The 57,671-nt window shown below is 66.0% G+C and carries 45 protein-coding genes and 3 tRNA genes (2 of these 48 only partly in view); 20 read left to right on the forward strand and 28 right to left on the reverse strand.

The window, feature by feature from the left end; genetic code table 11:
• Window positions 1-2,456 carry the 5' portion of an NAD-glutamate dehydrogenase gene (locus tag M9978_RS08905; protein WP_254292672.1) on the reverse strand. 2,161 nt of this gene lie to the left of the window's left edge, so the window shows 2,456 of its 4,617 coding nt (coding positions 1-2,456); the start codon lies at window positions 2,454-2,456; its stop codon lies off the left edge, out of view.
• Window positions 2,457-2,567: 111 nt separating this feature from the next.
• Window positions 2,568-3,857: a PAS domain-containing protein gene (locus M9978_RS08910; RefSeq protein WP_254292673.1), complete on the reverse strand. Its 1,290-nt coding sequence runs from the start codon at window positions 3,855-3,857 to the stop codon at window positions 2,568-2,570.
• A gap of 179 nt (window positions 3,858-4,036) precedes the next feature.
• Here M9978_RS08910 and M9978_RS08915 point away from each other — a divergent pair.
• Both M9978_RS08915 and M9978_RS08920 read left to right on the forward strand, forming a co-directional pair.
• Window positions 4,037-4,112 (forward strand) — tRNA-Thr (locus M9978_RS08915).
• Window positions 4,113-4,303: 191 nt separating this feature from the next.
• Window positions 4,304-4,389: transfer RNA gene (locus tag M9978_RS08920), tRNA-Leu, on the forward strand.
• Between the two features lie 295 nt (window positions 4,390-4,684).
• On the opposite strand, the gene M9978_RS08925 is transcribed toward M9978_RS08920, so the two are convergent.
• The 4 genes from M9978_RS08925 to M9978_RS23520 form a co-directional block, all read right to left on the reverse strand.
• Complete coding sequence (locus M9978_RS08925; RefSeq protein WP_254292674.1) at window positions 4,685-8,017, reverse strand: TonB-dependent receptor; 3,333 nt, start codon at window positions 8,015-8,017, stop codon at window positions 4,685-4,687.
• 102 nt (window positions 8,018-8,119) lie between these two features.
• Entirely contained in the window at window positions 8,120-9,190 is a 1,071-nt protein-coding gene (locus tag M9978_RS08930; protein ID WP_367305061.1) for a FecR family protein, read from the reverse strand.
• Window positions 9,139-9,711 (reverse strand): RNA polymerase sigma factor, encoded by a 573-nt coding sequence (locus tag M9978_RS08935; RefSeq protein WP_254292676.1) that lies wholly within the window; start codon window positions 9,709-9,711, stop codon window positions 9,139-9,141. Before M9978_RS08935 ends, M9978_RS08930 begins: the two co-directional genes overlap by 52 nt.
• Window positions 9,712-9,796: 85 nt before the next feature.
• The gene (locus tag M9978_RS23520) at window positions 9,797-10,036 is read right to left on the reverse strand and encodes an alkaline phosphatase PhoX (protein WP_436977176.1); all 240 of its coding nucleotides are present in this window, start codon (window positions 10,034-10,036) and stop codon (window positions 9,797-9,799) included.
• Between the two features lie 116 nt (window positions 10,037-10,152).
• Between M9978_RS23520 and M9978_RS08945 the strand changes: the two genes are divergently transcribed.
• A tRNA-Leu gene (locus M9978_RS08945) sits at window positions 10,153-10,239 on the forward strand.
• 244 nt (window positions 10,240-10,483) lie between these two features.
• Here M9978_RS08945 and M9978_RS08950 read toward each other — a convergent pair.
• The 8 genes from M9978_RS08950 to M9978_RS08985 all read right to left on the reverse strand — a co-directional run bounded on the left by M9978_RS08950 (window position 10,484) and on the right by M9978_RS08985 (window position 24,504).
• The gene (locus M9978_RS08950; RefSeq protein ID WP_254292677.1) at window positions 10,484-12,145 is read right to left on the reverse strand and encodes a M28 family peptidase; all 1,662 of its coding nucleotides are present in this window, start codon (window positions 12,143-12,145) and stop codon (window positions 10,484-10,486) included.
• Between the two features lie 10 nt (window positions 12,146-12,155).
• Window positions 12,156-14,243 (reverse strand): M13 family metallopeptidase, encoded by a 2,088-nt coding sequence (locus M9978_RS08955; RefSeq protein ID WP_436977177.1) that lies wholly within the window; start codon window positions 14,241-14,243, stop codon window positions 12,156-12,158.
• 129 nt (window positions 14,244-14,372) lie between these two features.
• A complete protein-coding gene (locus M9978_RS08960; protein WP_254292679.1) occupies window positions 14,373-16,190 on the reverse strand; it encodes a DUF885 domain-containing protein in 1,818 nt (605 codons plus the stop codon).
• 52 nt (window positions 16,191-16,242) lie between these two features.
• Complete coding sequence (locus tag M9978_RS08965; protein WP_254292680.1) at window positions 16,243-18,534, reverse strand: penicillin acylase family protein; 2,292 nt, start codon at window positions 18,532-18,534, stop codon at window positions 16,243-16,245.
• A gap of 17 nt (window positions 18,535-18,551) precedes the next feature.
• Window positions 18,552-19,001, reverse strand: coding sequence for a GlcG/HbpS family heme-binding protein (locus M9978_RS08970; protein ID WP_254292681.1), 450 nt, complete (start codon window positions 18,999-19,001; stop codon window positions 18,552-18,554).
• An 8-nt stretch (window positions 19,002-19,009) separates the two neighbouring features.
• Window positions 19,010-21,070 carry a PQQ-dependent dehydrogenase, methanol/ethanol family gene (locus tag M9978_RS08975; protein WP_254292682.1) on the reverse strand — a complete coding sequence of 687 codons (2,061 nt, stop codon included), beginning with the start codon at window positions 21,068-21,070 and terminating at the stop codon, window positions 19,010-19,012.
• Between the two features lie 108 nt (window positions 21,071-21,178).
• Complete coding sequence (locus tag M9978_RS08980; protein ID WP_254292683.1) at window positions 21,179-23,482, reverse strand: TonB-dependent receptor; 2,304 nt, start codon at window positions 23,480-23,482, stop codon at window positions 21,179-21,181.
• A gap of 128 nt (window positions 23,483-23,610) precedes the next feature.
• Window positions 23,611-24,504, reverse strand: coding sequence for a LysR substrate-binding domain-containing protein (locus M9978_RS08985; RefSeq protein ID WP_254292684.1), 894 nt, complete (start codon window positions 24,502-24,504; stop codon window positions 23,611-23,613).
• Window positions 24,505-24,619: 115 nt separating this feature from the next.
• Between M9978_RS08985 and pip the strand changes: the two genes are divergently transcribed.
• Window positions 24,620-25,576, forward strand: a complete 957-nt coding sequence (pip, locus tag M9978_RS08990) for a prolyl aminopeptidase (RefSeq protein ID WP_254292685.1) — start codon at window positions 24,620-24,622, stop codon at window positions 25,574-25,576.
• A 31-nt stretch (window positions 25,577-25,607) separates the two neighbouring features.
• Here pip and glyA read toward each other — a convergent pair whose 3' ends face one another.
• The 6 genes from glyA to M9978_RS09020 all read right to left on the reverse strand — a co-directional run bounded on the left by glyA (window position 25,608) and on the right by M9978_RS09020 (window position 31,427).
• Window positions 25,608-26,927, reverse strand: coding sequence for a serine hydroxymethyltransferase (glyA, locus tag M9978_RS08995; protein WP_254292686.1), 1,320 nt, complete (start codon window positions 26,925-26,927; stop codon window positions 25,608-25,610).
• Window positions 26,928-26,975: 48 nt separating this feature from the next.
• Window positions 26,976-27,761 carry a phytanoyl-CoA dioxygenase family protein gene (locus M9978_RS09000; protein ID WP_254292687.1) on the reverse strand — a complete coding sequence of 262 codons (786 nt, stop codon included), beginning with the start codon at window positions 27,759-27,761 and terminating at the stop codon, window positions 26,976-26,978.
• Window positions 27,762-28,021: 260 nt separating this feature from the next.
• Entirely contained in the window at window positions 28,022-28,342 is a 321-nt protein-coding gene (locus M9978_RS09005; protein WP_254292688.1) for a 2Fe-2S iron-sulfur cluster-binding protein, read from the reverse strand.
• Between the two features lie 46 nt (window positions 28,343-28,388).
• Window positions 28,389-29,156 carry an enoyl-CoA hydratase-related protein gene (locus tag M9978_RS09010; RefSeq protein WP_254292689.1) on the reverse strand — a complete coding sequence of 256 codons (768 nt, stop codon included), beginning with the start codon at window positions 29,154-29,156 and terminating at the stop codon, window positions 28,389-28,391.
• A gap of 23 nt (window positions 29,157-29,179) precedes the next feature.
• Window positions 29,180-29,974, reverse strand: a complete 795-nt coding sequence (locus M9978_RS09015; RefSeq protein WP_254292690.1) for an SDR family NAD(P)-dependent oxidoreductase — start codon at window positions 29,972-29,974, stop codon at window positions 29,180-29,182.
• A gap of 22 nt (window positions 29,975-29,996) precedes the next feature.
• Window positions 29,997-31,427, reverse strand: coding sequence for an aldehyde dehydrogenase family protein (locus M9978_RS09020; RefSeq protein WP_254292691.1), 1,431 nt, complete (start codon window positions 31,425-31,427; stop codon window positions 29,997-29,999).
• A gap of 247 nt (window positions 31,428-31,674) precedes the next feature.
• Here M9978_RS09020 and M9978_RS09025 point away from each other — a divergent pair, with 247 nt between their 5' ends.
• Window positions 31,675-32,955, forward strand: a complete 1,281-nt coding sequence (locus tag M9978_RS09025) for a cytochrome P450 (protein ID WP_254292692.1) — start codon at window positions 31,675-31,677, stop codon at window positions 32,953-32,955.
• An 86-nt stretch (window positions 32,956-33,041) separates the two neighbouring features.
• Here M9978_RS09025 and M9978_RS09030 read toward each other — a convergent pair whose 3' ends face one another.
• Genes M9978_RS09030 through M9978_RS09050 form a run of 4 tightly spaced genes read right to left on the reverse strand, consistent with a single transcriptional unit; the run spans window position 33,042 to window position 36,761 of the window.
• Window positions 33,042-34,046, reverse strand: a complete 1,005-nt coding sequence (locus M9978_RS09030) for an FAD-binding oxidoreductase (RefSeq protein ID WP_367305063.1) — start codon at window positions 34,044-34,046, stop codon at window positions 33,042-33,044.
• The gene (locus tag M9978_RS09040) at window positions 34,043-35,038 is read right to left on the reverse strand and encodes a PdxA family dehydrogenase (RefSeq protein ID WP_254292693.1); all 996 of its coding nucleotides are present in this window, start codon (window positions 35,036-35,038) and stop codon (window positions 34,043-34,045) included. Before M9978_RS09040 ends, M9978_RS09030 begins: the two co-directional genes overlap by 4 nt.
• Window positions 35,035-35,508, reverse strand: coding sequence for an aromatic-ring-hydroxylating dioxygenase subunit beta (locus M9978_RS09045; protein ID WP_254292752.1), 474 nt, complete (start codon window positions 35,506-35,508; stop codon window positions 35,035-35,037). Before M9978_RS09045 ends, M9978_RS09040 begins: the two co-directional genes overlap by 4 nt.
• Window positions 35,509-35,513: 5 nt before the next feature.
• Complete coding sequence (locus M9978_RS09050; RefSeq protein WP_254292694.1) at window positions 35,514-36,761, reverse strand: aromatic ring-hydroxylating dioxygenase subunit alpha; 1,248 nt, start codon at window positions 36,759-36,761, stop codon at window positions 35,514-35,516.
• Window positions 36,762-37,140: 379 nt separating this feature from the next.
• Here M9978_RS09050 and M9978_RS23300 point away from each other — a divergent pair, with 379 nt between their 5' ends.
• Genes M9978_RS23300 through M9978_RS09075 form a run of 5 tightly spaced genes read left to right on the forward strand, consistent with a single transcriptional unit; the run spans window position 37,141 to window position 41,719 of the window.
• Window positions 37,141-38,325: a cytochrome P450 gene (locus M9978_RS23300; protein WP_254292695.1), complete on the forward strand. Its 1,185-nt coding sequence runs from the start codon at window positions 37,141-37,143 to the stop codon at window positions 38,323-38,325.
• Window positions 38,326-38,327: 2 nt separating this feature from the next.
• Entirely contained in the window at window positions 38,328-38,645 is a 318-nt protein-coding gene (locus M9978_RS09060; RefSeq protein ID WP_254292696.1) for a 2Fe-2S iron-sulfur cluster-binding protein, read from the forward strand.
• A gap of 31 nt (window positions 38,646-38,676) precedes the next feature.
• Window positions 38,677-39,432, forward strand: a complete 756-nt coding sequence (locus M9978_RS09065; protein WP_254292697.1) for an SDR family NAD(P)-dependent oxidoreductase — start codon at window positions 38,677-38,679, stop codon at window positions 39,430-39,432.
• Window positions 39,429-40,877 carry an NAD-dependent succinate-semialdehyde dehydrogenase gene (locus M9978_RS09070; protein ID WP_254292698.1) on the forward strand — a complete coding sequence of 483 codons (1,449 nt, stop codon included), beginning with the start codon at window positions 39,429-39,431 and terminating at the stop codon, window positions 40,875-40,877. The genes M9978_RS09065 and M9978_RS09070 overlap by 4 nt, the downstream gene beginning before the upstream one ends.
• Before the next feature lie 35 nt (window positions 40,878-40,912).
• Window positions 40,913-41,719 (forward strand): alpha/beta fold hydrolase, encoded by an 807-nt coding sequence (locus tag M9978_RS09075; RefSeq protein ID WP_254292699.1) that lies wholly within the window; start codon window positions 40,913-40,915, stop codon window positions 41,717-41,719.
• Here the strand turns inward: M9978_RS09075 and M9978_RS09080 are convergent.
• Window positions 41,716-42,885 (reverse strand): MFS transporter, encoded by a 1,170-nt coding sequence (locus tag M9978_RS09080; protein ID WP_254292700.1) that lies wholly within the window; start codon window positions 42,883-42,885, stop codon window positions 41,716-41,718. The genes M9978_RS09075 and M9978_RS09080 overlap by 4 nt on opposite strands.
• Window positions 42,875-44,107, reverse strand: a complete 1,233-nt coding sequence (locus tag M9978_RS09085; protein WP_254292701.1) for an acyl-CoA dehydrogenase family protein — start codon at window positions 44,105-44,107, stop codon at window positions 42,875-42,877. Before M9978_RS09085 ends, M9978_RS09080 begins: the two co-directional genes overlap by 11 nt.
• Window positions 44,108-44,262: 155 nt before the next feature.
• Here M9978_RS09085 and M9978_RS09090 point away from each other — a divergent pair, with 155 nt between their 5' ends.
• From M9978_RS09090 to M9978_RS09100, 3 genes are all read left to right on the forward strand, one after another.
• Window positions 44,263-45,759, forward strand: a complete 1,497-nt coding sequence (locus tag M9978_RS09090; protein ID WP_254292702.1) for an aldehyde dehydrogenase family protein — start codon at window positions 44,263-44,265, stop codon at window positions 45,757-45,759.
• A 114-nt stretch (window positions 45,760-45,873) separates the two neighbouring features.
• Window positions 45,874-47,160: a serine hydrolase domain-containing protein gene (locus M9978_RS09095; RefSeq protein WP_254292703.1), complete on the forward strand. Its 1,287-nt coding sequence runs from the start codon at window positions 45,874-45,876 to the stop codon at window positions 47,158-47,160.
• 26 nt (window positions 47,161-47,186) lie between these two features.
• Entirely contained in the window at window positions 47,187-47,579 is a 393-nt protein-coding gene (locus M9978_RS09100) for a nuclear transport factor 2 family protein (protein ID WP_254292704.1), read from the forward strand.
• Window positions 47,580-47,595: 16 nt separating this feature from the next.
• Here the strand turns inward: M9978_RS09100 and M9978_RS09105 are convergent, their stop codons facing one another.
• Window positions 47,596-48,936 (reverse strand): MFS transporter, encoded by a 1,341-nt coding sequence (locus M9978_RS09105; RefSeq protein WP_254292705.1) that lies wholly within the window; start codon window positions 48,934-48,936, stop codon window positions 47,596-47,598.
• A gap of 164 nt (window positions 48,937-49,100) precedes the next feature.
• Window positions 49,101-50,027, reverse strand: coding sequence for a LysR family transcriptional regulator (locus M9978_RS09110; protein ID WP_254292706.1), 927 nt, complete (start codon window positions 50,025-50,027; stop codon window positions 49,101-49,103).
• 132 nt (window positions 50,028-50,159) lie between these two features.
• Here M9978_RS09110 and M9978_RS09115 point away from each other — a divergent pair, with 132 nt between their 5' ends.
• The 7 genes from M9978_RS09115 to M9978_RS09145 form a co-directional block, all read left to right on the forward strand.
• A complete protein-coding gene (locus tag M9978_RS09115) occupies window positions 50,160-52,463 on the forward strand; it encodes a TonB-dependent receptor (RefSeq protein ID WP_254292707.1) in 2,304 nt (767 codons plus the stop codon).
• A gap of 74 nt (window positions 52,464-52,537) precedes the next feature.
• The gene (locus M9978_RS09120; RefSeq protein WP_254292753.1) at window positions 52,538-54,148 is read left to right on the forward strand and encodes a flavin-containing monooxygenase; all 1,611 of its coding nucleotides are present in this window, start codon (window positions 52,538-52,540) and stop codon (window positions 54,146-54,148) included.
• Between the two features lie 108 nt (window positions 54,149-54,256).
• The gene (locus M9978_RS09125) at window positions 54,257-55,249 is read left to right on the forward strand and encodes an alpha/beta hydrolase fold domain-containing protein (RefSeq protein WP_254292708.1); all 993 of its coding nucleotides are present in this window, start codon (window positions 54,257-54,259) and stop codon (window positions 55,247-55,249) included.
• Between the two features lie 98 nt (window positions 55,250-55,347).
• Complete coding sequence (locus M9978_RS09130; protein WP_254292709.1) at window positions 55,348-56,487, forward strand: muconate/chloromuconate family cycloisomerase; 1,140 nt, start codon at window positions 55,348-55,350, stop codon at window positions 56,485-56,487.
• Between the two features lie 12 nt (window positions 56,488-56,499).
• The gene (locus tag M9978_RS09135; RefSeq protein WP_254292710.1) at window positions 56,500-56,820 is read left to right on the forward strand and encodes a YciI family protein; all 321 of its coding nucleotides are present in this window, start codon (window positions 56,500-56,502) and stop codon (window positions 56,818-56,820) included.
• On the forward strand, window positions 56,817-57,527 hold the full coding sequence (locus M9978_RS09140; RefSeq protein WP_254292711.1) for a CoA transferase subunit A: 711 nt from the start codon (window positions 56,817-56,819) through the stop codon (window positions 57,525-57,527). The genes M9978_RS09135 and M9978_RS09140 overlap by 4 nt, the downstream gene beginning before the upstream one ends.
• On the forward strand, window positions 57,527-57,671 hold the 5' portion of the coding sequence (locus tag M9978_RS09145) for a 3-oxoacid CoA-transferase subunit B (protein WP_254292712.1). The gene runs 512 nt beyond the window's last position; only the first 145 of its 657 coding nucleotides appear in the window; the start codon lies at window positions 57,527-57,529; its stop codon lies beyond the right edge, outside the window. Before M9978_RS09140 ends, M9978_RS09145 begins: the two co-directional genes overlap by 1 nt.

Raw genomic sequence — 57,671 nt, forward strand, 5'->3', positions numbered from 1 at the left:
ACCGACAGCAATGAGCGGATGAAGACGCGGTAGCTTTCCTTGCCCTCCTCGAACCATGCGTCGCGGTCGAGCGCGGGGCTGGGCAGGTTCTTGGGATAGAAGCCACCCTTCGCGCCGGTCGGCACGATGACGGCGTTCTTGACGCGCTGCGCCTTCATCAGGCCGAGGATCTCGGTGCGGAAGTCGTCGCGGCGGTCGGACCAGCGCAGCCCGCCGCGCGCGACCGGACCGGCGCGCAGGTGGATGCCTTCGACGCGCGGGCTGTACACCCAGATTTCGCGCCAGGGCAGCGGGGCGGGGAGGCCGGGCACCTTCGCGCTGTCGAGCTTGAACGCCAGCGCCTCGGCCGCGGCGGGGGCGAAGGCGTTGGTGCGCAGCGTCGCGCGGATCACCCCGGCAATGGCGCGCAGGATGCGGTCGTCGTCGAGCCCGCTGACCGCGTCGAGTCCGGCGGCGATGGCGGTGTCGGCGGCCTTGACCGCGTCCTCGCTGGCCTTGGTCCGCGCCGGATCGTGCGCGGCGGCGAAGCGCTCGACCAAAGCGGTGGCGACCGCGGGCGCGCGGCGCAGCGCCTCGACCACGGTGACGAGGCCATAGGGCAGTCCGGCCTGGCGCAGATAGCGGAACCAGGCGCGCAGCAGGACCACGGACGCGGGGGCGAGCCCCGCCTCGACGATCAGCCGGTTGAACGCGTCATTTTCGGCGCGGCCTTCCAGCACCGCGGCGATGGCGTCCTCGACGATGGCGACTTCGCCCTTGAGCCCACCGCCATTGGCCAGCGTCACTTCGAAATCGTGCAGATACGCCCCCGGATCGCCGGGGAGCGCGGTCGGCACTTCCTCGATCACACGGAATCCGAAATTCTCGAACACCGGCACCGCGTCGGACAGCGGCAGCGGTCCGCCGAGGCGATAGAGCTTGATGCGCAGCTTGCCCGCCTGCTCGAAGATGCGCACCGATCGCGCGCCGGCATCGGACAATCCGGCAATGCGCACGATGTCGCGCGCGGCTTCCTCGGCCGGGCTCGAATTGCGGTAGCCGAACGGGAAGGCGCCGGCATAGCGCAGCGCTAGCCGGGTGGCGCGGGTCGCGGCGATGCCGCTCTCCATCAGCGACGCCTCGACCGCGGGCAGCCAGCCGCGCACCATCCGCTGAAGCTCGTCGTCGAGCGCCGCGGCGTCGGGCATGCGGCCCTCGCCGCGCAGGTCGAGCGTGTAGCGCAGCAGGGCGACTGGCCCGTCGTCGAGCGCGATCGACCAGGACAGCTCGCTGGCATTGGCGGCGCGCTCGAGCATCTCGCCGATCGCAACGCGGCGCCCGGTCGACACATCGTCACGCGGCAGCCACACGAACGCGAACAAATGCCGGCCGAGCGCGCTGCGGATCAGCACCAGCTTGGGCCGTGGCCGGTCGGTCACCGACATCGCGGTCAGCGCGATCTGCTCAAGCGCCTCGGCCGGGAAGCCGGTGGTGAGATCGTGCGGCAGCCCGGTCAGCGCATGCGCCAGCGCCTTGCCGGTATGGCCGCGCGGGTCGAAGCCGAACTTCGCCTCGAGCGCAGCGATGCGCGAGCGCAGCACCGGGACTTCCTCGGGCGCGGCATGCAGCGCGGCGCTGGTCCACAGCCCGGCATGGATCGACAGGCCGGTGATGCTGGGGCCGTCGCGCAGCGGCACGATGACGAGGTCGAGCGGCGCACGGCGATGGACGGTCGAGATCAGGTTCGACTTGAGCAGCAAGGGCGGCTGACCGCCCGCCTCGAACCATTCGACCGCGAGCTGGCGCGAGGATTCGGCGAGGATCGGCGCGGCGAGCTTTTCGCGGCAGATGCCGGCGGATTCGGTGATGCCGCTGTCGCGGCTCCATTTCTCATGGCCGACCAGCGTCATGCTGCCGCCCTGGAACCAGCGCAGCAGCGCCGCGCCCTCGGGATCGGCGATGCGGTTGGCGTCCTCGCTCATCGCGCGGCGCAGTTCGGGCCAGTCGGTGACGGCGGCGCGGACATGGCCGAGATTGCGTTCGAGATCGCGGACCAACCCCGAGCGGTCGCGCGCGTCGGCTCGCTCCATCTCGATATAGACCATCGATTCCTTGAGCCCGCCGCTGCCGATCCCCGCGAGCGAGCCGTCGCCCTTGCGCTCGACCGCGACGACCGGGTGGATCACGCGGCGGATCGGAATGTCGTGCGCGGCGATCGCCGCCGAGATCGAATCGACCAGGAACGGCATGTCGTCATTGACCACCGCCAGCCGCATCGTGCGGCTGTCGCCGTCGAGTCCGGATTCGAGCGCGATCCCAGGCGTGCCGGGCGCGCGAGTCGCCGCGGTCTCGGCCACGAAGCGGGCGGCGGCGGTGCATTCGGCCTCGCCGAACCCCTCAAGCTCGCCCGGCAGGGCTCCATCGGTGAGGCGGCTCTGCAGCGCCTCGGCGAGCGACTTGATCGGCGTCTTGCTCATGGCGCCGCGCTATGCCCGTGCGCGCCGCAAGGCTCAAGGGGTGCGTCGGGTAAAAAGTATCCGGTGTGACTATATTGCAGCGCATGCTGCGCAGCATGCGCAGCATGCGCGTCAGGCGGCGGCGCGGCGCATCGCGCGTTCGGCCAGCGCGGGATCGTCGTCGAGCTTCGCCACGATGTCGAGCATGCCGTCATTTCCGGCGCGCGCGAGCAACAGCACGAACTCGCTGGTCCCCGCCTCGATCGCGACATGCGCGAGCGGCGGTCGGCTGAGCAATTCGGCGCGCGCGCGCTCGAACAGGCCGGGCTGGACGGCGGGCTTGCGCAGCGCCCGCTCGGCCTGGACGATCGCCTTGATCCCGCCGGGCTCGGCGGTGAGGTAGGCGTCGAGCCCGCCTTCGGGCACGTCGTGGCGGCGCGCGTGAGTCATCACCGCGGCGAACTCGGTCAGCCGCGTCTTGTCATAGCCGGCGCCGAACACGAGCTTGGCGGCCGCCGTCATCGGCGCGCGCGCCTGCACGGTGATCCCGGCTTCCTGCAGCAGCGCGGCATATTGCGCCGCATCGCCTTCGGCGGCGCGCGCGAAATCATAGGCGCGGGCAAGCGCGCGATAGAGCGAGGCGCGGCTGCGCGTGTCGGCTGCGCGCGCGGCGGCGGCGCTCTCGCGCGCCAGCATCAGCCGGCCTGCCAGCGTCTCGGCGCCGTGCGGCGGCACGACGATGTCGTCATGGGGAATTTCGGGCTCGGCCGATTCGCTCGCGATGCCGGCGCTCGGCCCATCGGCCCAGACTGGCGAAGCGGGCGCGGCCGGCGGCGCGGCGCGGCGCGCTTCCTCGACCTCGCGCTCGAGCTTCGCCTGAGTCGCGGCGTCGACCATCTCCTTCCAGTTGATCACGCCATAGATGAAGTCGATCGTGTCCTCGTCCGACGAATAGGGCATCAGGATGCCGCGATAGAGCGTGTTGTGCCCGCGCTGGCCGACGAACTCGGCCTCGAAGCCGATCGGCGCGCGGTTGGCGATGATCTGCAGATAATGGTCGGTCAGGCGCGACAGCAGCGAGCGGCTGGGCACTTCGGCGACATGCGTGATCTCGCTGGTGACGCCGCATTCGTCGCGCAGCGATGGGCCGAGATAGCGGATCGCGGGATTGTCGATCCCGCCGGTGAAATCGAGCAGCACGCTGTGCGGGCCGAAATCGACGATGCTTTCCGGGTCGAGATCCTCGATCGACGGATAGGCGCGACCGCGCAGCAGCGACACCCAGTGGTTGTATGCGCGCACATGCATGCGGCGCTCGTCGGTGCCGATGTCGAGCCGGGGTTCGGAGACACCCGAATCGTCGGCGCCGGAATCATACGGGCCGGTGTCGATGCGGTCGTCGAGTCCGCGGGCGGTATCCATGCGCATGCTCCACATGAGGGCCTTTGCCCTCGAACCTGCCGAGTCTGCGCATGGCATGGTAAATGTTGCGTAAAGCCGCGCCGCGAAGATGATCCGCCGTCAACCGATCGGCAACGCTTGTCAGCTAGGGGAGAGGCTGGTAAGCGCCGCCACCTTCCCGGCGGCGTATCGCCGGGCGCGCCGCTTTAGCTCAGTTGGTAGAGCATCGCATTCGTAATGCGGGGGTCACAGGTTCGAGTCCTGTAAGCGGCACCATTCCTTTTGTCAGGAAAACGCGTGAGTTGCGGCCGGGCGTGGGTTCGGCTGGATACGCGTTTGCGCCCCGCGCAGCGTTTCTCGGCACGGCGTGCAGGTAGCAGCCCCATTTCAAGGATATGCGCGGGAATAGCGCCTTGGAGCGGTCGACAGCGCAATGGGGCATCCGTAGAGGCGCTCGCCTACCCCGTGCCCAAGATGGCGGAATTGGCAGACGCACCAGCTTCAGGTGCTGGCGGTCGCAAGGCCGTGGAGGTTCGATTCTTCTCTGGCACCATTTTCCTGTTCGCGGATGGCCGCCGCAGGTTAAGAAAGCCGCAGAAATTCGCCATGAATGAGCACGCGTCGTCCGGGCTTATTCGCCATCGTTCGCCTCCATTCGGAGGGTCGTGGGGGCCTTTTCTGGGCCCCGATCCACGTCGCAGAATCGAGGCCCGCATGATCGCGCACAAGCCGAGCCGGGTCGGCGTCAGCCGATGACTGGCGCTGCTGGCTGGCCGGTGGGGCGGGTCAATCTCGGACGCTTTAACTTATCCGCGCACCCGCCTCATGACGTCATACCGAGCTTGTAGTTAGAACTCGGTGGAGAGGCTGACCCTTACCATCCGCCCATAGGGATTGCCGATAAAGGGCTCATAGTTGAGATCTTCCCTGGCGAACGGCGGATCGACATTGAAAATGTTGAACACGGTTGCGGCCAGAACGACGTTCCACGGAAGCCGGGCCTGCAGGTTGAAATCGACGGATATAAAGTCGCCGATGTCAGCGCCTTGCAGTAGCGAGGTGCCGGCTGCGGAAACCGTGCGGTCGGGCGCATAGGGTCCGGCGCGTGTGTCGAACCGCTGGTCATGAAGACCGCCGGTGTAGTTGACGGTGAAACGCGTATCGATCGCCCCCTTGCCCAGATCGACATAGGCCTGGCCTTTCCACTTCGGGACGGGATAGAGGGTGGACTGATAGTTGAGCAGCCCGACGCCATCGAAAGCCCGCTGTACCGTTACGCCGTCAACGAGGATATCGCTGAACTTGTTGTGAAGCGTGCGGGTGGCATCCACGCCGATGCCGAATCTCACGCCATTGCCCAGCAGATCGTTGTTCCGGTAGTTGAGGCTGAGATCGATGCCGTCCGACATCAGCGTCGCCCCATTTTGATATTGCGTGCGGACGCGTGAAACGTCGTTCCCCGTCGTCGCGGCGGTGCAGCCCGGCGTCGTGAAGGTGAAGCGCGCCGCCAGAGCGGGATGGATGGCGCACTGGTTCGGACTTCCGGTCGGGAACAAGGTCGATACCATCGCGCCCAACGGATCGCTGACAATCACATCGCTTATCTCGTACCGGAAATAGTCGATGCTCGCGTTGAAGCCCGAGAATTTGAAAAGCATCCCGGCCGAATAGTTCGTCGCGCTTTCAGGCTTGAGCGAAGGATTGCCGAACACGTCCACCGGCTTGAAAGTCGATCCGATCAGCTGCAGCGTCGTGATGAAGTCGCCCGTAATGGTGTCGAGCACCGGACCGCGGAAGGTGGTGGCGTAGCCGCCACGGAAAGCCAGCCAAGGTGTCGCCTGCCAGCGTGCGCGGATTTGCGGATTGGTGGTGGACCCGACATTGCCGCCATAATCCTCGTAACGAAGCGCCGCCTGGACATCCACGCTTTCGATCACCGGAAGTTGAACTTCCGCGAAGATCGCCTTCACGCCACCGTCGAGCGACGTGTTCACATTCGATCCGATGAAAGCGAGGGCGCCATTCGCCGGGCTGGGCGTCGTTCCAGCCAGCGGCGCGCACGCCGCCGGGTTGGTGTTGCCCGTGATCGGCGTGTCGCGGCAGGGCGTGGTCGCCAGATTGTTGTTGGCGCCGTAGCGCTTGTCCAACCAGGAGTGGCGATATTGCGCGCCCACGCCGAAGCGGATCTCGCCACCCGGAAGTGTGATGCCCGAAAGCCCGCTGAGATTTGCGTCAAACACGGCCAGACGGCTGTCCACGACCGTCGTCGCCTTGACATAGAACCAGTCGGTCAGCGCCCGGCTGTTCGCGAGCGCGGCGCTGCCTTGCGGATTGGTCGTGCCGTTGACCGCGCCCGCGGTCACGGCATTGCCAAAGGGGTTCAGCCACAGACAGCCATTCTGTCCCGGCGTATTCGCCGCGATGTTGCAGCTGGGGCCGCCAAATCCGCGTAGTGCGAGCTGAACGCGGTCGCCGAACGAATCATAATCGTCAACGTAGCGGTGATAGTCGTGATAGGTGGCCGATACGCTATAGCTGATGTCCGAACTGATCTTGCCGGTCAGCTCTGCTGTCGCGCGCATGGATTCGGACAGGCGTTGGCCGCGTCCCGCGCCCGGCGCACCGGGTTCGTCGAGCCGCACGGGATTGCCGCCAGCCATATATGGCCGGAACAGCAGCAGCGGAAACACCGCCCCCGTCGCGGTTGCCGGCAGCGCGCCGGGGTTGGCCGCACGATAGGCGATGAAGCCGGGGTTGGTCTCCGGAACATACGATCCGATCACGCCGGGCGCCGGATTGGTTCCGCCGAACGCCACCAGCGATGGTTGCTGCGTGAGCAGGCGTGAAGGCGCGTTGCGCGAATGCGGGACATCGCTGTGGCCGTACAGCGCGCTCACGGTGAACTTGGTGTCGGCTGCGATATCCACTTCCGCATCGACAAAGGCCGTCCACCGTCGTTCGAGATCGGTGAGCGATACGAAGGGGGTATATTGATTATAGCATCGGCTGTTGGCGCCGACGAACCCGCCAAGGGCTGCGCAGCTGCTGTCCGGCATGGCGGCGGTGACGGGGGCGCCGGCCGCATTGACGGCGAGGAAGGTCGAGGGATTTCCGCCGCCGGTCCAGCCGCCCTGAGGGTTTTCGAGATAGGGGCGGATCGCGAAGTCGCGATCGCTGGCCAGCAACTCGCTCCGCTTGTTGTAGCCGACCGCAGCCAGGATGCGGAAATTGCTGCCGATATGACCATAGCTTATCGACGCATCGATATCGCCGTCGGTCCCCATTACATGCTTGTAGCCGGCCGAGGCACGGAAACCCTGCTGGTCGGTCCGGGTGATGAAGTTGAGAACGCCCGCGATCGCGTCGGAGCCGTAGGTCGCCGCTGCACCATCTTTCAATATTTCGATCCTGCCGATGGCGGCGGTCGGGATCAGATTGAGATCGACTGCGGGCACGCTGTTGCCTGACGTCACGAGGCGCTTGTTGTTCAGCAGGACCAGCGTGCGCTGCGGGCTCAGTCCGCGCAGATTGGCCGTGGCGATGCCCTCCGCGCCCTGGGAACGGCTGTCATAGGGATTTGAGTCGCCCAGCACGCCGCTGGAGGTGGGCAGCGCCTTCAGCAGTTCGACAGCTGACGGTGCGCCTTGTTTCTGGAGTTCGTCGCCGCCGATCACGTTCACCGGAAGGAGGGCGTCCTCGCGCGTGCCGCGGATGATCGATCCGGTAACGACGATCTCCTGCTCCGGAACCTCCGCGATCGGGGCCGGACTTGCCGGTGCGGGGGCGGGTGCCAACCGTGCCGGCGAAGGGGGGGTGTCGCGAACCTGCACGACAGCGACCGGCCGGCTCATGCTGGCGGCACTGATCTTGGCGAGCACGATCCCGCCTTTCGGACCGGCAATGGGCCGCAACCCGCTTCCATCGAGCAGAATCTCCAGCGCATTCGCCGCGGGCATCTGGCCGCGCACCGCCGGCGCCGTCTTGCCCGCCAGCAAGTTCATCGGCGCGAGCACGGCTACGCCCGACTGACGCGAATAGGCGATGATAGCGGTGGCCAGCGGTTGGGCGGGAATTGAAAAGGAGCGATGGCTGTCCCTTGCGACGGCCGGTGCGGTCAAGGCGCCGATCGAAACCTGCGCGACAAGCGAGAGCGCAAGAATCTTGAGCTTGGAATTAGGCATAGTCCCCCCCCTTTTTGCATCCGTTGTTGTCAGGATTGCCGACTAAGACGGACGAAGGGGTGGCGATCGAAGGGCGTTGTCAGAAGAATGTCGTTCCGGCGCTCATTTTTTGGCGCTGATGGTCACCTCGCCGGTCGAATCCCTGCCGATCTTCACGGGGAGGATCAGCGGCAGATTGGCGAAAAAGGCTTCGAGATCGTCGCGCATGAAGGTGGTGGCGATGCGTGCGTCGGCCAGCTTCGGGTCTTCGATCCTGACGCCGGGCGCATAATAGCGGTTGAGATCGTCGACCACGTCCGCGAGCCTGGCGTTGGCGTAAGTGAGGCGGCCTTCTCGCCATTCGCCGGGCGGGACATCCACTTTGACAACGCCCGACGCCGATCGCGCGTCGAATAGCGCAACGTCGGCCTTTGTCTCCACCTGCTGGAAGGCGCCGAGGACATGGCGGGGTCCGGAGCCGAACAAGGGAGCCTCCTCCCTGACCTGCACGACGCCATCGAGCACGGTGGTGCTGACGCGGTCGACGCCTCGGTTGACGTCGAACCTCGTGCCCAGCACACGCACGCTTGTATCACCGGCGTTCACGAGGAACGGCCTGCTCCGATCATGTGCGACCTCGAAAAAGGCCTCGCCATAAATGAGCTCGGCGTAGCGCTCGCTTCCCGCCACGCTCGTTCTTATCCGGCTTTTCGGCCCCAGTGTGACGCGGGTGCCATCGGCAAGCTTGAGCAGCCGAATTTCCGCAACGGTGGTGCTGATGTCCGTCTCGGCCCGCGGCAGCAGGATGGGTAGGAGAAGCATCACGGCAAGCGACGCGGCGATTGCCGATAGCGCGATGCGCCCTGGCCGCGAACCGCCGATATAGGCGATGGCTGAGCGCCGGTTGCGCGGCGCCGCAAGCGGCGCCATCGGCCTTGGCTCCAGATCGCCCAGCGAGCGAAGCCCCGCGACGCTCGCCATGAGCGTTTCCATGTCGCGGAATGCCTTTGCATGGTCGGGATGCTCGTGCAGCCAAATTTCTAAGGCCTCACGTCGTTCGGCGGTCATCTCGCCGCTTTGGTTTTCCGCAACCCAGTGGCTCGCCTCGGCGATGATGTCGTCTCTTGTCCTGTCCATGGCGGCTATCGATCCAAGCTTCCGGCGAGGGAGGATGCGTCTAGCGCTTTTTGACATTCCGCCAGTGCCGACGCCATGAGCTGCCGGACGCGCGCCTCCGAGATGCACATCTCCCGCGCGATTTCGACATAGCGCATCTCGTGAACGGCATGCATGACGAACACTTTCCGTCGCTTCGCCTCCATAGCGCGAACCACGGTTTCGACGATCGCGAGTTGCTCCCGCCCCAATAAGACGCGCTCGATGTCCAGGTTCGCAGGCTCGTCGCCCGGATCCGCCACGATTTCATCGTGGAGCGCCGCGTCCCGCACTCGATCCCGCCGGCGGGAATCGAGCACGACGTTGCGTGAACAGGCGTAGAGGAATGCTCGAGCATTGGCGATTTCCTGCGGCTTCTCCAGCGCGGCGAAGCGGGCGAATGCGGCGTGCACCACTTCTTCGGCATCAGGCGGTCCCAGGCCGAACTGGCGCTCGATATAGCGGCAGAGCTCCGCCTTATAGGCGCGATAGGTGCGTTCGAGCAGGCTGTCCTTGGGCTCGAAGGCTAACGCTGAATCAATTGGTAGTGCTTTGCGCATCTCACCAATCCTCCCCCGCACGGTTTTACATCTCACCGGGCGGATGGAAATAGGCGGCGGCAAAATGACTCGAAGATGTCTTGAGTCACCCTTCCTGATGATCAACCTCCGACGCCGCCGCATCCGCTCGCGTGATCGCGATTAGCGCGGACCGTGGGCGGGTCTCGCCGTCTATATTGGGCCATGTGCTGCCATCCGACGGGTGCTGGACGTTGACGAACAGAATCCGGCCATCGGGCGTGCAGGTGATGCCGGTGATCTCGCAGCCTTTCGGCCCGGTGAGGAAGCGGCGGATTCCGCCTCTCCCCGGATGGCGGGCGAGCATCTGCTGGTGTCCGAATCCCCGGTCGGGTTGGCATAGCCAGGATATTGCGCGGGAATAGCGCCTTGGAGCGGTTGACAGCGCAATGGGGCATCCGTAGAGGCGCTCGCCTACCCCGTGCCCAGATGGCGGAATTGGTAGACGCACCAGCTTCAGGTGCTGGCGGTCGCAAGGCCGTGGAGGTTCGAGTCCTCTTCTGGGCACCATTTTTCCGGATTCAACCGGGGGCATCCAGCAAGCGGCTGGTTTCAAATCATAATTTCACCGACAATCGCTGGTAACCGTCAGGGTTAATCCAGCTGATTCCAGCAAAGAGCCGCAAAAAGAGGCTCATTTTGTGACTGCTGGGGCGGACCGTTTCAGCCCGTCGATCTGCACGCCCGCACCGACGTCCGTTCATCTTGAGAGCGGGTAAACCGATGGATGCGAAGCCAGACTACGCCCGGCTGCTCACTTTGCACCTGTGCGCGACTTGTCCCGAATCGCGCGGAACTCGTCGCCATCAACCCAGTTCGGCCAGCCGGTTGTCATCGCCAGCTCGCGGCCGACGGCATAATAGATCTGCACATCCTGCGCGAGGCCGTCCCAGTTCCAGTTCGGGTCGAACTCGTCCTTCGGACTGTGGTAGCGGTTCCTGACGTAATCGGCCGCGAGCGCCTGTCCGGCGGCCTTGCCTCCCTCGATCAGATCGTCCCCGCCCTTGAGGAACAGCATCGGGACGCCACGCTTCGCCAGGCTGAAGTGATCGGAACGGTAGTAGGATCCCCGTTCCGGCGTCGGCTCGGGTGAGTTGACCCGGCCCTGCTTCACCAGCGCGCGGTCGAGATAGGCATCGAGATCCGATTTGCCACGCCCCACCATCACCACGTTGAGTGCAGCGGGCGTGGGGATCAGCGTGTCCATGTTGATCCCGCCCACCGTCCTGCCCAGCGGGAACACCGGATTGGCGCCATAGTGATCCGCGCCGAGGAGATAGGATTCCTCCGCCGTGAACGCGATGAACACCATGCTGCGATCGGCCGGACCGGCCTTGCCGTTCGCCTCGGCGAGCGCGATCAGCGCGGCTGTGCCGCTGGCATTGTCGACCGCCCCGTTGCAGATGTCGTCGCCGTCCGGCGCCGGCTCGCATCTGCCGAGATGGTCCCAATGCGCGGTGTGCAGCACATATTCGCCGGGCCGCCTGGCGCCGGGCAGGATGCCGATCACATTCTTGGAACGGTGCCGGCGCAGCGCATTGTCGAAGCTGAGCGACGCCTTCACGCCGGCGAGCGGCACCGCCTTGAACCCCTTGCGGCTGGCCGCAGCGACGAGCGTGTCGAAATCCCGCCCGCCGCTCGCCAGCAGCGCGCGCGCCTTGTCGAGCTGGATCCATCCCGACACCGGCGGCTTGCTGCCATCGCCGGGGGCGTCGGCGATGTCGGTCTCGCCGCTCCAGCTCACCTGAACCGTTCCCCAGCCATAGGCGGCGGGTTCGGACTGGTGAACGATCAGCGCCGCGGCCGCGCCCTGCCGCGCCGCCTCCTCATATTTGTACGTCCACCGGCCGTAATAGGTCATCGCCCGCCCGCCGAACGGCCCGTCCAGCCCCGTGGACTGCCAGTCGGGATCGTTGACGAGGATGATGACGGTCTTCCCCTTCACGTCGATCCCGGCATAGTCGTTCCAGCCCTTTTCAGGCGCGTTGACGCCATAGCCGACGAACACGACCGCGCTGTCCTTGACCGCCGTCCGCGGTACCGGGCGGTAGGAGACGGCGACGTAGTCCGACCCGTGCTTGAGGCTGAGTGGCTGCGTCCCTCCCGTGAAGCTGAGGCCCGAATGATTTTGGCTGGTCACGGCGACCAGCGGCACGTCCTGAAACCAGCTGGGGCCGTTTGGGCCATTTGGGTTTCCCGGCTTCAGACCCGCCTTCTGGAAATGCCGGACGAGGTAATCGAGCGTCTTCTGTTCCCCTGGCGTCCCCGGTGCGCGGCCTTCGAACTCATCGGAAGCGAGCGTGCGCAGTGCCTCCTTCAGGGTCGCTATCGGTATCGCCGGCAGGCCCGTCCGGTCCTGCGCCGAGACGGAAGCGGCGCAAAGGAGCCCGAGCAGGACAGGAAGGACGAACCTCATCCGCTTGCCCCTACCAGATGCGGATGCGCTGCGCGGGCGCGAGATACAGCTTGTCGTCCGGCTTGACCGCAAAGGCGTCGTACCAGCCGTCGAGATTGCGGACCATCCAGACGCGCTGGATCGACGGCGCATGCGGATCGGTGAGCAGGCGTTGGCGCAGGTCCGCCTCGCGGTAGTTGCGCCGCCAGATCTGCGCCCAGCCGAGGAAGAAGCGCTGGTCGCCGGTGGTCCCGGCGATCACTGGCGCCGGCTTGCCGTTCAGCGAGCGGCGATACGCGTCATGGGCGACCGCGATCCCGGCGAGGTCGCCGATATTCTCGCCCAGCGTGAATTCGCCTTTCACGCGCTGGCCCGGCAGCGGCTCATAGCCTTCATACTGCGCTGACAGCGCCTTGCCCGCCTTGGTGAACGCCGCGACATCCTGCGGCGTCCACCAGTTGGCGAGCCGGCCCTGCTCGTCATATTTCGCACCCTGATCGTCGAAATGATGGCTGATCTCGTGGCCGATGATCCCGCCGATCCCGCCATAGTTGAGCGCGGGGTCTGCGTTCGGATCGAAGAACGGCGCCTGCAGCATGGCGGCCGGGAAGACGATCTCGTTCAGGCCGAAATTGGCGTAGGCGTTGGCGGTCTGCGGCGACATCAGCCATTCGTCGCGGGGAAACGGCTTGCCGAGCCGGTCGAGCTGATACCGGACGTTGAAGCGGTTGGCGCGAACGAGATTGCCGAACAGGTCGCCGGCCCTGATCTCGAGCCCCGCATAATCGCGCCAGCGATCGGGATAGCCGATCTTGACCGTGAACCCGGCGAGCTTCTTGCGCGCGCGCAGCTTGGTGTGCGGCTGCATCCAGTCGAGCCGGGCGATCCGCGCGTCCATGGCCGCGATCACATTGGCTATCAGCGCGTTCGCACTCGCTCTATATTCGGGCGGGAAATGCCGGGCGACATATTCCCGGCCGACTGCATCGCCCAGCGCCGTCTCGGTGAAGACCACCGCGCGCCGCCAGCGCGGGTCGGGTTCGGGCGTGCCCTTGAGTGCCTTGCCGTAAAAGGCGAAATTCTGCTGGTACACCGCTTCAGGCAGCGCGGTCGCCAGGCTCTCCAGACTGCGTACCATCAACTGGTCGCGCAACACCTCCAGTGGTGCCCGGTCGAGCGCTGCCGCGATCGCGGCGAATGCGCTCGGCTGCGTCACCTGAAGCTCGCTGATCCTGGAACTCAGCGCTTTCAGCAGCGCGGTGAGATCGAAGGTGGGCGAGGCGAAGCGCTTCGTATCGGTCAGCTTGACCTTGTTGTACGTCTTGGTGACGTCGGTCGAATCCTCGCGCGTCCAGTGCGCCCGCGCGATCTCGGTTTCCAGCGCGAGGATCGCGCGCGCGCGCCGGTCCACGTCGCGCTCGCCCGCCAGAGCGAGCATCCTGGCGAGATGATCGACATAGGCCGCGCGGATCTGCGTCATGCGCGGCTGGTCGAGCAGATACATGTCCCGGTCGGGGAGGCCGGTGCCACCCTGTTGCAGGATCAGTTGTGCCCGTGTGGGATCGAGCTTGTCCGGCACCACGCAGCCGAGGATGGCGGGACAGGCGACCGGCCCGGCGATCCCCATCTCGAGCGCCTCGGCGATCAGGGACGTGTAGCCCCTGCGATTGTTCAATCCTCTGACCCGGTCCAGCCACGGCCGGATCGGTGCCAGTCCCTGCCGCTCGACCGAGGGCGCGTCGAGATAGCTCGCATAGGCGCGGCCGATCTGGCTGGCGGGATCCGCCTTTGCCGCCTCGAGAATGTCGCGCACGCGTGCCTTCGAGCGTTCATCGAGCATCTGGAACATGCCGTAATTGGCAAGATGCGCAGGAATGGGCGTCGATCGGGCCCAGCCGCCGTTGGCATAGGCGAAGAAATCGTCACCGGGCCTGATCGAGCGGTCCATGCCGCTTTCGTCGAAGCCATAGGCCCCGACCGCCGGAGCGGCCGAGTCCGCGACCTTGGAGGGCTGTCCCGATGCCAGCGATCCCGGCCCTGCAAGACCCAAAAGGGCAACGGGGCCAAGCAGGCGAAGCGCCGGCTTGCCCGCACTGGCCTTGCTCGCCACTTTGATCATCCTGTTGCTCACGGCGCGATGGTGCCGAAAACGCGCCATGCGCCAAACCGAATAATTCTGGCGCAGACCCGCAGATCATCTAGGCGTCGGCGCGAGCCGGTCAGCAATGCGGTGCGGCGAGCGTATGAATCATCTGCGCTTCGCGGCGATGTAGCGATCGACCTGTTCGTCGAGGATGTCGAGCGGCAACGAGCCCTGACCCAGCACCGCCTCGTGGAAGTCGCGAATGTCGAAGCGCGTTCCGAGCGCTTTCTCGGCCCTGGTGCGGAGGGCCGCGATGCGCAGCTGTCCAACCATGTAGCTCGTCGCCTGTCCCGGCCAGTTGAAGTAGCGGTCGACCTCGCGCGCGATATCGGTATCCGACAGCGAGCTGTTCGCGCGGAAATAGGCGATCGCCTGCTCGCGCGTCCAGCGTTTGGAATGGATACCGGTATCCAGTACCAGCCGGATCGCGCGCCACACCTGCAGCGAGAGCATGCCGAAACGGTCATACGGTCCCTTGTACACGCCCATTTCGTTCGCCAGACGCTCGGAATAGAGTCCCCAGCCTTCGGTATAGGCGCCATAGCCGCCGAACCTGCGGAACTTGGGAATCCCGACCAGTTCCTGCTGGCGTGCGATCTGGAAATGGTGGCCGGGCGCGCCTTCATGCGCGGCGATCGCCGCGAGCTGAACCTTCTGCGTCTGGGTCATGTCGACCAGGTTGACGTAGAAGATGCCCGGTCGCGCGCCGTCGGCGGAAGGCGCGTTGTAGAAGGCGGTCGAGGCGGTTCGCTCGCGCCATTTCTCGACCGCGCGTACCTCGAGCCCCGCCTTGGGCAGTATATGGAAATAGCGCGGTGCTGCCGCCATCGCCGCGCCGATCACCGCGCGGGCGTCGCGAAGATATTCCTCGCGACCCGCTTCGGTGTTCGCATATTTGAACTTCGGATCGGAGCGGATGTGCTCGAAGAATTGTTCGAGCGTCCCCTGGAAACCGACCTCGCGCCTGATCGCATCCATTTCGCCGCGGATCGCCGCGACCTGCGCCAGGCCGAGCCGGTGGATCTGGTCCGCCGTCAGGTTGGTGGTGGTCGATGCCTTGAGCCGGTCGGCATAGTAGGCCGCGCCGTCGGGCAGGTTCCACACGCCGAAATTGCCCTTCGACTTGGACTCGGTCTGATCCAGCGTCGCGATCAGGAAATCATAGCCCTTGCGGAACGGCCCGGTGAGCGCGGTGCGCGCTTTCTCCAGCAGCGCCGCCTTGGCCGGCGCCGGTGTGTTCAGCGCGGCGACCTTCTTGCTGAAATCCGCCCAGACCGTCGACTCGGGGCCGCCGTCGAAGGGGGCGCCCGTGATCACCTTCCGCGCGTCTGCCCGAACCGGCGCGAAATTGACCTTGTTGGGTACGATGCCCGCGTCCGCCTGCCGCCGCATCGTCGCCGAGACTTCGCGCATCACACGCTCGGTGTCGCGCAAGCGGGCGATATAGGCTTCGGCGTCGGCGACGCTGTCGATCTTGTGCGTGTTGATCAGCAGGACGGGGATCGCGCCCGCCGGGCTGCCGCTGGTCGAGATCGGAAAGCGGAGCTGGCGGAACCGGAACGACTCGCGCCCGCGCTCGACTTCATATTCGAACAGCCGGAAGCTGACGCGCGCGCTCTCGCCGAGTTTCGCCGGATCGAACCGCGCGCGCATCGCCTTGAGTTGCCGCTCGGCCAGCTCGCGTTCGCGCACCGCCGCCGCGTCGGTATAGTCGTCCAGCCGGCCATAGTTGGTCTTGAAGCCAAGCTGCGTCTGCGCCTCCGGGCTGAGCTTGAGTTGCTCGTCGAACGCCTGGTCGAGGAACGCCAGCAGCGCCGCATCCTGCGTCTGCGCTTGCATGGTCGCGACTGGGGCGGGTTCAAGGGTGCCGCCCTGAATGACGGGCAGGGCAAGCAGCAGCGCGAGGGCACGACGCATCATCATCTCCAAGACTTACGCTTCATGCGCCGTCGAACGGGCGCCGTCCATTCGCGGATCACTTACCCAGTTTGAGCGGCTGGCCGATCGCGTCGGCTGCGATCTCGGCGTCCGTAAAAGGAAAACGGTGAAGCTGCTTCTTCGCGAATTCGCGCGTCTGGTCGGCATGGTGCGGCGAGGCGGGATCGCTCGATTGCGAATAGGTGAGGATCGACTTGGCGACCGGCCCCTTGTCATCGAACGTCACCGACTGGATGTAGCTGCTGCCGTGGATGACGTTGAACCCACCCTTGGTCGGCAGCCCGCCCATCCAGTTGAGCACGCCGCCCCACGCGCCGCCCGAGACAGGGATGCGTTCGGCGCCGCGCTCGGCGAACTGGATCTGGCCGAGCGGCGCGTCGAGCGGAACCCCGAGCAGCTTGAACAGGCCCGCCGCAGCCGTGAGATCGGCGAGCAGCGCGTCGCCGGCCGCGCCCGTTATGTCGAGTGAGGCCGGCGTGCCGACGATGTCCTTGGGATCGAACGGCGTCTTCCAGATATTACGCCCCGAATTGGTGACGCGCATCCAGAAGGCCGAGAACAGCATGCCGCCGCGGCTATCGACCTCCATCTTGCCGTCCCATTTGGCCAGCGCGGCGCACGCGTCGGCCGGCGCGCCTGACCGTTTGCACAGCTGGAGCAGGTCGCCCAGCACGAGGTCGGCGACGAACACCTTGTTGCTCAGCATCGCCGCCGCGCCGCGATCGATATCGACCTTGCCCGCGGCGAGCATCGCCCGGATCGCCTGAACGCCCGAGCGCGTGCGCATGTCGGGCAGCGGGCCGGGATCGGTACCGAGCATCGGCGCGCGCTCGACCGGCGGCAGCGCCGGATTGGTCCAGCGATAGCTGTCGTTGGAGTTCTGCACATAGTCGCGGCGCAACTGCACGACCATCTCGCGGCCCGGTAGCAGGCCGGGGGCGGGGGCGGCGCTGTCGCTGGCCCAGTCGCACGACGATCGGCTGCCATCGAGCTCGTACATGCGCGAATAGAGGTTGGGTAATTTGTCGCCGCGCTTGCCGCACTCGGCGAAGCGCTCGGCGGAAAGGTTGGGCGCCGGCGTGATGTCGGCGAACATCGACGCGCCGCCGCGGTCGGCGGCAATCGTGTTGATGAAGCCCGACCCCATGTGCTGGGTCAACGCGGCGCGCAGGTCGTCGACCGTTCGCGCCCTGCCGAAGGCGAGATAATTGTCGGCCGCGCGCATGTTGTTGTGGTTGGCATCGCGCACCGCCCAGGCGGTCTCGCGCGTCCAGGCATAAGGCGTGCCGGGGATCGACACGATCGGCCCGTGGCGCGAGGCATAGACAGTGCGCACGATCGGCGCGCCGTCCTTGACCGGAATGCTGAGCTGACGCCGGATCATGGGCATGCGCTTGCCATCGACCAGATAGACCGTCGGATCAGCGGGATCGAGCGTCAGCCGCGCGAGCGTCATGTGGACGGCGGTATCGACCGTATGCGTCCAGGCGACGTCCTTGTTGAAGCCGATGCCGATATAGGGCTGGCCCATGATGCCAGCGCCCGCGACGTCGAACTTGCCCGCTATCGTCATGTGCATCTGATAGAAGCGGTTCGGTCCAATCCACGGGAAATGCGGATTGCCGACCACGAGCCCGCGGCCGTTCGCGGTGGCGTCGCCGCCGAACGCCCAGCCGTTGCTGCCCAGCATGATCTCGCCCGAGGCGACGGCGCCGGTCGCCGGTGCGGCCTTCGCAGGCTCGGTACCGGGCGGCCGGGTCTGCGCGATCTGGACACTGAGGCCGGCGGACGAAGCGAACAGCTGAAAGGCATTGGCCCAGCGCAGCACGTCGAGCCGCGTGATGTCGCGCACCCAGGGCTGGTTGGCACACGCCGCGGGCAGACGTCCGGCACGGTCCTTGAGGAAGCGGTTGTAGCCCGCGACCCAGCCGTCGATCACGGCGCGGGAGTCCGGCGCGAGCCGCCTGAAGCCGGCGGTCAGCGCGGCATCGTCGAGCACGGTGCGGTAGAAGACGTCATTGTCGATATTCTTGCCGGGCCACACGCCGATCGTCGCCGCACCGTCCGGCCCGAAGAAGCGCGAGCGCTCGCCCGCGACGCTCATATAGGCGTCGGCGAGCAGGCAGATATTGTCCTGCGCCTGCGCATAGGCGGCGCCATAGCCGAGCCCGGCGAACGTCTTCGCCTTGATGTGCGGGATGCCGAAGCGCGTGCGCGTGATCGTCGCGTCCGTGCCGGGAGCGGCCTGAGCGGGGAACGCCGCCGCGACACTCGCGCTCGCAAGCAGCACGGCGATGCCGGCACGGATACGCATGGAACCAACCGTCATCTTCGCTACCCCATTGTTCATTTTGATTTGCCGATGGCGCCGAGCGCCGCCGCTTCGTCGTCCTGTGGCGATCCGCCGCTGATGCCGATCCCGGCGACCACCTGACCGCTCCGGCTGATCGGCACGCCGCCGCCGATCAGGCTGATCCCGTCGACCGACTGCAGCGAGGTCTTGCCCGTCTCCACCGCCTTTTCGAGCGCCGACGTCGGCGCGCCGAGCGCGGCGGCGGTCACTGCCTTGGCCTGCGCCACGTCGAGATTGATATGGGAGACGCCGTCCATCCGCATCGCGACCAGGACGCGGCCTTCGCGATTGACGACCACCACCGCGATCGGCCGGCCGCTCGACCTGGCGGCGGCGACGGCACGCGACGCGATGCCGGCAGCGTCCTCGAATCCGAGGGTACTGGTCTGGGCAACCGCTGGAGCCGCCTGCGCCAGCGCAAGAATGAGGGCGAGTGATTTCATGGGAGTCCTCAATGCGAAGGCTTCGGCGGCGGCGAAGCGCCCGCCGGCGGCTTCGCCAGATAAGCGTGGATGTCGCGGGCATCGCCTTCGCTCAGCACGTCGGCGAAGGCGGCCATGCCGGCATGGGTGAACGCGCCGCCGCGCACGATCTGCTGGAAGGCGTCGTGAGTCTCCGGCGTCATCTTGTAGAGGTTGGGATAGCCGCTCGGCAGATCGGCGCCGCTGCCGTGACAGCGTGCGCAGTTTGCCCGGAACAGCGTCGCGCCCCGCTCGACCTGCGCCGCGCTGCCGCGATATTTGGCCGGGGCCGGGGCCAGCGGCGTCCTGGCGAGCAGCGGCGGCAATGCCGGTTGTCCGGTCGCGCCGAGCTTGAAGACGAGCAGGCGCGAGGCATTTTCGCGCTTGTTCGCGGCCCAGCCGGGCAGGTGCACCGCGTTCATCGCGCCGCCAAAGCCCGCCGGGACCGCGAGATACTGTTCGCCGTCGAGTTCGTAGCTCATCGGCGCGGCCATGATGCCGGTGCCGATCTCGATCCGGCGCAGCACCTTGCCGTCGCGGCCGTCATAGATGGTGAGGAAGCCGTCGGCAGAACCCTGCACGACGAGGCCGGTGGCGGTGGTCATCACGCCGCCGCTCCAGAACGGCATCACCTTCGAGCTCCACACGACCTTGCCCTTCACCGGATCCCAGGCCTTCAGGACGTTCTCGAACCGTGGCTTGGGCTGGCCCTTGAACTCGGGGATCGGCGCGCCGAACATGGGCAAAAGCCCTGGCAGGCTGGTCGTGACGCCCTGCACGCTCGAATAGGGGCGTGCCGGCTGTGGCGTGGTGGTGAAGGTCATCGGCGCCTCGATCACCGGGATGTAAACCAGCCCCGTGGCGGGATTGTACGCCATCGGCGGCCAGTTATGCCCGCCCGCCTCCGACGGCCAGACGAGCTTGCTCTCCTTGCTGAAGTCGGACTGGGCAGTGAACACCGGTCGCCCGGTCTTGAGATCGACGCGGTCAGCCCAGGTGACGGTCGTGTACTTCTCCGCCGACAACAGCTCGCCGCTTACCCGGTCGAGGACGTAGAAGAAGCCGTTCTTCGGCGCCTGCATGACGACCTTGCGCCGCTTGCCGCCGATCTCGATGTCGGCGAGCACCATGTTCTGCGTCGCGGTATAGTCCCAGCTGTCGCGCGGCGTGGTCTGATAGTGCCAGCGCCGGCGGCCCGTATCCGCGTCGAGCGCAAGGATCGAGGAGAGGTAAAGATTGTCACCGCCCGCCGGGCTGCGCAGCCATGCCGGATGCGGGCTGCCATTGCCGGTGCCGACCAAGACGGTGTTGGTGTCGGGATCATAGACGATCGAATCCCACGCGGTGCCGCCGCCGCCCAGGTCCCAGCGCGACTTGGGGTCCCAGGTCTTGCGCGCCTCGGCCACTTCGGGGTGCTCGTCCGGCCCTGCCGCCGGATCGCCGGGGACGATGAAGAAGCGCCAGGCGAGCTTGCCGGTCTTCTTGTCGAGCGCGGTGGCATAGCCGCGCACGCCCATCTCGGCGCCGCCATTGCCGATGACGACGTTTTTGCCCGCGACGCGCGGCGCGCCGGTGATGGCATAGCTGCGGGTGCGGTCGGTGATCGTGTCGGTCTTCCAGACCTGCTTGCCGGTCTTGGCATCCAGCCCGACAAGATAACCGTCGAGCGTGGCGACATAGACCATGCCGTCATCGACCGCGACGCCGCGATTGACCGCGTCGCAGCACGTGCGCCGTGCGAACTGGCCGTCGACCTCCGGATCATATTGCCAGCGCAGCTTGCCGGTCCTCGCGTCGAGCGCATAGACCACGCTCCACGGCCCGGTGACGTACATGATCCCATCGACGACGATCGGCGTCGCCTCCATGCCGCGGTTGGTGCGGCCGCGCACGACGATGTCGGTGAACTCCCAGGTGAGTCCGAGCTTCTCGACATTCGAAGCGTCGATCTGCGCGGTGGGGTAGAAATAGGCGGTTTCCTGCTGCCACGGCGCGCCCGCGTCCTGCTTTTCGCCGCCGCATCCCGCGAGCAAGGCCAGCAGGCCGATCATCGGCCCCCACCGTCGTAAACCACGCATCCCTGGCTCCACCACTTGTCGTCGCTTCTTGTTGGGAAAAACGGGCGCGCCTTCAACCGGCGCGCCCGAGCGCTCGTCTGTTTAGAAGCTCTGGCGCAGCTCGACCCCGATCGTGCGCGGCCGGATCGTCAGCGCACGATCCACGCCCGTGGTCAGATCGAGATCGAGGTAAGGGCGGACATCGAACAGATTGCGTGCGTAGAGACGAACCGAGGTGTCGTCGTTGCCGATCGTCACGAACGCGTTCACGACGTCATATGGCGCACGATACTGGCTCGGGTTCGGGCCGGTGGCGGTGACGCCGTTCGAATAGGTGATCGTCCGGGTCGGATTGATCGCCCACAGCGCGCGGCTCTGATATTGATACTCGCCGCGCAGATCGACGCGCCAGCCATTGGAGATGGCCATCGAATAGCCGGCATAGGCCGTCGCGGTCCATTCCGGCACGTTGGGCAGGCCCTGGCCCACCACCACGCCCGTTCCCGGCGCAGCCTCGGTCACCTTGGCCGTGGTGTAGGCGGCGGTTCCGCCAATCTCGAAACCGGCGACCGGCTCGACCCGGCCTTCCACCTCGAAACCCTTGATCTCGGCGCTGCCGACATTGTCGGTAAAGCCAAATCCGCAGGCGAGGCCGATCGATTGCTGGATCTTCTTCCACTTGGTCAGATAGCCGGCGGCGTTCAGCATCACCTTGCCGTTGCCGAACAGGTTCTTGGTGCCGACCTCGTAGGTCCACAGATTGTCCGATTCGAATGCATCGGGCGCGCTGGTGCGGCCCAATGCTGCAAGCGCGGCGCCGCAGACTGAGGTGCTGATCGCGTAGCGGTTGGCGCCGCCCGGGCGGAAGCCCTTGGCTGCCGAGGCGAAGATCAGATTGTCGGACGTCACCTTGTACGACAGCCCGACCTTGGGATTGACGCCGTCCTCCTTGCTGATGCGGCCGTTGATGACGCCACCGCCAACGCCGGCGAGCGGCCCGCTGATCAGCGCATCGACGCGTTGCTCGACCTTGAACAGACGGACGCCTGCAGTGACCTCAAGGCCATCGATCAGTTCGAAGCTGGCCTCGCCGAATGCCGCATATTGCTTGGTCTTGGTCGTGGTGTCGCCGAAATACAGCCGGTTTGCGCCGAGCAGGGCCGCGGCGCCGGGCGTGTCGACTGCCTGGTAGAGATTGTCGTCCTGATTGGAATAATAGCCACCGATCACCCAGCGCAGTCGCGAGTCCGGCGTGTTCGACGCCAGCCGCACTTCCTGGCTGAAGGTCGAGACAGTGCTGTCGGAGAGATTGTAGCTGGTCAGCGCATAGAGTGGCGCGACCAGCCCGCCGATGAAGAAGCTGTAGTCCCGGACATAATCGAACTGGCGATCGAACCGCGCGGTCAGCGAGGTCAGCCGGACGCCGCCGAAGTCCTTGTCGATATTGAGGCTGTAGATCGCTGCGCGATCCTTGTTCGGCTGCGCGAAGCGGTGGGCCGCCTGGAAATCCGGCCGGTTGATGAAGAAATGGCCGTTGTCGGCAAATTTCGAGTCCTGAAAGAAGATCTGCGGACGGATCGACCAGCTCTCGTCGGGCTGCCATTCGAGCGAGGCGCGCAGCGCGTAAGTGTCGCCATAGTTGATGTCCTTCGCGCTGCGCGTGCTGAGCGCGTCGCGCTGCAGTGGCACATAGGTCGGGAACGGCGCGCTCGACTTCGACGAGGTCTGGATCAGGCCCGGGACGGCATCGATATAACCGCCGTCATGGCGATAGAAAAAGCCGCCGCGGAAGGCGAGCGAGCCTTCGACGATCGGCGCGTTGACCACCACTTCCCCATTGTACGACGGCGAGCCATGTTCGACCGCGGCGACGCCGATAGCGGCTTCGACGCCGAAGCGGTTCACATCGGGCCGGTTGCTCACATATTTGATCGCGCCGCCCATCGCACTGCCGCCATAGAGCGTGCCTTGCGGCCCTTTGAGCACCTCGATCCGCTGCATGTCGAAGAACACCGGATCGAAGCCGCCGCTGAACGTCGTGCTGATCGTGACCAGCGAGACGTCGTCCAGATACAGGCCGGTGGTCGGCGAGGACGCGTAGGTGCTGAGGCCGCGGATGGTGTAGCGCGACAAGCCGCGCTCGGCGTTCTGGTTGGACAGGCCGGGCACGCTGCGCAGCACGTCCTGCAACTCGTTCGCGCCCCGGTCGCGCAGGGTCTCGCCCGAAACCGCGGTGATCGACACCGGCACGTCCTGGATTCGCTCGTCCGACTTGCGCGCGGTGACGACGATCTCGCCGTCGCCGCGCGTCTCGGCGGCGGTTTGCGCCAAGGCGGGAAGCGAAGTCGCGAGTGCGGTGCCGGCAAGCGCGGCCAGACTGAAACGGGTGGCCCTGGTTCGCATCATCACTTTCATCCCCCTGTGTTCGGACCGGTCGTTCCGGCGCTTTCGAGAATGAAATGTTGTCGCGGCAGGGGCCGTTCTTGCAATGCGAGTAATTCTAGGCGTTTGGGTCAGAAACGCTGCGGCTGCGATCACCCGCCGCTGCTTGCGGCTTGATCGGCCACCCATTCCGCGAAGGTCTGCGCGGTATGCGACATCGGCATGGCCGACTTGGTCAGCAGGTGAAACTGGTTCGCCGTGGCGACGCGCTCGTCGAACAGCGGCAGCAGGCGGCCGTCGCGGATGTGGTCGCCGATCACCGCGGTGTGGCCGACCATGAAGCCGCGCCCCTGCAACGTCGCCTCGACCACCATCGAATAGAGCGAGAAGGTCTGCGAAGCGAGCTTCGCGGGCCGCGGGCGCCCGGTGCGGCGCAGCCATTCGTCGAGATCGTTCGACCAATAGGTGTCGAGCATCAGCGGGGCGTCGGTCGGAAAGCCATGCGTATCGAGACCGGCGGACTTGATCAGGTCAGGCGAAGCCACCGGGACGAGCTCGTCCAACAGCAGCGGTTGATGATCGCAACCGGGAAAGGGCGGTCGGCTGTAGCGGATCGCGAAATCGAAGTTGGAGGTGCGCAGATCGATCAGCACCGGATCGGCCCAGATTTCCAACGTGACGCCGGCATGCATCTTGTGAAAGTCCGCGATGCGCGGTCCCAGCCATAGTTGCGCCAGTGCCGGCAGGATGGTCACCCGGACCGATTTCGCATCGTCCATGGCGACGACCTCCCGCGTCGCCTGGATCAGCTGCTCGAGGCCGGGCAGCACGCGTTGCGCGTAGCGCTGGCCGGCTTCGGTCAGGCGGACGCCCTGCGCGTAACGCTGGAACAGTTCCACGCCGAGATAGGCTTCGAGCGCCTTGATTCGCTGGCTGACCGCGCCGGCGGTGACATGAAGGTCGAGCGCGGCCAGCGAGAAGCTCTCGGTCGCGGCCGCCGAAGCGAACACCCTCAGCCAGTCCAGATTGGGCAATTCTCTCGGCATTAGAAACTGTCACCCTCAGCGGCAGGATATCTCATTTGCGCCCGTTCTTCCGTTGGTTACGCCAGTGATAGACGCGCGCACGGGGCGACGCCAAAATTTTCAGGAAGCAAGCCGGATGTCCGAACTGCGCACCTTGTATCCACAGATCGAGCCTTACGAAACCGGCATGCTCGACGTCGGCGACGGGCATCGGGTCTATTATGAGCGGGTCGGCACCCGCGGCGCGCTTCCGGCGGTGTTCCTGCACGGCGGCCCGGGCGCGGGCTGCCTGCCCGCGCAGCGCCAGTTGTTCGATCCGGCGCGTCACGACGTTCTGCTGTTCGATCAGCGCGGCTGTGGTCGATCGACACCGCATGCCAATCTCGACGCCAACACGACCTGGCATCTCGTCGCCGATATCGAGCGACTGCGTGAACTCGCCGGCGTCGAACGCTGGCTGGTGTTCGGCGGCAGTTGGGGTTCGACGCTGTCGCTCGCTTACGCCCAGACTCACCCCGACCGCGTGAGCGGCCTGATCCTGCGCGGCCTCTTCACGGCCGACCGCACCGCGCTCGACTGGTATTACCGCTTCGGCGCGTCGGAGATCTACCCCGACAAATGGGAGCGGTTCCTCGATCCCGTTCGCGCAGCCAATCCGGACGACCTCATCGGCGCCTATCGCAAGTTGCTGACCGGGGACGACGCGGCGGCGGCGATCGCTGCGGCCAAAGCGTGGAGCACATGGGAGGCCGGGACGATCACGCTGCTGCCGACGCCCGAGCTGATGGAAAGTTTCACCGAGGACGATTACGCCACCGCGTTCGCGCGGATCGAGAATCACTTCTTCTTCCACGACTGCTGGCTCGAACCCGACCAGCTGCTGCGCGACGCGCACCGGCTGTCCGGCATCCCCGGCATGATCATCCAGGGCCGGTACGACATCGCCTGCCCGGTGCGGCAGGCGTGGGAACTCCACCAGCGCTGGCGCGGATCGGACCTCCGCATTGTCGAGGGATCGAGCCATGCGTTCAACGACCCCGGCATCCTGCACGAACTGGTCGAAGCGACGGACCGTTTCGCCGATCCCGGCTGACGCCGTACTGGCGAAACGGCCGTGCCCCCCCTCACTGCCGAATGAAATGCAGGCCGTGAAATTCGCGCCGGAACGCGGTCGTGCGCGGCGCGACATTTGCGGCATCGCCGGTCAGCGCTTCCGCAACCAGCGCCGCCAGCTCGGGCATGTCGCCCGCCGTCATGCCGAGACGGACGATTTCCGGCGTGCCGAACCGCAGGCCGGGCAGATCGCCCGGCACCGGATCGATCGGCAGACCGATGCCGGAGGACAGGATATTGGCCTGCCGCAGCCGCGCCGCCGCCGTCTGGCCTCCGCCCAGAGGGGCGGCGCGTAACGCGAACTGGTGCGAGTCGGTGATCCCGCGCGGCGTCTCGAACAACGGCAAGCCCCTGCTTTCGAGCGCTGCCGCCAGTGCTGCCGCGGTCTCCTTCATGGTCCGCGCATAGTCCGCGCCGAACGTCTTCCAGTCGAGCAGCGCGAGCGCGAGCGAGGCGGTCTTCGCGACGTCGAAATTGGCGGTCAGCCCGGGATAGGCGATCCGGTCGATCCGTTCGGCCAGCTCGGCATCGTTGGTCATCAGCAAGCCGGCGGGCGGACCGCCCAGGCTCTTGTAGGTGCTGCACCCCATCAGGTGCGCGCCCTCCGCGAGCGGCTGCTGCCATTGCCCGCCCGCGATCATGCCGCACAGATGCGCGGCGTCGAACAGCACATAGGCGCCGACGCTGTCCGCGATTGCGCGGATCTCGCGCAGCGGATGCGCGAACAGGTTGAGGCTTCCGCCGATCGTGATCAGCCTGGGCCGCACGCGCTCGGCGAGCGCGGCCAGCCCCGCGACATCGACCGTGAAGCCATCGGCGTCGACCGGCGCGACGTGAATGTCGAGCCCGTACAACCCCGCCGCGCCCGCGCGATGATGCGTGACGTGGCCGCCGATCGTGTCGGGTGGCACGATGATCGCGTCGCCCGGCTGGCACGTCGCCATGAAGGCATAGAGATTGGCCATCGCGCCCGATGCCAGCCGGAACTCGACATAGCGCGCGCCGAAAACCTCGGCCGCAACAGCCGCGGCGAGCGCCTCGATCCGCTCGATCGCCTCCAGCCCCATCTCGTACTTCGCACCCGCATGGCCGAGCGATGGCCGGCTACCCAGCCCGCTCGACAGCAGGCGTTCGGCGCGCGGGTTCATCACGTTGGTGGCGGGATTGAGATTGATCGAATTGACGTCGTGGATCTGCCGGTTTTCCTCGACCAGCTCGAACAGCCGCCGGTCGATCGCATCGGCGTCGCTCGCCGCCGCCCAGTCGGCGATTCCTTGCACGATCGCTTCACCCGTATCGCCGACCCACGGCCGACGCGCCAACATACCCATGTCGCGGCTCACCTTACTTCTTGAATTGGAACGATGTGCGCGAGCGCGTCAGGCGGCAGGTTGGGCGGCCAGACAGTCATCGGCGAGCGGCTCGATCGGCGTCAGGTCGCGATGGTGATGATGATCCTTGCGCGTGACCTGCGTATAGGCATTGGCGACCGGGTTGACGATCAGCGAGAAGATCGCGCGATTCCACGGCGACATGTTCGGCGGCGAGCCATGGACGAGGCAGTCGCCGAAGATCAGCGCGGTGCCCGCCTTGCCCGTCGCCGCGACCAGTTCGCACCCTTCGGCGATTTCGCGGACCTTGTCCTGCTCGACCACCCACAGCGCATAGCTCGTCGTCTCGGTGTCGTGCCGCGTCGCGACGCTGCCGAACCGCTGCGAGCCCCTGAAGAAATAGAGCGGCCCGTTGAACTGAGTCACATCGTCGAGGAAGATGTGCAGGTTGAGCGCCAGCGGCTCGGGCACGCCATCATCGTGATGATGCGTCGAAAAGTCCTGATGCCACTGCCACTGCTCGCCCTCGAAGGCGACCTTGACGTTGATCTTGACCTGCTGGACGTAGAGTTCGTCGCCGGCGATCTGCTGCGCCGGTTCGATCAGTCGGGGATGCCGCACGAGCTTTGCGAACAGCGCGTCGCGCAAATGGAGGCCCATCGCGGTGCGCACCGACCCGCTCTTCTTTTCCCGGATATTGGCGGGATCGTCCTGCTCGAAGACGCGGTCCATCGCGGATCGGATTTCGGCGATTTCCTCGGCCGAAAACAGGTCCGGGATGACCAGATATCCATTCTCCTGAAATTCGTTCAGGCGGTCTTGCGAAAGCTTCATGCCCCCTCCAGCGCGTTCGACGTGGTGGCCGTAACGCCAACCGGCGAACGACCTCATGCCGATGAAAATCGACGCAGGGCGGGAACATCGCAAACCAGTAAATTTGGCGCAGAGCGTTAGCCATTCTCCTTCTGCCGTGGGACGGCGTCAGGCTCAGCTGTTTCCCGCACGAGATCAACGGCGCGTCGGCGGGTTCGACCGACGTCCGTGACTTGCTTTGCGGGGGATGGAAACGGCCCGGTGATCGGAGCCGCGCCGGGCTAATCTTCCGGTGCGACCGTCACGGTCATGCCCGCAAGCGCCGCGCTGATCCTGATCTGGCAGGACAGCCGCGAATGTTCGGCTCGGTGGATGGACGAGTCGAGTAGATCATTCTCATCCTCGCTCGGCGCCGACAGCTGTTCTGCGAAGGCGGGGTCGACGAGCACATGGCAGGTCGCGCACGAACAGCAGCCGCCGCACATCGCGACGAGTTCGTCGACCCCTGCGCCTCGAATGGCTTCCATCAGCGACAAGCCGTGTTCGCCTTCGACTTCGCGTTCAGTACCATCGCGTTCGATAACCGTCAGTTTCACGCTCACGTTGCATCCTTTGATTTTGTCTCACATCTGCCGGGCGCGCCCGGCCTCAACGTCCCGTCCAGACCGGCTTGCGCTTTTCGGCGAAGGCGAGCTGGCCCTCCTTCGTATCGTTCAGCGCGAACAGCCTGGGCTTCATCACCTCGACGAAATCGAACGCCGGTTTGCTGGCGACTTCAGGCTCCATCGCCAGCATCGCGATGTGCTTGGTATAGCGCACCGCCTGCGGCGAGCATTTGAGGATGTCGTCGGCCCAGCGGCGCGCCGCGGCGACGGACTGGCCCTTGGGCACGACTTCATTGACGAGGCCCCAGCGCGCGGCTTCGTCCGCACCCATTCGATTGCCGGTCAGCAGCATGCCCATCGCGATCGGCTTGGGCAGGCGCAGCGGCAGCTTCTGCGAGCCGCCGCCCGCAGCGACGAAGCCCCAGCGCGGCTCGCTGAGGCCGAAACTGGCATGCTCCTCGGCGATCACGATATCGCTCATCAACGCGATCTCGAACCCGCCACCCATGGCATAGCCGTTGACCGCGGCGATGATCGGCTTGTCCAGCCCCTCGCGCTTCGCCAGGCCCGCCCAGCCGGTCGCGGGCATCGGCTCATAGAAGCCTTCGACCAGGTCATGCCCGGAGCAGAAGGCTTTCTCGCCGGCGCCGGTGATGATGGCGATCCACAGCTCCGGGTCGTTCTGGAACTCGTCAAGCGCGTCCGACATTTCGAAACAGGCCGGCGCATGAAGCGCATTGAGCGAAGCGGGCCGGTTCATCGTGATGATCATCAACCGGCCGTCGCGCTCGACGTTTACATGGTCTGGCATTTTCGTGTCCTTTCCCGGGCGGCTCAATCGGCCAGCAGCAGGCAATCCTGATTGATCGCCGTCAGTCCGCCATCGATGATCATGAGGTTGCCGCTGATCTTCCTCGCCGCGTCGCTCACGAGGAACAGGGCGGGCCGCGCGATGTCCTCGGGCAGGCACCATCCCGCGACGGGCGAGCAATTCTCATAGGCTTCGCGGATCTTGGGGTTGATCCGGGCCGACTCCTCCATCAGCGGCGTGAACACCGGCCCCGGCAGGATGGCGTTCACCCGGATGCCCGCGGCGCCCCATTCCGCCGCCAGCGTGCGGGTGAGGTGGTTCAGCGCCGCCTTGGATGCGCCATAAGCGCCGGTGCCCGGCGTCCCCGACAGCCCACGAATGCTGGAGATGATCAGCGCAGTCCCCGCCGGATGCGCGGACAGATGGGGGAAGGCGGCCTTGAGCAGCGCCAGCGTGCCGGTGACGTTCACTTGCTGGACCGCGTTCCACTCGTCGACGGAAAGGTCGAGAATCGGCGCATTGCCGGTGGCGGCGGCGTTGCTCACGACGATGTCGACACCGCCCATCAGCGCGGCTGCCTGTTCCACCAGCGCGGTGACTTGTCCCACGTCGCCCATATCGGCCGATACGCAATGCGCGGTTCCGCCCTCGGCGCGGATGTCCGCGGCGACGCGTTCGAGATCCCCGCCCGTGCGCGCGGCCAGCACGATCTCGGCGCCCGCCGCAGCGAATTGCCGCGCGATCGCTTCGCCGATGCCCTTGCCGGCGCCGGTGACGATCGCCTTGCGCCCGGCAAGCATGGTCTCGTTCACGGTCATGATTGCAGCTTCCTTTTGCCAGTCAGGCGCTGGCCACTTTCCTCGAGGTGACGATGGTGTGTGGCGTGGTGAATTCGAGCAGCCCGGGCATCCCGTTCGCGACGCCATAGCCGGACTGTTTGCGGCCGCCGAAGGGCTGGCTGTGGGCCAGCGAGCCGAACTCGTTGACCCACACCATGCCGGTGTCGAGCCGGTGCGCGATCGCTTCGGCCTGATCGGGCGGACCCCAGACCGAGCCGCCCAGGCCATATTCGCTGTCATTGGCCTTTTGCAGCACGGCCTCGATATCGTCGAAGCGCAGCAGCGGCAGCACCGGGCCGAATTGCTCCTCCTGCACGATGCGCGAAGTCTCGGGCGGGTTGTCGATGATGGTCGGCGGGATGAAGTAGCCCTTCTCCGGCACCTCGACATCCTCGCCCAGCAGGAACTTGTACCCGTTGGCGCGCGAATCCTCGATCAGGTCCATCACGCGGCCATATTGCTGGCGGTTCTGGATCGGGCCGAAGGTCGTGCCCTGCTCGGTGCCGTCGCCGACCTTCGCCTGCTTGCCCAGTTCGACCAGCGCGGCGGCGAACGGCTCGTAGACATCGTCATGCACATAGATCCGCTTCGCCGCGAAGCAGACCTGGCCCGAATTGGTGAAGGCGGCCTGGAACACCTTGGCGGCGGTCGCCTCCACGTCGATGCCGGGCAGCACGATCGCGGCGTCGTTGCCGCCTAGCTCGAGCGTCAGGCGCTTGAGCGTCGCCGCGGCGCTCTCCATGACCCGTCGCCCCGTCGCCGTGGAGCCGGTAAAGGCGACCTTGTCGATGCCGGGATGGGCGGTCATCCACGGCCCCAGCTCGTCCTGGCCGGACAGGATGTTGAGCACGCCCGCCGGGAGCGTGTCGCGCACCAGTTCGCCGATGCGAAGCGTCGTCAGCGGGGTGAAGGGGGATGGCTTGAGGATCACCGCATTGCCGGCGACGAGCGCGGGCGCGACTTTCCAGAAGGCATCCGCGACCGGGAAATTCCACGGCGAGATCGCGCAGACGACGCCGAGCGGCACATGATAGGTGGCGCTGAGGCGTTCCTCGCTGTCCTCATGCACCTCCACCGGCGGGGTCAACTGCGCGGCGAGACCGCAGAAATAGGGCGCGGCCCCGACATCACCCTCGGCATCGCCGAGCGGCTTGCCCTGCTCGGCTGTCAGCAGCCGCTTGAGCTCGTCCATGTGTGCCGCGATCGCTTCGCCCATCGCCGCGACCTTTGCCTGGCGCTCGGCGATCGGTGTCGCCTTCCAGGCGGGGAACGCCTTGCGCGCCGCGGCCACGGCAGCGTCGAGCTGCGCGCGCGTGGCGTCGGGCGCCCGGCCCAAGACCGCTTCGGTCGCCGGATTGATCACATCGAAACACGTCTCCCCGGGCACGAGGTTGCCGCCGATCAGCAGGTGGAAGGTGCGATGCGAACTCATGCGGCTCCTCTCGACAAATTCGTGGCGCGGGGCGGGCAGCGGCTGAGACCCGTTGCCGGTTTGACCATTCAGGCGAGCGAACCCGCCATGCCGATCCCCCGCCGCGTCCTTCTATCCCCTTGCGAAGAACGGGCGAATTTATTCCCGAACAGGCTATAGCTGGCGAGGGTGCTGACTGGCGGATTCGCCGGAATCAGATGTCTTTGACTGCGACAGAGACCAGACTGCAAAGAAGGCTGAGGATCCAATGGATGACGCGCTGACGCTCGACCGAGTGCCCGACCATATCGCCCGGGCCGTGGTCGACCCGCACGCTTATGCCGAATTCGACTCGCTGCACGCCAAGCTCACCGAGCTGCGGCGCGATCATCCGTTCGCCCGGGCGGACATCGAAGGCTATGACAAGTTCTGGATCGCGTCGAAGCACAAGGACATTCAGGAGATCTCGCGGAACAGCGACGTGTTCCGCGCCGGCATCTATTTCATCGGCACGAGCAAGGATATCGAGCTCGAATATACCAAGGGCAAGGCGAGCCAGGAGCGCGTCCTGACCTCGATGAATTCACCCGAGCACATGAAATACCGGCTGCTGACCCAGCCGTGGTTCCAGCCCAAGAACCTGCGCGGCATGGAGGAGCGGATCCGCCGCATCGCCCGCCGCCATGTCGACGAAATGGCCGAGCTGGGCGGCGAATGCGAATTCTACCACTCGATCGCCGTCCACTATCCGCTGCGCGTGATCATGTCGATCATGGGACTGGAGGAAGAAGCCGAGCCGTTCATGATGCGGCTGACCCAGATCGTGACCAACATGGACGATCCCGATCTCACCGGCGAGCCGGCGCCGAAATCGGCCGAAGAGCGCGCACAGCGCTCGCGCGCCATATCCGACGAGGCGTGGCAGTTCTTCAACGGCGTTTCGGAGCAGCGCCGCACCGCGCCCACCGACGACATCTCGACGGTGCTCGCCAATGCCAAGGTCGATGGCGAACCGATCTCCGATCTCGATGCGCTGGGCTATTACATGTCGATCGCGATCGCCGGGCACGACACCACCTCGGCATCGGTGTCGGGGGCGATCTGGGCGCTGGCGGAGCGCCCTGACAAGTTCGCGCAGGTGACGTCGAACCTCTCGCTGATTCCCAATCTGGTCGACGAGGCGGTCCGCTGGACGACGCCGATCAGCCATTTCCTGCGCACTGCGGGGCAGGATACCGTGTACCGCGGGCAGCCGATCGCCAAGGGCGACTTCATTCTGCTGAGCTATACCTCGGGCAATCGTGACGAAGACGTGTTCGAAGACCCGTTCGAGTTCAAGGTCGACCGGCCGACCATGCGGCACATCGGGTTCGGCTATGGCGCGCATGTCTGCCTCGGCCAGCATCTGGCACGAATGGAAATGAATATCCTGTTCGAGGAATTGCTTCCGCGGCTGAAATCGCTGGAGCTGACCGGCACGCCGAAGCGCAAGATCACGCATGCGCTGGGCGGCCCCAAGTTCGTGCCTATCCGTTACAAGATGAGCTGAACGCCGATCCGTGCGATCCATGCGAGCCGGGGAGCGAGATCCGCTTCCTGGCTCGTTTCATTTGGTGGTGGCCTGGGGCGCTGCGGTCAGCTTTCCGCCTGACCCGAAAATACGAAGGCGTCGGAATGGAAGCGGTCGGCGGCGAGCGCGCCCCGCTCGGTCAGCAGCTTGCTGGCATGCGCGATCATGACCGGGTTGCCGCAGGCATAGACCTCATGCGCGGAGAGATTGGGATATCGCGCGAGCACCGCATCCTGAACGAAGCCGGTGGCGCCCGCCCAGGCCGCATCGGGACTGGCGAGCACGGGGGTGAAGCTGAACCAGGGCAGCGACTTCGCCCAGGTCTCGACCAGCGTGCGATCGTAGATGTCCGCCTCGCGCTCGCCGCCCCAGAACAGATGGACGGGCCGCGAGACGCGGTTCTGGATCAGCTCGCGGATCATCGATTTCAGCGGTGCGAAGCCCGTGCCGGTGGCCAGCAGGATCGCGGGGCGGGACACGTCCTCGCTCCAGCTGAACAGGCCGAACGGCAGCTCGATATCGAGCATCGACCCCGGTTGCAGGCTGTTCAGCACGCGGTCGGAGAATTTCCCGCCCGGCACGCGCCGCACATGCAGCTCGACGATGTCGTTGAGATGCGGCGGGTTGGCGATCGAATAGTTACGGCTGTCGCCGCCCGCCATCATCACCGTGACATATTGCCCGGCCGAAAACGGTACGCGCCGGCCGATCGGCAGCCGCAGATGGAGCACGGCCACGTCCTTCGACCGGTCCTCGATCTTGTGGACGAGAACATCGTAGCGTGCACGCTCGGGCTGGCGCCGCTCCTTGATCCAGGGCGGCGCAATTTCGACCGGGCCGTCGGGCATCGCCATGCAGCAGAGGATATCCTCGCCCGCCTGCCGCGGCGAACCGAACGGCGCGATCTTCACCGATCCCTTGGTGAGGCCGCTGCGGCAGGTGACGCACACGCCCTTCCGGCACGAATAGGCCATGGTGTAGCCGGCGCGCTCGGCGGCATCGAGGATGCGTTCGTCGGGCTCGCAGGGGAAGCTGATGTCCGTACCGGCAATGGAAACGAGCGATGTCACGCGGCAACCACCTTGCTGTGCGGCGCGGTCGCGCTCGCGATGAGTTTGAGGGTCGAGATGAGCGGTTTGGCGTCAGCGCGGCCTTGCCCCGCAATATCAGGCGCGCTGCCATGGCCGACGCTGGCGAACAGGGCATCGCCGCCGATCGAGAAGGCGGCGCTGCGGCGCCCCGCAAGCAGCTTGATCGGGATATGTCCCTGGTCGTGGAACATCGCGAGATAGACGTCGCACTTGCCTTCGGACAGCAGCAGATCGGCGCCGGCCGGTCCCGCGACGTCGATGCCCATCGCGTGCAAGGCGTTCGCGGCCGGGACGGTGACCAGATCATCGTCATTGCCGAACAGGCCATTCTCCCCGGCGTGCGGATTGATGCCGAAGATGCCGATACGCGGCTGCTCGATGCCGAGGCTGCGCGCCGCCGCATGCGCAGCCACGCCCGCCGCGATGACGAGGTTGCTGTCGATCCGGGCGAGCGCGGTCGAGAGGCGCTCGTGGAGCGTCGCATGGACGATCCGCAATCCGCCGCCGACGAGCATCAGGAAGACGTCGTCCTCGGTCTTCCCGGCAATCCTGGCGATCAGCGATGGGTAGCCAGTGAAGGCGATGCCGGCGGCATTCACCGCCGTCTCGTTGTGCGGGCAGGCGACAATAGCGTTGGCCGGCCCGGACCTGGCTGCTGCGAACGCAGCCTCGACATAGGCGACGGTCGCCCGTCCCGACGCGGCGTTGCACTGGCCGGGCGCGAAGTCTTCCTCTGAGATGCCGCCAGCCGGAACGATATCGATCAGACCGGGCTCGGGAGGCGGCGGGTTGGCAGCATCAACCATCCGGCGAGGTGCATCGCCGCAATAATGGCCGATCACATGGTCGTCGCCGACGAGCAGCAAGCGCGGCAAGCCGGCTTCGCCCGACAGCGCGGCCTTGACCGCGATCTCGGGACCGATTCCGTTCGGATCGCCGATCGCCAGCAGAATGGCGGCTGGCTCGCTCACAGCGGCAACGCGAGCAGCGTATCGATGCGGTTGCTGTCGCAGACGACCTTGCGCTCGCGCAGCAGCACGTGGTCTGACCCGATACGGTAGCAGTCGATATATCGGCCGGTCGCGAACAGCGATGTCTCGCCCGTCCGCATGATGCGGGCGACGATGAATGCGGTCTCGGCCCAGACGAGATCGCCTTCGACCCGCGAAATCAGCGGCTGCCCGAGGATGTGACGGTAATTGTGGCGCTCATAGATGTTCGCCTCGTTCAACGCGGCGATGCGATCCTTGAGCATTCCCTTGCTGTCCGCATACACCAGCCCGGCCTGAAGACCCTGCTGGTGATTCTCAGCCGTCGTGACGACGTAGAGGCAATCGTCCTCGAAAAAGTCCGCCCAGCCTTCGCCGCCGCTGTCGTCGATGCAGCGGGCATATGCGGCCTGGGCCGCGACGATGCGGTGCAGCGCGCCGGAAGCCGTCATGGCGCTCACAGCCCGGTCTCCCGGCGATAGGCTTTCCAGAAGCCACGTATCGCCGCCTCCGTGACCCGGCTCTCGCTCGATTCCGCGGTCACGCCGCCCATCTCGATCACCGAGCTGTGACCCGACGCGCCGGCGATGCCGCGCTGGACGAAGCCGCCGACGCAACCATCCTCCATCGACACATAGCCGGCAGGTCCGACGAGATTTCCCTGCTTCAGCCGGGCGCGCAGCAATTCGGGGCTGTCGTCCTCGAACCCGATATAGGTCCAGTGGAGATCGGTGCGGTCGACCGCGCGCGGCAGGATCTGGCGGATCGCGATCGCATTCTGGATCTGCTGCAGCACGAACCCCGGAAACACCGACAGGATCTGCAGCGTCACCCCGTCGCCGAACTCATCGGCGCCATCAAGCAGCGAAGGATCGTTCAGGCCGAACTCGCTTTGCGAGCGGATGTTCTGTTCGGTGTATTCGGTGCTCTGCGCGAGCGCGGGATCGATCGCGGAATAGCTGACATGATTGCCGCCGTCCTCGCTGACCAGGATTCCGCCCTTTTGCGAGAGGCGGTTGATTTCGAAGGTGGTGAAGAAGAGGTGCAGGATCGACGCGTGGTAGCTGTCCTTCACATTCTCGAAATACAGCTTCCAGTTGTTCGGCAGATCCTGCGTGAACCGGCCGATGATTTTCGGCTGCTTGCCGCCGAGGACGCGCTCGATGCGCGATAGCACTTCCTCGCCGATATAGTCCTCGATCGATGCGATATCGTTGGCGAAGGTGCCGAAGACCAGGCCGTGGACAGTCGCGATGCGCATCTTGCGCGGGCCTCGATTGGCCATGCAGAAGGACGGATCCATCCCGCCCTTGCCGCCGATCCCGTCCTTGAACGCGACCCCGACCAGATCGCCCTGAAGGCTGTGAGTCCAGGCGTGGTATACGCAGGTAAAGTCCTTGGCGTTGCCGCGGCTGTCGAGTGCGAGCAGCGCGCCGCGATGCGCGCAGCGGTTCTCGAACGCGTAGAGGAACCCGTCCTCGGCCCGGACGACGATGACCGGCGTGTCGCCGGCATGGGTCGCGACATAGTCGCCCGAAGCGGCCAGTTCGGCCTCGAGGCACAGATAGTTCCAGCTTCTGCCCTGAAAGATCGTCGCCTGTTCGTGCGCGTAGATGTCCTCGCTCTGGAACAGGGCATAGGGCGCCTGCGAATACCCTTGCTTGTCCGCGAAAGGGGAGATCGGGGGGGCACCGATGGCGGTCATGCATTCACCTTGGCTTACGCGTCGAAACGGCGTGTATCTGATGTCTGCGCGCGGAGCGGCGGGCGCTGCCGCCTTCGCGCGAGGCTCGCGATCTAGGACATCCGGGCCGCTGAAAACCTCCAGCGCGTGGCACCCCCGCGCTGCATGATCCCGATTCTGGCAGGCTGGATGGCGGGTTCCCGCTGCCGGGCGGTCAGAAAGGCCAGCAGCCCGGGCAACGCCGGCGCTCGTGCCGGCCATCGGCATGTGAAACCGGCGGCGCCGTCTTGGCGGCGCCAAATGGGGCGGCGCATCGTCCCGAGGGTGTTCGAGATACGCTATGGATTCAGGCGCCGAACTTTTCGATCAGGCCACGCCGCACGGATCGCAGCCACCGACGGTGCCTGTCTTCGGCGTCGATCCCTATGCCGACGATTTCCTGACCGATCCCTATGCTGACTACGAGGCGTTTCGCGATGCCGGCCCTGTGATCCGGCTCAGCCGCTACAATGCCTATGCGGTCGCGCGGCATGAGCAGGTTCAGGCCGTGCTGACTCAGCCGGACATCTTCTGCTCCAGTGCCGGCATCGGCCTGACCAACTTCAAGAAGGAGAAAAGCTGGCGGACGCCGAGCATCATCCTCGAGGCCGATCCGCCCGACCACGGTCCCAAGCGCCGCATCCTGACCCGCATCTTGTCCCCCGCCGCGCTGAAGAAGCTGCGGGAGGAGTTCGAGCGGCAGGCCGCATTTTTCGTCGATCGCATGATCGAGAAGGGGACGTGCGACGGCATCAAGGATCTGGCGGAAGCCTATCCGCTGAAAGTGTTCGCCGATGCGGTGGGGATTCCGGCCGAGGGGCGCGAGCATCTGCTTCCCTATGGCGATCTCGTCTTCAACGCCTTCGGTCCGATCAACGAACGATTCGAGAAGCGCATGGCGAGCGCGGGCGCGACGATGGAGTGGATCAAGACGATCTGCAGCCGCGAGGCGCTGACGCCCGACGGGTTCGGCTCGCAACTCTATGCCGCCGCCGATGCCGGCGATCTGACCGAGGACGAGGCGGCGCTGCTGGTGCGCACGATGCTCTCGGCCGGTCTCGACACCACCATCTTCACACTGGGGAATGCGGTCGTCGCGCTCGCCCGGCATCCTGAGCAATGGGCGCTTCTGCGCGACGATCCCTCGCTGGCGCGCGCCGCGCTGGAAGAGGTCATGCGCTACGAAAGCACCTTTCAATCCTTCTATCGCACGACGACGCAACCGACCGAACTTGCCGGTGTCCGGATCGAGGCCGAGCAGAAAATCTGGGTCGGCATCGCATCGGCCAACCGCGATCCGCGCCGCTGGGAAGATCCGACCCGCTTCGACATTCTGCGCCGCGCCTCGGGCAACCTCGCCTTCGGCACCGGCATCCATGGCTGTGTCGGCCAGATGATCGCGCGCATGGAGGGGGAGATCGTCCTGAGGACCCTCGCCGAACGCGTCGCGGAACTGGTCCCCGCCGGTCCTCCTACGATCCACTTCAACAACACCGTGCGCGGCTTTTCCGCGATGCCGCTGACCGTCACCGCAAAGGCGAGCTAGACATGCCCTCAATCACCTTCGTCCTGCCGGACGGAACCGAAAAATCCGTCGAGGCCGACCCCGGCGCCAATCTCATGCGCACCGCGCTGGCTGCCGACATCGCGAGCATCGTCGCGGAATGCGGCGGCGCCGCGATGTGCGCGACCTGCCATGTCTATGTCGACGAACCCTATGCCGCGCTGTTCCCGCCGGTCGGCGAGGTCGAGGACGAGATGCTCGATTCCGCCGCCGAGGGACGCTCCACCGCCAGCCGGCTGAGCTGCCAGCTGACCATGCCCGACCGGAACATCACGCTCCGTATCCCCGCCAGCCAGCAATAGCGCCGGCGCTCAACCCAATCTGGAAGACGAAATGACCAAGCAAAGCAGAGTTGCCATCATCACCGGCGGAGCGAGCGGGATCGGCTTCGCCTTCGCCAAGGGGCTGGCCGAAACCGGCTATGCCGTCGTCATCGCCGACATTCGCGGCGGGGCGGAAGCGGCAGCGAAGCTCGTCGAGGACGGGCACGGTGCGATCGGCGTCGCCGTCGACGTCACCAGCGCCGCCGACACCGAGGCGATGGCGCAGGAGGCGATCACCGCATTCGGCCGGCTCGACGTGCTGGTCAACAATGCGGGGCTGTTCACCACGCTGGCGCTCAAGCCGTTCGAGCAGATCGAACCGGCCGAGTGGATGAGGGTGATGGAGGTCAACACGCTCGGCCCGTTCCTGTGCGCCAAGGCGGTGATGCCGATGTTCCGCGCCGCCGGGGCCGGGCGGATCATCAACATCGCCTCGACCTCGCCGATCAAGGGCACGCCGAACATGCAGCATTACACCGCCAGCAAGGGCGCGGTGATCGCCTTCACCCGCTCGCTGGCGCGCGAACTCGGCTCGGCGAACGTCACGGTCAACGCGATCGCGCCGGGCTTCACGTTGAGCGAGGGCGTGCTCGCCAGCGGCATGGAAAATGTCATGGGCGATGCCGCGCGGCGCACCAGCCGCTCGATCCAGCGCGACCAGGTGCCGCAGGACCTGGTCGGCGCCGCGATCTTCCTGGCGAGCGAGGGCGCTTCGTTCATCACCGGCCAGACGATCGCGGTCGATGGCGGCGGAGTGTTCCTGTGATCGAAACGAAGCCTTACGCAGACCTCTTTCTCTACATCGACGGCGCGTTCATCGGCGCGGACGAACGGGAGTCGGACGAGGTCGTCAACCCGGCCGACGGCAGCGTGCTCGGCCGTTTGCCGCATGCTCGACCGGAGGATTTGAACAAGGCGATCGCATCGGCGAGCCGCGCCTTCGAAAGCTGGCGGTGGACCTCGCCGCTCGAGCGCGGGAAGGTGCTGCGCCGCGTTGCCGAGCTGATCCGCGAACGCGCCGCCGACATCGCCCGCGACCTCACGCTCGACCAGGGCAAACCGCTCGCCGAAGCATATGCCGAGGTGTTCAACGCGGCGGAGCATGCCGAATGGCATGCGGAGGAATGCCGCCGCATCTATGGCCGGGTGATCCCGCCGCGCGACCGCAACGTGCGCCAGACGGTCATTCGCCAGCCGGTCGGGGTGTGCGCCGCCTTCACGCCATGGAATTTCCCGTTCAATCAGGCGCTGCGCAAGGTGTCGGCGGCGCTCGGGTCGGGCTGCACGGTGATCCTGAAGCCGGCCCATGATGCGCCGAGCGCGGTCGTGGCGCTCGTCAAGCTGTTCGACGAGGCGGGACTGCCACCGGGCTGCCTCAACCTCGTCTGGGGACCGTCGAGCCGGATCTCGCGCCACCTGATCGAGTCCCCGGCGGTCCGCAAGATCTCGTTCACCGGCTCGGTCCCGGTGGGCAAGCAGCTCGGCGCGCTGGCGGGCGAGCATATGAAGCGCGTGACGATGGAGCTGGGCGGTCATGCGCCGGTGCTGGTGTTTGCCGACGCCGATCTCGACCGTGCGGCCACCTATCTCAGCACGCTCAAGGCGCGCAATGCCGGGCAGGTGTGCATGGCGCCGAGCCGCTTCTTCGTCCACAAGGACGTTGCGCGCGAGTTCACCGAGAAGTTCATCGCCGCCAACGCGAAGCTGGTCGTCGGCAACGGCCTCGATCCTGCAACCACGATGGGGCCAATGACCAATGCCCGGCGGATCGCCGCGATGGAGGAGCTTGTCAGCGACGCTGTCGCCGCTGGCAGCACGCTGGCGGCGGGCGGCGCTTCGTCCGATGGGCCGGGGCTGTTCTTCCCGCCGACCGTCCTCACCGACGTGCCGCTGTCGAGCAAGATCATGAACGAGGAGCCGTTCGGCCCCGTCGTGCCGATCGCGACGTTCGAGACCCCCGACGAGGCGCTGGCGCTCGCCAACGCGCTGCCGTTCGGTCTGGCATCCTATGTCTTCACGCGTTCGCTCGAGATCAATCACCGGATGACTTACGGCATCGAGGCCGGCATGGTCAGCGTCAATCATTTCGGCATCGCGCTGCCCGAAACCCCGCTCGGCGGCGTCAAGGACAGCGGCGTCGGCAGCGAGGGCGGAACCGAAACGTTCGACGCCTATACCACGGTGAAGTTCATATCGGAGATGACCGCATAACCGTGAGGCAGTTTGCATCGGGTGCCTCCCATTTCGTGACCGTTGATGGGAGCCGGATTCACTATCAGCAGTACAATGCCGGCGACGCCGACAAGCCGGGGCTGCTGTTCGTCCACGGTATGTGGGCGCATCTGCACTGGTGGGATCATATCGTCCCGTTCTTCCTCGACCGGTTCCGGATCGTTGCGATCGATCTGGGCGGGATGGGCGACAGCGAGACCCGGCCGGAATACAGCGCCCAGGGATTCAGGGACGAAATCATCGCCGTTCTCGAGGATGCGGGTCTGGCGCCGGCGACCGTGGTCGCGCACAGCTTCGGCGCGACGCCGGCGGTATTCGCCTGCGGCCGTCGCCCTGATCTCATCGCCCGGGCGGTCATCGTCGACAGCCGCCTCAACATTCCGACGGCGCCCGGTCCGTTGCCGGACAAGTCCGATCGAATGCCGTACAAGCGCCTCTATGCCGACCCGGCCGAGGCGATCAGCCGTTACCGGCTGATCCCGCCCGGCGGCACCGTGCCGACGGACGTCCTTCGGCACGTCGCCTCGCATGGCTTGCGGAAGGAGGACGCCGGCTGGGTATGGAAGTTCGATCTCGCGATCGATCCGCAGCTCTTCCACAGTCCGGCTGGCCTGATCCCGGCGGGGATCGTGACGCCGATCGACTATATCTTCGGCGAGGAAAGCAAATCGGTGCCGCGCGCGCATGCCATGGCGATCGGGGACTATCTGCCCAATTGCGGGGTGCCGATCGGCCTGCCCGGCGCGGGGCACCATATCCTGCTGGAAGACCCCGAGCTGCTCGTGTCGGTGCTGCGCGCGGTGTTGTCGCGCCCGGTCTAGGTTACGCTTGCGGCGAGCGGCACCCTTGCGGGCCGGAACCAGAGCGCGACGCAGATCGAATTTCCGAGAGCGAAGAGCGCGCCGCTGACCAGCGGTGCCGCCTGCACGCCGAACGTGTTCACCGACATCGATACCAGCGCCGGCCCCGCGGCCGCGCCGAACAGCTCGGCGGTCCCGATCAGCATGACCGCGCGCCCGGTCGGATCGGTCTTCATCGTGAAGGGCGTCACGAAGGAGAGGACGAAGGCCCACAGGAACCCGAACATGGCGATCGCCGCGACGAAGATCAGGGCAGGGGCGCCCGCCCACAGGAAGCCGAGCACGACAAGATTGGCGCAGCCGCCGATGAACAGCGCCGTGGCGGCGCTGAGCCGGCCGCCGAGATACGACGCTACCCAGCCGCCCAACACCTGCATCGCAAGCCCGGCCGAGATCGAATAGCCGATGATCCCTTCGTCAAAGCCGCCGCGCCGCGCGAGCGGATCGACATAGACCCACAGCGACATGATGCCGGACGCAAAGGCGAAGATCGCGAACAGCACGGTGAAGCCGCGCAGGCCCGGCCAGGTCCGCCCCGGCTGCACGGCGAGCGGCCCGTACCGCACCGGCATGAACGGCACGCACAGGATCAGCGCCGCGCCGAGCAGCGAGAGGATGACGAAGCCGCCGCCCGCGCCGAAGGTCGGAATGACGTACCACGAGCAGAAGGCGGCGAGCACCAGCGCGACCGCCGCGTTCGTGCCGATATACAGCCCCATCACCCGCGCCGGCACGGTCAGGCGGGCGACCATCCCGAACAGCATCCATAGCCCGACACCCGAAGCGACGCCGGCAAGCGCCCGCAACACCATGAACAGCATGGGCGAGGCGAACACGGTGCCGATGTTGAACACGACCGACCCGATGATCGTCGCCACCCCGATCGCGCGCAGCCGCTCCGGCTTGAGCCAGGTCCCGGCGACTCCGATGGTGATGCCGATCATTAGCAACTCAAGCGTCGCCGCCCAGCCCAGCTCGGCCACGCTCAGCCGCTGCTCGTGCACCAGTGCGCCGAGCAGCAGCGGCTGAAGCGCGCGGATCGTCCCGCCGCCGATCGTCAGGATCACGATCGCGGCGATCTCGCGATTGCTGAAAGCCTCCGCTGCGCCCGGCGGGCTATTGGACATCGGGGCCATATTGATCGCGCGCGACGGCGATGCGGTGCAGGTTGCGCGTGCCGCCCATCATGTCGTTGAACTTGATGTCGCGATACCATTTTTCCATAAGATGGTCCTTCGACCAGGCTGCCGGCCCCATCAGCTGCATCGCCTTGAACGCGACAGCCTCGCTGATGATGGTCGAATAGCCCTTGGCGCGCTGCCCCAATATGTTGTCGGCGCGGCCCTGATCGTGGACCCAGCCGGCGTGCAGCGTCATCCGCCGCGCCTTCGCGATGGCGTTGCGCGAGTCCTCGACCAGCTCGTCGAACCGCTGCCGCCGCCCGGACGCCCAGGGACGGTCATGGGCATTCACCCAGTCGACCGCATAGTCGAGCATGGTCGAGGCAATGCCGATCGCCTGCAGCCCGCAGAACGGCCGCGTCGCCGCCTGAACCTGCGCGAATTTCTTGAACGAGCCGCCGTTGAGCAGGCGGTCTTCGTCCAGCACGATGTCGTTGAACGCCACCGCCGCCTGATTGTAATAGCGCGCGCCGAGCTTCTCGTAGCTCGGCACGGTGACCTCCAGCCCCTCGTCATGGCGGTCGACGATGAAGCAGCGCGCGCCCTTGAAGCCGCTGCCCGGCTCGGTCTGCGCGAGCACGACGATATAGTCGGCATAGGCCGCGTGCGAGATATAAGCCTTCGCGCCGTTGAGGATCCACTTGTCGCCCTGCTTCACCGCGGTCGTCTTGATCTGCGACAGGTCGAGGCCGCAATGCACCTCGGTCATCCCCATCGCGACACGCTTATACTCCCCGCGCCGGATGCCGTCGGCCCATTTGTGGATCTGCTGCTCGTTGCCGAGATTGCGGACCGCGACCTCGCCCATATTGTCGCCCGGCAGCGTCTGGAGCCCCCACAGATCGCCGGCCATGACCGCTTCGGTCGCCATCATGCCGAGTACCGAGCGCCCGCCGTTGAGCGACTTCACATAGTCGGCGTCGTTCTCGCGGCCGCGCACGGCCGGGCCCGAACTCCAGAAATCGATCGGGCTATGGGCGATCGGACTCTTCGCCGCGATTGCGTCGATCGTCGCCTGATCGGGGAGCGCATAATTGTCGTCGACAAAGCGGGCATGAGGGCGAACATAGGTGACCGCCCAATGCCTGATCTGCGCGAGGAGATCCTTGGTGTTCTTCGTGGCCTCATAGTTGAACATATCGGGATATTCCTCAGCGCCTTCGCCCAATTTTTCTGCAAGCGAAGACATCCGGGCGGGCGAAATCCCCCAACCCGATCGGCGACGGGACTGGCGGTATGGGCCGATCGGCCGGTCAACCGTTACAGGTCCACAGGCGCGGCGGTTCTGCGCCCGCCGGCGATTCATCGATCAAGGAGATCTTCATGGGCGTGATTGAGAAGGGCGTCGTCATGCGTCCCGGCTATATCGACGGCAAGACCAAGCTGCTGCTGATCGATGGCCGCTGGGTGCCGGCGGCGTCGGGCAAGACCTTCGAGACGCGCGATCCGGCGACCGGTATGCTGCTCGCCGAGGTGGCGGAAGGCGACCGCGAGGATATCGACCTGGCCGTCGCCGCGGCGCGCCGGGCCTTCAACGGGCCATGGAGCAAGTGGAAACCGGCCGATCGCCAGCTGCTGCTGCTTCGCCTCGCCGATCTGATCGAGGCGAACATCGAGGAGCTGGCGGCGCTCGACACCTATGACATGGGCGCGCCGATCAGCCGCACTCGCGCCGGCCGGCATCGCGTCGTCGGCATGCTGCGCTATTATGCCGGCCAGGCCGTGTCGCTGCATGGCGAGACGATCGAGAATTCGCTGCCGGGCGACATCTTCTCCTACACGCTCAAGGAGCCAGTCGGCGTGGTCGGTGCGATCATTCCGTGGAACAGCCCACTGACCGCGAGCATCTGGAAGATCGGCCCGGCGCTGGCGACGGGCTGCACGGTGGTGCTCAAGCCGTCCGAGGTCGCGCCGCTGACGCCATTGCGGCTGGGCGAGCTGTGCCTCGAAGCAGGCGTGCCGCCCGGGGTGATCAACATCGTGCCGGGCTATGGCGCGACCGCGGGCGCCGCATTGGCCGCGCATCTCGACGTCGACAAGGTCGCCTTCACCGGCTCGGACGTCACCGGCCGCCGGATCGTGCAGGCCTCGGCGGGCAACCTCAAACGCCTCTCGCTCGAGCTGGGCGGCAAGTCCCCCGACATCGTCTTTGCCGACGCCGATCTCGACGCGGCCGTGCCGGGCGCGGCGATGGCGGTGTTCGCCAATTCCGGACAGATCTGCAGCGCGGGCACCCGACTGTTCGTCGAGCAGAAAATCTATGACGAGTTCACCGCCAAGGTCGCCGACTTCGCCAAGGCGCTCAAGGTCGGCATCGGCGCCGATCCCGAGACCCAGGTCGGACCGCTCGTGTCGGGCGATCAGCTTGACCGCGTCACGGGCTATCTCGATGTCGGCCGCGAGCAGGGCGCGCAGTGTCTGAGCGGCGGCGAGCGGCTGACCGGAGGGGCGTATGAGAATGGCTATTTCGTCGCGCCGACGGTGTTTGGCGGGGTGCGCGACGACATGCGGATCGCGCAGGAGGAGATTTTCGGCCCGGTGATCTCGGCGATCCCGTTCACCGATATCGACGAGGTGATCGAGCGCGGCAACGCCACCACCTTCGGCCTCGGCAGCGGCGTGTGGACGCGCGATGTCGGCAAGGCGCACAAGCTTGCCAAGTCGATCCGGGCGGGGTCGGTGTGGATCAACTGCTATCAGGCGATGGACCCGGCCGTGCCGTTCGGCGGCTACAAGATGAGCGGTTACGGCCGCGAATCCGGCAAGCAGCATCTCGACGAATATCTCAACGTCAAGGCGGTGTGGATCAAGACCGGCTAGCCGCCGGCCGCGCGCTGGCGGTGGTCATTGCATCACCGGTCTAACGTTCGACGCCGGCAGATTCGCGCGGCGGTGCGGTCTCGCGAGACCGTCAACAAGATGCCGGGAGCGGATATGGACAAGGTCATTTCACGGCGCGGACTGATCGGAGGATTGGCGGCGGCCGGGGCAGCAGCAGTGCTGCCGCGAACCGCACTGGCGCGCGGCGGCCAACTCTATCCGCGGACGCATGCCTTCATGAAAGGTTTCGTCGATCGCCGTGAACTGGCCGGCATCCTCGCCGCGATCGGCAAGGGGCAGGCAGCGCCCGACTATTTCGGCGTGGGCACGCTGGCGCTGGATTCGGCGACGCCGCTCGGTCCCGACACATTGTGGCGCATCTACTCGCAGACCAAGCCGGTCACCGGCATCGCGGCGATGCTGCTGGTCGAGGAGGGCAAGATCAAACTCGACCAGCCGATCGCCGATTTCCTGCCTGCCTTCGCCAACATGAAGGTGCTCAACACGCCCGGCGGATCGATTACCGATGTCCGCCCCGCCAGACGGCCGATCACGGTGCGCCAGCTGATCACGCACAGCTCGGGCATCGGCATGGCCGCGCTCGAGAAGGGACCGCTTCCGGACGCGTATGACGAGGCGGGGATCACCGATGGCCGGCTCAGCCGCCAGCCGATCCCCGGTTTCAAGATGGGGCCGCCCGCACCCGGTCTGACCGTCATGGTCGACCGGCTCGCCACGCTTCCGCTATTCTATGAGCCCGGGTCGAAATGGCTCTATTCGGTCGGTCTCGCCGTGATGGGGCGCGTAATCGAAGTCGTGACGGGACAGCCGTTCGACGCCTTCCTGAAGGCACGGATATTCGATCCGCTCGGCATGAAGAGCACGGGATTCCGGGTCGCGGCGGCGGACGTTCCGCGGCTGTCGACCAATTATGCGTTGATCGACGGCGTCCTGTCCCCGATCGATCGGGCGGCGACGTCCGTGTTCCTCGATCCGCCGGCGGCGCCCTATGGCGGCGGCGGGCTGGTTTCGAGCGCGCGCGATTATGACCGCTTCCTCGCCATGCTGCTCGGCGAGGGCCGGATCGGCGGGGCAGGCGGCGTGAGCATCATGAAGCCCGAAACCGCGCGGCTCGCCATGTCGAACCTCCTCGAGGATAGCGTCGTGCGCAAGGGGACGCTCATCGAGGGCTGGGGCGCCGGCGCCGGCGGCCGCGTGTCGCTGCCCGGCTCGATGACTGGCGAGGGCGTGTTCGGCTGGGGCGGCGCGGCCGGGACGACCGGTTTCATCGACCGCAAGCGCGGATATCGTGTTGGCGCCTATACCCAGGCGCTGCCGCCCGCCGCCCTGAGCTTTCAGGGCAAGTTCGGCGAGACGTTCTACAAGGATGTGATGGCGTGAACCAGCTCATGAAGGACCATGCTGATATGACCGATTCAACCGACCTGATCGAACGGCTGGAGGCGGAGCGCTGGGCCGCCAATCTGGCGGGCGATGTCGAGAAACTGGACTCGCTGCTCTCGGACCGGCTCGAATATATCCATCCCACGAGCAAGGTGGACACCAAGCAGAGCTTTCTCGCCAACCTGCGCGCCCATAATCCCTATATCGCGTATGAGGTGCTGGATCAGAAGATCCTCATGCTCGGCTCGACGGCGGTGGTCACCAAGTCGTTCCGCAGCACGGCGCGCCGCAATCCGCCGATCGTGCCGGTGAACCGCGTGGTGGTCGAAGTCATCAGCAGCGCGGTGTGGACTCAGGAAGGTGAGGACTGGCGTCTGATCCATTACCACACGACCTTCATCCCGAAGGCCGATTAGCATGCAGGGGAGGCGGTCAGGCGGCCGCCTCCCTCGCTTCCGCCTCTGCGAGGGCGGTACGATATTGCCGCCGCATCGCCCAGGTCGACAGCGTGGCCACAGGGCCGGCGACCAGCACGAGCAGAGCGAGGCCGGAACCGATCGCGAACGGGCCTTCGAACAGCTTCTCGCCGAACAGGGCCGCCAAGGGCGGTCCCGCTGCCAGCCCCACCAGATTCCCCGCGGTCAGATACAGCGCCATGATCCGGGCGCGCATGCGTCCGGGCGTAACCATCTGGATCAGCAGCGGCACCAGCACGCCCATGGCGGCCGAAAAGAAGGTGCCGATCCCGGCCAGAACCAGCAGCGTGATCGTGGATCGCGTCAGCCCGACGATGCTGAGGCAGATCCAGCTGGCGGTCAGCGCCATGGTGAAGACGAGGACCAACGCGTCCCTCCGTCCGCGATCGGTCCATGCCTTGACGAGGGCAGGCCAGGTCATGACGCCGATCAGGCTGGAGACCAGACCCACCGTGCCGAACGCATAGCCCGCGTGCGATGCCTCCATTCCGTGGGCGCGGATCAGCAGCGTCGGAGTCCATGATGCCATCGCGAAGTTGACCATGCCGACCATCGCATTGCCCAGAAACAGGCAGCCGTAGAGCATGCGCTTGCGCTTGAGATACGCAACGGCTTCGCTGGCCGTCGCGAACTGTTCGCTCGCGACATCGCCGACACGGGGTGGTTCGGGCACGGTGATCCACAGCAGCGGCGCCAGCAGCAGACCGGGTAGCCCGACGAGCATCAGCGTGATCTGCCACGGTTCCAGCGCAAGCTGGGCGGACATCCCCGTTGCCAGCTGCAGCGCCGCGCCGCCGGCGATATACGACCCCGAATACATGACCGCGCTGACCCCGGTATAAGCCGCGGTCGGGAGCGTTCGCCGCTTGCGCGGAAAGAGGTCGGCGATGAGCGAGATCGCGGCCGGCGACAGCACCGCTTCGCCGATCGCGACGCCGGACCGGAAGATCATGAGCCAGGTGAAGTCGGGCGCAAAGGCCGAAGCGATCGTGCAGATGCTCCACAAGACGACGCCGGTGACGACCAGCGGTATTCGGCGGCGGCGGTCGATGAGGTGCGCCAGCGGAAGCCCGGTCAGCGAGTAGAGCACGCCGAAGCCCAAGCCGATCAGCACGCCCATCTGCGTATCGGAGATGTGGAGCTGGGCGCTGACGGCAGGCGCGAGCAGCGAAAGGATCAGCCGGTCAATATAGGAGATGCCGTATAGCAGCATGAAGATGCCGAGCGCGTACCAGGCATGCGCGAGACGATGTCCGGGTTCCAGCGGAGCGGTGGCCGCGACAGGATTTGCAGGCATTGAAAACGATCCTCTGCTGATACTGGCGACGGTTCGGCATCACGGCGCAGGGCGAGTGAGAGGCGGGTGTAGTCTGAACGGGCGGCGCTCTGCGATTTCGAAGACCGGACTGGGCATGATTCAAGACCGGCCGGCGGGGCAAAACCTCACTGCGCCGGATCGCCTCAGCCCCGGTCGGCCGCATAACGGTCGACGATGACTCCGAGCATCTCGCGCAGGTGATCGATCAATGCCCTTACCGCTCGGGGGGCGTTTCGATCCTGCGCCGCGAGGATGAACAGCCGGCCGTCCAGGCCGATCAGCTTCCATTCCGGCAGGATCACGCGCGCCGCACCGCGATCCACATCGTCGGACGCAGCATAGTCGGGGAGCGGCGCGATCCCCAAGCCCCCGAGCATCGCTTCGCGCAGGAACGGAAGGTGCTCCGACTGCATCCGCGCCTTCATCGCCACCTGCTCGATCCTGCGGCCCGACTGGAGGCGCAGCGTGAGTGGCGTCGGCGAAGATGGCGGACCGGTCGTACACAGGAAATCGCAATCCGCGAGGTCCTCGGGTTTGGCGATGGGCTTCCGGCGCGCCAGATAGGACGTCGCCGCGAACAGCCGCCAGGGGATCTGAGAAACCTCGCTGGCGAATTCGCTGACGGGCACATCGCGGAGGATCCGGACGGCGATATCCACTTCGTCGCCGACGAGGTTCTCCACCAGATTCGAATAGCGCACGCGAAGCGTGACTTCGGGGTGCCGCTCCTGAAAGGCGATCAGCGCGCCGCCCAAATGGGAAGTGCCCAGCGCCGTGGGCACGCTGATACGGACATGCCCCCGAATCTCGTCGCCCAGGCCCTGTATCGCCTCGCGCGCGGCGCGGAGTTCCGCGAGCATCCTGTGGCCATGCTCATAGAGAATGCGGCCGGCTTCGGTCGGCGCGACGTGCCGGGTGGTGCGATACACTAGCATCGTGCCGGCCTGACGCTCCAGTTCCTTCAGCTCCTTGCTGATTTGCGAGCGTGTGACCCCCCGGCGGCGTGCTGCTTCGCTCAGATTTCCGGCATCGAGGATGTCGACCAGCGTGCGAACGATGCCGAGATTCATTGTCAACTCCGTGGATACGCAATGTGTCGAAACGGCCGGATTGTTAGCCTTTCTGAGCGGTAATACAATGGTCGACAAGCAGCGGGCCGACCCATCAGCGAAATGCCGGCCAGCACAAGGGGAGGGAGTGATATGAAGAAATCCGGCCTTTATCTATCCGCAGGCATCCTGTCCGCCGCGATCTCGGCGCCCGCTTTTGCTCAGACCGCGCCCGCTTCGGAATCCGATCCAGCGCTCGGCGAGATCATCGTCACCGCGACCAAACGGCCTGAGCGGCTTCAGGACGTGGCGATCGCCGTTACGGTGGTATCGTCCGAGCAACTCGCAAAAAGCACGATCGCCAGTCCCGGCGATCTGAAGGTGCCTGGCGTTCAGTTCGTCGCCACGACCGGGCGAGCCACCGCGCTGTCGGTCCGCGGCGTGTCGACCGGCGGCAATCCCGGCTTCGACCAGTCGGTGCCGATCTTCATCGACGGGGTGTATTTCGGACGCGGCGGCATGGCGCGCGCCGGATTCCTCGATGTCGAACGCGTCGAAATCCTCAAGGGGCCACAGCCGACCTATCTCGGCAAGAACGCGATCGCCGGTGCGCTGAGCATCGTGTCGAAACGGCCGGGGCGTGATTTTTCGGCGAATGTGACCGCCTATAACGAATTCGAGGCGGATGAGCAGAATGTCGAAGGCGGCGTCACGGTTCCGCTCGGCAATACGCTCAGCATGCGGGTCGCGGGACGTTACAGCAACATGGCCGGCTGGATGCGCAACCGGCAGCTCGATACCGACACGCCGCACTTCAAGACCGCTGCGGTCAGGGCCAGCCTGCTTTGGGAACCCAACGAAAATTTCAGTCTCTACGCGAAATACGACCACAATTATCTGAAGCGGGTCGGCACCACGACCGAGCCCTATAATTGCGGCCTGCTGGCGCCCGTCACCGGCGCCTATATCCAGCCGGGCGAGGATTGCTCGCTGAACGGCGTGACCAGCGCGGTTTACCGCGCGGAGAATTTTCCGCGGCTTTCGACGACCGGTGCGCCGAACCCCGATTACGGCGTGTTCGAGCTCAATGGCGGGGTGGTCGAGGCTGCCTATGACTGGAACGGGAACACGATCACCGCGATCGCGTCCTACTACAAGACCGACCAGTTCGACCGCATCGACGCGGATTCCTCCAACGTTCAGATCACCGCGCTGGAGACGTTCGACAATTCGACACAGAAGAGCCTGGAACTCCGTGCCGCATCGCCCACCGGCGAACGGCTGTCGTGGCTGGTCGGCGCCTATGGCGACATCATCGACCTGACCACGCGCGTTCCGGGCGGCTTCTTCTTCGCGGGCGATCCGCGCTTCGGCGGTCTTCCCGCCGGCATCTTCAGCGAGCAGCGCAGCAAGCAGCGGGAGAAGTCCTGGTCGGTCTATGGCGAGCTCGGCTTCAAGGTCGTCGACCAACTGACGATCAAGGCGGCGGCCCGCTATTCGAGCATCCAGAAGACGGCGACCTTCTCGTTCGCCAGCAACAATGCGATCTACCTGTCTCCCGGCCAGTTCCTGGTGACGCCGGCCGGCGGGTTCACGATCAGCGACGACCAGATCTACCGGGATTTCCAGCCAGCGGTCACGGTCGAGTTCCGCCCGGCGCGCGGCATGTTGCTGTTCGCCTCCTACAAGGAGGGCTTCAAATCCGGCGGCTACGACCTCGACGCCTTCGCGCCCACGCCGAGCGGCGACATCGCGTTCGAACCGGAAAAGGTGCAGAGCTTCGAGGCGGGGGCGAAGATCGATTTCCTCGATGGCCGGGCGCGTTTCAACGTCACGGCGTTCCGTGCCGACTATGACGATCTTCAGGTCTCGGTGTACAATGGCGTGGCTGGCGTCGAGACGAAGAACGCCGCGACGTCGCGGTCTCAGGGCGTCGAGGTCGAGGCCCAGTTCGCGCCGGTTCGCGGACTCGTCCTGTCCGGTTCGGTGAACTATCTGGATGCCAAATATGGCAGCTTCGCCAACACCGCCTGCTATGCCGGCCAGGCGGCCGCGGACGGGTGTATCGGCGGCTTCCAGGATCTGAGCGGCAAGACGCGAGCCTATTCGCCCGAATGGTCGGGCACCGCCGGGGCCGACCTGACCACGCCGCTTTCGGGATTTCTCGGTGATGGGACGGAATTCACCGGTGGCGTGAACCTGTACTTCACCTCGCGATATGCGACGAGCGCTTCGCTCGGGCCGAGGGCGTTCCAGGAAGGCTTCACGACCGTGGATGCGCGTGCGGGCCTGAACTTCGCGGACCGGAAATTCGGCATCGCGCTGATCGGGCGAAACCTGACCAACGAGCGGATCTATGACGGCCGCAATCCGGCGCCGCTGTCGGGCAACCGCTATTTCTCCGCCCAGCTGCGGCGGACCCGGCAGGTGTCGCTGCAGCTGTCTGCGAAGTTCTGATTGGGGGAGGCGAGTGGGCCGGCTCACGTCAGGCCCGCTCGCCAGTCCGGGTGTTTGAAAGCGGAGTGAGCTGGATGTTGGATGTGACCGTGGTGGGGGCCGGCTTTGGCGGGCTGTACATGTTGTACAGGCTCCGTGAGCTGGGCTTTTCCGTCCGGGGAATCGAGGCAGCGTCCGATGTCGGCGGGGCGTGGTACTGGAACCGCTATCCCGGCGCGCGCTGCGACGTGGAGAGCCTGGTCTATTCCTTCACCTTTTCGCCGGAAGTCGATCGTGAATGGCGCTGGACCGAGCGCTATGCCGCGCAGCCCGAGATCCAGCGCTATATCTCGTTCGTCGCCGACCGGCTGGATCTGCGGCCGCTGATCGACTTTTCCAACCATGTCGAATCCGCGGTGTTCGACCGCGAAGCGAATTGCTGGCGCATCCGCACCGACAAGGGCCTGTCCTATGCGTCGCGCTATCTCGTTCTCGCGACCGGGCCGATCTCGAAGCCGGTGCTTCCCGACATCCCCGGCATCGGCGAGTTCGAGGGCAGTTATGTGCACACCGCGCGCTGGCCCAAGGCGCCCCCCGACTTTGCCGGCAAGCGGGTCGGCGTGGTCGGCACCGGCTCGTCCGGGATACAGACCATCCCCATGATCGCCGAGCAGGCCGGCAAGCTCTACGTCTTTCAGCGGACGGCGAACTATACCGTGCCGGCGCGGAACGTCGCGCTGACCGAAGCGGACATCGCGCAGTGGGACGCGGAGAAGGACGAGATCCGGGCGGCATCGCGGATCGGCATGGTCTCAGGACTCGGCGATGTGCTGATGCCGGAGGCGATGCGCGGCACCCGGATGCGGCCGGCAAGCGATTTTACGCCTGAGCAGCGGCGCGAGATCATGGAGCGGCTGTGGCAATGGGGCGGAGGCGCGATGATCATCCCCTTCGCCGACACCTGGATCGATCCCGCGGTGAACGACGAAGTCGCCGATTTCATGCGCGAGAAAATTCGGGAGACGGTCAAGGATCCAGAGGTCGCCGAACGGCTCATCCCGCGCGGCTTCTATCTGGGGACGAAGCGGGTATGCGTCGGCACCAGCTATTACGAGACGTACAACCGCGACAATGTCGAACTGGTCGACATCAAGTCGCATCCGATCGAGCGCATCACGCCCAGGGGAATGGTGGTCGACGGCACCGAATATGAGCTCGACTATATCGTGTTTGCGACTGGCTTCGACGCACTGACCGGTGCGCTCACCAGCATCGAATTGCGCGGCGAACACGGCCAGACGATCAACGAAGCCTGGGCCGAAGGGCCGCAGACCTTTCTCGGCCTCGCCGTCGAGGGCTTTCCGAACATGCTGATGCTCAGCGGGCCCGGCAGCCCATCGGTGCTGTCCAATGTCGTCCAGACCAATGAATTCCAGGCCGACCTGATCGGCCGGTTCCTGAGCGCGATGCGCGAGGGCGGCAAGACCCGCTTCGACGTCGTGCCCGAGGCTCAGATCGAATGGACCGATCACGTCCATGAGGTGGTGACACGGTCGCTCTTCGGCACCACCGACAGCTGGTATGTCGGCGCCAACGTGCCGGGCAAGCCGCGGGTGATCCTGCCCTATGCCGGCGGGCCCGGCGCTTATCGCGCTAAATGCGAAGAGTTTTGCGAAGACGGGTTTCCGGGCTTTGCGCTGCGCTAGGCCCGCCTCCGCGATGCGGCGCGCCGCGTCCAGCCGCTCGTTCTGCGGACGCGATCGGCGAAGTCCCATGACATCTTGTCCAGACCATTTTTCCACGAGGAGCCGACCATGACGACCGCCGCGGACTATCCTCCCCTCGAGTTCGGGCCGGTCGCGGTGCCGATGCCCGGCAGCGTCAGCGACGCCGCGCGCGCCTATCTCGCGACGCCGCGCGCGGCATCGTCCGGGCCGCTTCCGGCGCTCGACGACAAACCGGGCTGGCGTGCGTTCAGTGCCGCAGCCAATGCCCGGATCGCGCTGCTGGAGGAGATGGTCGTCAGCGCCTGTGCGGTCGATGTCGAGCGCACGACGATCAACGGTGCGCGCGCGGCGATCGTGCGGCCGAAAAATCCCGATCCGCGCTTCGAAGGCCGCGTGCTCATGAACATTCATGGCGGCGCCTATATCCTGTGCGAAGGCATGATCATGGAAGCCGCGGTCATCGCCAATGCCGGCGCCACGGTCGTCGCGGTCGATTATCGCGTCGCGCCCGATCATCCGTTCCCGGCCAATATCGAGGACAGCGCCGCGGTCTATCGTGGCCTGCTCGAGCGTCACGCACCCGCGCGGATCGGGATTTACGGGACTTCGGCCGGCGGCACCTTCACGTTGACCACGTCGCTCTATCTCCGCCAGCTGGGGCTGCCGCTGCCCGGCGTGCTGGGCGTGCTGACCCCGCAGCACGATCTTTCGGGCACGGCGGGCGACAGTTTCTTCGCGCTCGACGGCCTCGACCTCGCGCTCTCGGGCAGCAGGGCCGGCGCGCTCGACATGGCGCATCTGTTCGCCAACGGGCATGACATCGCCGACCCGCTGATCTCGCCGATCTTCGGGGACTATGCCGGCTTCCCGCCGACCTATTTCCTCACCGGCACGCGCGACATGCTGCTGTCGGCGACCTCGCTGCTTCACCGGCGCCTGCACAATGCCGGCGTCAAGACCGAGCTGCATGTCTTCGAGGCCATGCCGCATGGCTTCAACGTACAGGTCCAGCTGCCCGAAGCGCAGGAATCGATCCAGGACCTGCTGCGCTTCTTCGATGAAAATCTTGCCAAGGGATAGCGGGACCGGCGGCCCCGGTCCGGGGAGCGGCGTTGCCGGCGGGGAATCCCGTCCGCGCCGGCCGGGCCCGGGCGCCCTCCAGTTTTCAGGGAGTGACAATGCGCATTGCCTCGATTGAAACGGTGGTGTTCGATCTGCCGACGACGCGCCCGCACAAGCTGGCGATGGCGACGATCAACCAGCAGGGCCTGGTGCTCGTCCGCATCCGCGACGAGGACGGCAACGAGGGTCTCGGCGAAGCTTCGGTGATCCCGCATTACGGCGCCGAGACGGTCGAGGCGATCCAGCTCGTCATCGACCGCTATCTCGCGCCGCCGTTGATCGGCGCCGATCCCGCGCTGCTGCGGAACGTGCTGGCGACGATGGACGGGGTGCTCAAGGACAATCTCTACGCCAAGGCGGCGATCGAGATGGCATGTGTCGATCTCGTCGCGCGCCGGATGGGCGTGCCGGCCTCCGCGCTCTTCGGGGGCGCCGTGTGGGACCGGCTGCCGGTGCTGCTCGTGCTCGGCGCGGGCGATGCCGACAAGGATATCGCGCAGGCGCGCGAGATGCTGGACAGACGGCTGCACGACCGGTTCCTGGTCAAGCTGGGCAATGGCGATCCCCGCGACGACGTGGCGCGGGCTGCGGCCGTGAAGAAGGCGCTCGGCGATGACGTGCGCGTTCATGCCGACGCCAATCAGAGCTGGAACGAGGCGACGGCGACCTGGGCGATCGAACGGCTGGAGGATGCCGGCGTCGCCATCGTCGAGCAGCCGCTGCCGCGCGCCGACATCGACGGCATGCGCCGCCTCACCGAACGCTTCACGATCCCGATCATGGCGGACGAGGCGATCGATACGGTGGAAAGCGCCGCCGCCTTCGCGCGCGTCCGCGCGGCCGACGCCTTCTCGATCAAGGTCACCAAACATGGCGGCATGCTGCGCACGCGCGAGGTTGCTTCGATCGCGGAAGCGGCGGGGCTGACGCTGTTCGGCGGGACGATGCTGGAAAGCGGCGTCGGCACGGCGGCCTTCGCGCAGATCTTTTCGACGGTCCGCGCGCTCGATTGGGGCTGTCAGCTGTTCGGCCCACTGCTGTTCGCCGACACGATCACGGTCGAGCAGCCAGTCTATCGCGATTTCCAGCTCGAGGTGCCGGCCGGGCCGGGTTTCGGCATGACGATCGACGAGGACAAGCTCGCTTTCTACCGCCGCGACCGCGCGGGGCAGCGTACCGCCGTCGCCACCGCCTGAACAAGGACCCTCATGCCCTATATCATCGAAACCTGGGACAAGCCGGATCACCAGAGCGTCCGTGCCGGTGCGCGTGCCGCGCATCTCGATTTCCTGGCGGCGCACGCCGCACGGCTGCTGGCCTGCGGCGCGAAGCTGCACGATGACGGCACCGATCGCGGCGGCGGCCTCTATGTGCTCGATACCGAGGATCGCAGCGAGGCCGAGCGCTTCATCGCGGCCGACCCGTTCAGCGCAGCCGACCTGTTCGAGCGCGTGACCATCACGCGCTGGCGCAAGGCCTATGTCGACGGAAAATGCTTCCTGCCGGGCGCTGGCGGCAGCGCGCAATGAGAACCAAGATCTACGACAGTCCGGCCGCGGCGCTGGCGGACGTGCTGTTCGACGGCATGACGATCATGTCAGGCGGCTTCGGCCTGTCGGGTAATCCCGAGAGCCTGATCCCCGAAATCCGCGCGGCGGGCATCAAGGACCTGACCGTCATCTCGAACAACGCCGGGGCGGACGGATTTGGCCTGTGGATGCTGCTGGAGAGCCGGCAGGTGAAGAAGATGGTCTCGTCCTATGTCGGCGATAACAAGCTGTTCGAACAGCAGTACCTCTCGGGCGAGTTGGAGCTGGAGCTGAATCCGCAAGGCACGCTGGCCGAGCGCATCCGTGCGGGCGGCGCGGGCATCCCGGCCTTTTACACGAAGACCGGCGTCGGCACCGTCGTCGCCGAGGGCAAGCCGGTCGAGAATTTCGAAGGCGAGGACTATGTCCGCGAGACCTGGCTGCGCGCCGACCTTGCCATCGTCAAGGCATGGAAGGCCGACCCCGAGGGCAATCTCGTGTTCCGCAAGACGGCCCGCAACTTCAACCCCAACATGGCGACCGCGGGCAAGCTGACCGTGGTTGAGGTCGAGGAGATCGTCGAGGCGGGGGCGTTCGACCCCGATGCCGTTCATACGCCCGGCATCTATGTCGACCGGATTGTCGTCTCGACCATCAACGAGAAGCGCATCGAGAAGCTGACGACCCGGCCGAGGGAGGGCGGCTGATGCCCTGGAATCGCGATGAAATGGCGGCGCGCGCGGCCCGCGAGCTGCAGGATGGCTTCTACGTCAATCTCGGCATCGGCATTCCCACGCTGGTCGCCAACCACATCCCGGCCGGGCTCAAGGTCACGCTGCAGAGCGAGAACG

Origin of the sequence: Sphingomonas tagetis (assembly GCF_024211275.1) — a bacterium.
Taxonomy (GTDB): Bacteria; Pseudomonadota; Alphaproteobacteria; order Sphingomonadales; family Sphingomonadaceae; genus Sphingomonas; species Sphingomonas tagetis.

Excerpts from the sequence above, each read along its gene's own strand:
- M9978_RS08910 (WP_254292673.1), bottom strand. The coding sequence starts at position 3,857 with ATGGATACCGCCCGCGGACTCGACGACCGCATCGACACCGGCCCGTAT.
- M9978_RS08925 (WP_254292674.1), bottom strand. The coding sequence starts at position 8,017 with ATGCCTAATTCCAAGCTCAAGATTCTTGCGCTCTCGCTTGTCGCGCAG.
- M9978_RS08930 (WP_367305061.1), bottom strand. The coding sequence starts at position 9,190 with ATGTCAAAAAGCGCTAGACGCATCCTCCCTCGCCGGAAGCTTGGATCG.
- M9978_RS08935 (WP_254292676.1), bottom strand. The coding sequence starts at position 9,711 with ATGCGCAAAGCACTACCAATTGATTCAGCGTTAGCCTTCGAGCCCAAG.
- M9978_RS23520 (WP_436977176.1), bottom strand. The coding sequence starts at position 10,036 with ATGCTCGCCCGCCATCCGGGGAGAGGCGGAATCCGCCGCTTCCTCACC.
- M9978_RS08950 (WP_254292677.1), bottom strand. The coding sequence starts at position 12,145 with ATGAGGTTCGTCCTTCCTGTCCTGCTCGGGCTCCTTTGCGCCGCTTCC.
- M9978_RS08955 (WP_436977177.1), bottom strand. The coding sequence starts at position 14,243 with ATGATCAAAGTGGCGAGCAAGGCCAGTGCGGGCAAGCCGGCGCTTCGC.
- M9978_RS08960 (WP_254292679.1), bottom strand. The coding sequence starts at position 16,190 with ATGATGATGCGTCGTGCCCTCGCGCTGCTGCTTGCCCTGCCCGTCATT.
- M9978_RS08965 (WP_254292680.1), bottom strand. The coding sequence starts at position 18,534 with ATGACGGTTGGTTCCATGCGTATCCGTGCCGGCATCGCCGTGCTGCTT.
- M9978_RS08970 (WP_254292681.1), bottom strand. The coding sequence starts at position 19,001 with ATGAAATCACTCGCCCTCATTCTTGCGCTGGCGCAGGCGGCTCCAGCG.
- M9978_RS08975 (WP_254292682.1), bottom strand. The coding sequence starts at position 21,070 with ATGATCGGCCTGCTGGCCTTGCTCGCGGGATGCGGCGGCGAAAAGCAG.
- M9978_RS08980 (WP_254292683.1), bottom strand. The coding sequence starts at position 23,482 with ATGATGCGAACCAGGGCCACCCGTTTCAGTCTGGCCGCGCTTGCCGGC.
- M9978_RS08985 (WP_254292684.1), bottom strand. The coding sequence starts at position 24,504 with ATGCCGAGAGAATTGCCCAATCTGGACTGGCTGAGGGTGTTCGCTTCG.
- pip (WP_254292685.1), top strand. The coding sequence starts at position 24,620 with ATGTCCGAACTGCGCACCTTGTATCCACAGATCGAGCCTTACGAAACC.
- glyA (WP_254292686.1), bottom strand. The coding sequence starts at position 26,927 with ATGGGTATGTTGGCGCGTCGGCCGTGGGTCGGCGATACGGGTGAAGCG.
- M9978_RS09000 (WP_254292687.1), bottom strand. The coding sequence starts at position 27,761 with ATGAAGCTTTCGCAAGACCGCCTGAACGAATTTCAGGAGAATGGATAT.
- M9978_RS09010 (WP_254292689.1), bottom strand. The coding sequence starts at position 29,156 with ATGCCAGACCATGTAAACGTCGAGCGCGACGGCCGGTTGATGATCATC.
- M9978_RS09015 (WP_254292690.1), bottom strand. The coding sequence starts at position 29,974 with ATGACCGTGAACGAGACCATGCTTGCCGGGCGCAAGGCGATCGTCACC.
- M9978_RS09020 (WP_254292691.1), bottom strand. The coding sequence starts at position 31,427 with ATGAGTTCGCATCGCACCTTCCACCTGCTGATCGGCGGCAACCTCGTG.
- M9978_RS09025 (WP_254292692.1), top strand. The coding sequence starts at position 31,675 with ATGGATGACGCGCTGACGCTCGACCGAGTGCCCGACCATATCGCCCGG.
- M9978_RS09045 (WP_254292752.1), bottom strand. The coding sequence starts at position 35,508 with ATGACGGCTTCCGGCGCGCTGCACCGCATCGTCGCGGCCCAGGCCGCA.
- M9978_RS09050 (WP_254292694.1), bottom strand. The coding sequence starts at position 36,761 with ATGACCGCCATCGGTGCCCCCCCGATCTCCCCTTTCGCGGACAAGCAA.
- M9978_RS09060 (WP_254292696.1), top strand. The coding sequence starts at position 38,328 with ATGCCCTCAATCACCTTCGTCCTGCCGGACGGAACCGAAAAATCCGTC.
- M9978_RS09065 (WP_254292697.1), top strand. The coding sequence starts at position 38,677 with ATGACCAAGCAAAGCAGAGTTGCCATCATCACCGGCGGAGCGAGCGGG.
- M9978_RS09080 (WP_254292700.1), bottom strand. The coding sequence starts at position 42,885 with ATGTCCAATAGCCCGCCGGGCGCAGCGGAGGCTTTCAGCAATCGCGAG.
- M9978_RS09090 (WP_254292702.1), top strand. The coding sequence starts at position 44,263 with ATGGGCGTGATTGAGAAGGGCGTCGTCATGCGTCCCGGCTATATCGAC.
- M9978_RS09095 (WP_254292703.1), top strand. The coding sequence starts at position 45,874 with ATGGACAAGGTCATTTCACGGCGCGGACTGATCGGAGGATTGGCGGCG.
- M9978_RS09100 (WP_254292704.1), top strand. The coding sequence starts at position 47,187 with ATGACCGATTCAACCGACCTGATCGAACGGCTGGAGGCGGAGCGCTGG.
- M9978_RS09105 (WP_254292705.1), bottom strand. The coding sequence starts at position 48,936 with ATGCCTGCAAATCCTGTCGCGGCCACCGCTCCGCTGGAACCCGGACAT.
- M9978_RS09110 (WP_254292706.1), bottom strand. The coding sequence starts at position 50,027 with ATGAATCTCGGCATCGTTCGCACGCTGGTCGACATCCTCGATGCCGGA.
- M9978_RS09115 (WP_254292707.1), top strand. The coding sequence starts at position 50,160 with ATGAAGAAATCCGGCCTTTATCTATCCGCAGGCATCCTGTCCGCCGCG.
- M9978_RS09120 (WP_254292753.1), top strand. The coding sequence starts at position 52,538 with ATGTTGGATGTGACCGTGGTGGGGGCCGGCTTTGGCGGGCTGTACATG.
- M9978_RS09125 (WP_254292708.1), top strand. The coding sequence starts at position 54,257 with ATGACGACCGCCGCGGACTATCCTCCCCTCGAGTTCGGGCCGGTCGCG.
- M9978_RS09130 (WP_254292709.1), top strand. The coding sequence starts at position 55,348 with ATGCGCATTGCCTCGATTGAAACGGTGGTGTTCGATCTGCCGACGACG.
- M9978_RS09135 (WP_254292710.1), top strand. The coding sequence starts at position 56,500 with ATGCCCTATATCATCGAAACCTGGGACAAGCCGGATCACCAGAGCGTC.
- M9978_RS09140 (WP_254292711.1), top strand. The coding sequence starts at position 56,817 with ATGAGAACCAAGATCTACGACAGTCCGGCCGCGGCGCTGGCGGACGTG.